The sequence below is a fragment of the Synechococcus sp. Tobar12-5m-g genome (assembly GCF_024345415.1).
Lineage (GTDB): Bacteria > Cyanobacteriota > Cyanobacteriia > PCC-6307 > Cyanobiaceae > Regnicoccus.
Map to the genome: position 1 here is coordinate 110,075 of NZ_JAGQBB010000003.1, position 52,915 is coordinate 162,989.

The 52,915-nt window shown below is 66.4% G+C and carries 51 protein-coding genes (1 of these 51 only partly in view); 27 read left to right on the top strand and 24 right to left on the bottom strand.

The genetic code is table 11. From position 1 onward, the window contains the following. The 11 genes from pglX to KBY66_RS03530 form a co-directional block, all read right to left on the bottom strand. Positions 1-3,284, bottom strand: partial view of a BREX-1 system adenine-specific DNA-methyltransferase PglX gene (pglX, locus tag KBY66_RS03480; RefSeq protein WP_255087764.1) — the 5' portion only. The gene continues 238 nt to the left of window position 1, outside the view; only the first 3,284 of its 3,522 coding nucleotides appear in the window; it begins with the start codon at positions 3,282-3,284; its stop codon lies off the left edge, out of view. Positions 3,285-3,345: 61 nt separating this feature from the next. Continuing rightward, entirely contained in the window at positions 3,346-4,824 is a 1,479-nt protein-coding gene (locus tag KBY66_RS03485; protein WP_255087765.1) for an ATP-binding protein, read from the bottom strand. Positions 4,825-4,891: 67 nt separating this feature from the next. Continuing rightward, positions 4,892-8,377, bottom strand: a complete 3,486-nt coding sequence (brxC, locus tag KBY66_RS03490; protein WP_255087766.1) for a BREX system P-loop protein BrxC — start codon at positions 8,375-8,377, stop codon at positions 4,892-4,894. Continuing rightward, a complete protein-coding gene (locus KBY66_RS03495) occupies positions 8,374-8,910 on the bottom strand; it encodes a DUF1788 domain-containing protein (RefSeq protein ID WP_255087767.1) in 537 nt (178 codons plus the stop codon). The genes brxC and KBY66_RS03495 overlap by 4 nt, the downstream gene beginning before the upstream one ends. Before the next feature lie 77 nt (positions 8,911-8,987). Beyond that, positions 8,988-9,665: a BrxA family protein gene (locus KBY66_RS03500; RefSeq protein ID WP_255087769.1), complete on the bottom strand. Its 678-nt coding sequence runs from the start codon at positions 9,663-9,665 to the stop codon at positions 8,988-8,990. Between the two features lie 646 nt (positions 9,666-10,311). Next, the gene (locus tag KBY66_RS03505; protein WP_255087770.1) at positions 10,312-11,076 is read right to left on the bottom strand and encodes a hypothetical protein; all 765 of its coding nucleotides are present in this window, start codon (positions 11,074-11,076) and stop codon (positions 10,312-10,314) included. 699 nt (positions 11,077-11,775) lie between these two features. Next, the gene (locus KBY66_RS03510; protein ID WP_255087771.1) at positions 11,776-12,600 is read right to left on the bottom strand and encodes an acyl-CoA desaturase; all 825 of its coding nucleotides are present in this window, start codon (positions 12,598-12,600) and stop codon (positions 11,776-11,778) included. A gap of 71 nt (positions 12,601-12,671) precedes the next feature. Beyond that, positions 12,672-12,845: a hypothetical protein gene (locus KBY66_RS03515; RefSeq protein WP_255087828.1), complete on the bottom strand. Its 174-nt coding sequence runs from the start codon at positions 12,843-12,845 to the stop codon at positions 12,672-12,674. Further along, positions 12,842-13,099, bottom strand: coding sequence for a hypothetical protein (locus tag KBY66_RS03520; RefSeq protein WP_255087772.1), 258 nt, complete (start codon positions 13,097-13,099; stop codon positions 12,842-12,844). The genes KBY66_RS03515 and KBY66_RS03520 overlap by 4 nt, the downstream gene beginning before the upstream one ends. After that, complete coding sequence (gene gluQRS / locus KBY66_RS03525) at positions 13,096-14,055, bottom strand: tRNA glutamyl-Q(34) synthetase GluQRS (RefSeq protein WP_255087773.1); 960 nt, start codon at positions 14,053-14,055, stop codon at positions 13,096-13,098. Before gluQRS ends, KBY66_RS03520 begins: the two co-directional genes overlap by 4 nt. A 94-nt stretch (positions 14,056-14,149) precedes the next feature. After that, the gene (locus tag KBY66_RS03530; protein ID WP_255087774.1) at positions 14,150-14,425 is read right to left on the bottom strand and encodes an HU family DNA-binding protein; all 276 of its coding nucleotides are present in this window, start codon (positions 14,423-14,425) and stop codon (positions 14,150-14,152) included. Positions 14,426-14,703: 278 nt separating this feature from the next. Between KBY66_RS03530 and KBY66_RS03535 the strand changes: the two genes are divergently transcribed. Beyond that, entirely contained in the window at positions 14,704-16,824 is a 2,121-nt protein-coding gene (locus tag KBY66_RS03535; RefSeq protein ID WP_255087775.1) for a glycogen debranching protein, read from the top strand. A 278-nt stretch (positions 16,825-17,102) separates the two neighbouring features. Here KBY66_RS03535 and KBY66_RS03540 read toward each other — a convergent pair whose 3' ends face one another. Then, the gene (locus tag KBY66_RS03540; protein WP_255087776.1) at positions 17,103-17,870 is read right to left on the bottom strand and encodes an IS5 family transposase; all 768 of its coding nucleotides are present in this window, start codon (positions 17,868-17,870) and stop codon (positions 17,103-17,105) included. A gap of 689 nt (positions 17,871-18,559) precedes the next feature. Here KBY66_RS03540 and KBY66_RS03545 point away from each other — a divergent pair. Genes KBY66_RS03545 through KBY66_RS03570 form a run of 6 tightly spaced genes read left to right on the top strand, consistent with a single transcriptional unit; the run spans position 18,560 to position 25,260 of the window. Further along, positions 18,560-20,239, top strand: coding sequence for an ATP-dependent DNA ligase (locus KBY66_RS03545; RefSeq protein WP_255087777.1), 1,680 nt, complete (start codon positions 18,560-18,562; stop codon positions 20,237-20,239). 48 nt (positions 20,240-20,287) lie between these two features. Then, positions 20,288-20,554, top strand: coding sequence for a type II toxin-antitoxin system VapB family antitoxin (locus KBY66_RS03550; protein WP_255087778.1), 267 nt, complete (start codon positions 20,288-20,290; stop codon positions 20,552-20,554). After that, positions 20,551-20,982, top strand: a complete 432-nt coding sequence (locus tag KBY66_RS03555; protein ID WP_255087780.1) for a type II toxin-antitoxin system VapC family toxin — start codon at positions 20,551-20,553, stop codon at positions 20,980-20,982. Before KBY66_RS03550 ends, KBY66_RS03555 begins: the two co-directional genes overlap by 4 nt. After that, entirely contained in the window at positions 20,979-23,525 is a 2,547-nt protein-coding gene (locus KBY66_RS03560) for a ligase-associated DNA damage response DEXH box helicase (protein ID WP_255087781.1), read from the top strand. Before KBY66_RS03555 ends, KBY66_RS03560 begins: the two co-directional genes overlap by 4 nt. 56 nt (positions 23,526-23,581) lie before the next feature. Then, positions 23,582-24,307 (top strand): PspA/IM30 family protein, encoded by a 726-nt coding sequence (locus KBY66_RS03565; RefSeq protein WP_255087782.1) that lies wholly within the window; start codon positions 23,582-23,584, stop codon positions 24,305-24,307. Beyond that, on the top strand, positions 24,304-25,260 hold the full coding sequence (locus KBY66_RS03570; RefSeq protein WP_255087783.1) for a substrate-binding domain-containing protein: 957 nt from the start codon (positions 24,304-24,306) through the stop codon (positions 25,258-25,260). The genes KBY66_RS03565 and KBY66_RS03570 overlap by 4 nt, the downstream gene beginning before the upstream one ends. 98 nt (positions 25,261-25,358) lie before the next feature. Here the strand turns inward: KBY66_RS03570 and KBY66_RS03575 are convergent, their stop codons facing one another. After that, positions 25,359-25,595: a hypothetical protein gene (locus tag KBY66_RS03575; protein WP_255087784.1), complete on the bottom strand. Its 237-nt coding sequence runs from the start codon at positions 25,593-25,595 to the stop codon at positions 25,359-25,361. Between the two features lie 81 nt (positions 25,596-25,676). Between KBY66_RS03575 and KBY66_RS03580 the strand changes: the two genes are divergently transcribed. Further along, positions 25,677-25,952: a hypothetical protein gene (locus KBY66_RS03580; protein WP_255087785.1), complete on the top strand. Its 276-nt coding sequence runs from the start codon at positions 25,677-25,679 to the stop codon at positions 25,950-25,952. A 41-nt stretch (positions 25,953-25,993) separates the two neighbouring features. On the opposite strand, the gene KBY66_RS03585 is transcribed toward KBY66_RS03580, so the two are convergent. Further along, on the bottom strand, positions 25,994-28,153 hold the full coding sequence (locus tag KBY66_RS03585) for a 4Fe-4S binding protein (protein WP_255087787.1): 2,160 nt from the start codon (positions 28,151-28,153) through the stop codon (positions 25,994-25,996). 84 nt (positions 28,154-28,237) lie between these two features. Between KBY66_RS03585 and KBY66_RS03590 the strand changes: the two genes are divergently transcribed. Together KBY66_RS03590 and pdeM are read left to right on the top strand one after the other, a co-directional pair. Beyond that, positions 28,238-28,822 (top strand): glutathione S-transferase family protein, encoded by a 585-nt coding sequence (locus KBY66_RS03590; RefSeq protein WP_255087788.1) that lies wholly within the window; start codon positions 28,238-28,240, stop codon positions 28,820-28,822. Between the two features lie 7 nt (positions 28,823-28,829). Further along, positions 28,830-29,540 carry a ligase-associated DNA damage response endonuclease PdeM gene (pdeM, locus tag KBY66_RS03595; protein ID WP_255087789.1) on the top strand — a complete coding sequence of 237 codons (711 nt, stop codon included), beginning with the start codon at positions 28,830-28,832 and terminating at the stop codon, positions 29,538-29,540. Here pdeM and KBY66_RS03600 read toward each other — a convergent pair. Next, positions 29,497-29,931 carry a CBS domain-containing protein gene (locus KBY66_RS03600; protein ID WP_255087822.1) on the bottom strand — a complete coding sequence of 145 codons (435 nt, stop codon included), beginning with the start codon at positions 29,929-29,931 and terminating at the stop codon, positions 29,497-29,499. The two genes, pdeM and KBY66_RS03600, sit on opposite strands and share 44 nt — an antisense overlap. A gap of 116 nt (positions 29,932-30,047) precedes the next feature. On the opposite strand from KBY66_RS03600, the gene KBY66_RS03605 reads away from it, so the two are divergent. Continuing rightward, positions 30,048-30,626 carry a CDP-alcohol phosphatidyltransferase family protein gene (locus tag KBY66_RS03605; protein WP_255087790.1) on the top strand — a complete coding sequence of 193 codons (579 nt, stop codon included), beginning with the start codon at positions 30,048-30,050 and terminating at the stop codon, positions 30,624-30,626. Here the strand turns inward: KBY66_RS03605 and KBY66_RS03610 are convergent. After that, positions 30,592-31,515, bottom strand: a complete 924-nt coding sequence (locus KBY66_RS03610) for an NAD-dependent epimerase/dehydratase family protein (protein ID WP_255087791.1) — start codon at positions 31,513-31,515, stop codon at positions 30,592-30,594. The genes KBY66_RS03605 and KBY66_RS03610 overlap by 35 nt on opposite strands. 29 nt (positions 31,516-31,544) lie before the next feature. Here KBY66_RS03610 and KBY66_RS03615 point away from each other — a divergent pair, with 29 nt between their 5' ends. Next, the gene (locus KBY66_RS03615) at positions 31,545-32,201 is read left to right on the top strand and encodes a TIGR04282 family arsenosugar biosynthesis glycosyltransferase (protein WP_255087792.1); all 657 of its coding nucleotides are present in this window, start codon (positions 31,545-31,547) and stop codon (positions 32,199-32,201) included. 30 nt (positions 32,202-32,231) lie between these two features. Here the strand turns inward: KBY66_RS03615 and arsS are convergent, their stop codons facing one another. Next, the gene (gene arsS, locus KBY66_RS03620; protein ID WP_255087793.1) at positions 32,232-33,227 is read right to left on the bottom strand and encodes an arsenosugar biosynthesis radical SAM (seleno)protein ArsS; all 996 of its coding nucleotides are present in this window, start codon (positions 33,225-33,227) and stop codon (positions 32,232-32,234) included. Positions 33,228-33,328: 101 nt separating this feature from the next. Between arsS and KBY66_RS03625 the strand changes: the two genes are divergently transcribed. Then, a complete protein-coding gene (locus KBY66_RS03625; RefSeq protein ID WP_255087794.1) occupies positions 33,329-33,955 on the top strand; it encodes a hypothetical protein in 627 nt (208 codons plus the stop codon). 119 nt (positions 33,956-34,074) lie between these two features. Then, complete coding sequence (locus KBY66_RS03630) at positions 34,075-34,818, top strand: hypothetical protein (protein ID WP_255087795.1); 744 nt, start codon at positions 34,075-34,077, stop codon at positions 34,816-34,818. Between the two features lie 157 nt (positions 34,819-34,975). Here the strand turns inward: KBY66_RS03630 and KBY66_RS03635 are convergent, their stop codons facing one another. The 3 genes from KBY66_RS03635 to KBY66_RS03645 all read right to left on the bottom strand — a co-directional run bounded on the left by KBY66_RS03635 (position 34,976) and on the right by KBY66_RS03645 (position 36,614). After that, positions 34,976-35,374 (bottom strand): hypothetical protein, encoded by a 399-nt coding sequence (locus KBY66_RS03635; RefSeq protein ID WP_255087796.1) that lies wholly within the window; start codon positions 35,372-35,374, stop codon positions 34,976-34,978. A gap of 8 nt (positions 35,375-35,382) precedes the next feature. Beyond that, positions 35,383-35,823: a lysozyme inhibitor LprI family protein gene (locus KBY66_RS15845; protein ID WP_399224768.1), complete on the bottom strand. Its 441-nt coding sequence runs from the start codon at positions 35,821-35,823 to the stop codon at positions 35,383-35,385. Positions 35,824-36,014: 191 nt separating this feature from the next. Continuing rightward, positions 36,015-36,614, bottom strand: coding sequence for a hypothetical protein (locus KBY66_RS03645; RefSeq protein ID WP_255087798.1), 600 nt, complete (start codon positions 36,612-36,614; stop codon positions 36,015-36,017). 97 nt (positions 36,615-36,711) lie between these two features. Here KBY66_RS03645 and KBY66_RS03650 point away from each other — a divergent pair, with 97 nt between their 5' ends. Both KBY66_RS03650 and KBY66_RS03655 read left to right on the top strand, forming a co-directional pair. Then, complete coding sequence (locus KBY66_RS03650; protein ID WP_255087800.1) at positions 36,712-37,449, top strand: hypothetical protein; 738 nt, start codon at positions 36,712-36,714, stop codon at positions 37,447-37,449. Next, complete coding sequence (locus tag KBY66_RS03655; protein ID WP_255087801.1) at positions 37,446-38,336, top strand: MlaD family protein; 891 nt, start codon at positions 37,446-37,448, stop codon at positions 38,334-38,336. Before KBY66_RS03650 ends, KBY66_RS03655 begins: the two co-directional genes overlap by 4 nt. Here KBY66_RS03655 and KBY66_RS03660 read toward each other — a convergent pair. Beyond that, entirely contained in the window at positions 38,260-40,020 is a 1,761-nt protein-coding gene (locus KBY66_RS03660; protein ID WP_255087802.1) for a mechanosensitive ion channel family protein, read from the bottom strand. The two genes, KBY66_RS03655 and KBY66_RS03660, sit on opposite strands and share 77 nt — an antisense overlap. A 93-nt stretch (positions 40,021-40,113) precedes the next feature. Here KBY66_RS03660 and hisA point away from each other — a divergent pair, with 93 nt between their 5' ends. From hisA to KBY66_RS03710, 10 genes are all read left to right on the top strand, one after another. Further along, the gene (hisA, locus tag KBY66_RS03665; protein ID WP_255087803.1) at positions 40,114-40,875 is read left to right on the top strand and encodes a 1-(5-phosphoribosyl)-5-[(5-phosphoribosylamino)methylideneamino]imidazole-4-carboxamide isomerase; all 762 of its coding nucleotides are present in this window, start codon (positions 40,114-40,116) and stop codon (positions 40,873-40,875) included. A gap of 145 nt (positions 40,876-41,020) precedes the next feature. Then, on the top strand, positions 41,021-41,383 hold the full coding sequence (locus tag KBY66_RS03670; RefSeq protein WP_255087823.1) for a Fur family transcriptional regulator: 363 nt from the start codon (positions 41,021-41,023) through the stop codon (positions 41,381-41,383). A 77-nt stretch (positions 41,384-41,460) separates the two neighbouring features. Then, the gene (locus tag KBY66_RS03675) at positions 41,461-43,131 is read left to right on the top strand and encodes a DUF3685 domain-containing protein (protein ID WP_255087804.1); all 1,671 of its coding nucleotides are present in this window, start codon (positions 41,461-41,463) and stop codon (positions 43,129-43,131) included. Between the two features lie 70 nt (positions 43,132-43,201). Continuing rightward, a complete protein-coding gene (locus tag KBY66_RS03680) occupies positions 43,202-43,768 on the top strand; it encodes a thylakoid membrane photosystem I accumulation factor (RefSeq protein WP_255087824.1) in 567 nt (188 codons plus the stop codon). Then, a complete protein-coding gene (fumC, locus tag KBY66_RS03685) occupies positions 43,768-45,159 on the top strand; it encodes a class II fumarate hydratase (RefSeq protein WP_255087805.1) in 1,392 nt (463 codons plus the stop codon). The genes KBY66_RS03680 and fumC overlap by 1 nt, the downstream gene beginning before the upstream one ends. A gap of 2 nt (positions 45,160-45,161) precedes the next feature. Beyond that, positions 45,162-45,380 (top strand): hypothetical protein, encoded by a 219-nt coding sequence (locus KBY66_RS03690; RefSeq protein ID WP_255087806.1) that lies wholly within the window; start codon positions 45,162-45,164, stop codon positions 45,378-45,380. Positions 45,381-45,452: 72 nt separating this feature from the next. Then, positions 45,453-45,932 (top strand): pentapeptide repeat-containing protein, encoded by a 480-nt coding sequence (locus tag KBY66_RS03695; RefSeq protein WP_255087807.1) that lies wholly within the window; start codon positions 45,453-45,455, stop codon positions 45,930-45,932. A gap of 255 nt (positions 45,933-46,187) precedes the next feature. Then, positions 46,188-46,700 (top strand): hypothetical protein, encoded by a 513-nt coding sequence (locus KBY66_RS03700; protein WP_255087808.1) that lies wholly within the window; start codon positions 46,188-46,190, stop codon positions 46,698-46,700. 126 nt (positions 46,701-46,826) lie between these two features. Further along, positions 46,827-47,126, top strand: coding sequence for a hypothetical protein (locus KBY66_RS03705; RefSeq protein ID WP_255087809.1), 300 nt, complete (start codon positions 46,827-46,829; stop codon positions 47,124-47,126). Continuing rightward, complete coding sequence (locus KBY66_RS03710) at positions 47,123-47,704, top strand: hypothetical protein (protein ID WP_255087810.1); 582 nt, start codon at positions 47,123-47,125, stop codon at positions 47,702-47,704. The genes KBY66_RS03705 and KBY66_RS03710 overlap by 4 nt, the downstream gene beginning before the upstream one ends. Before the next feature lie 29 nt (positions 47,705-47,733). On the opposite strand, the gene KBY66_RS03715 is transcribed toward KBY66_RS03710, so the two are convergent. After that, entirely contained in the window at positions 47,734-48,717 is a 984-nt protein-coding gene (locus KBY66_RS03715) for a formylglycine-generating enzyme family protein (protein ID WP_255087811.1), read from the bottom strand. Between the two features lie 8 nt (positions 48,718-48,725). Further along, positions 48,726-50,234 carry an arylsulfatase gene (locus KBY66_RS03720; protein ID WP_255087812.1) on the bottom strand — a complete coding sequence of 503 codons (1,509 nt, stop codon included), beginning with the start codon at positions 50,232-50,234 and terminating at the stop codon, positions 48,726-48,728. Between the two features lie 121 nt (positions 50,235-50,355). Here KBY66_RS03720 and KBY66_RS03725 point away from each other — a divergent pair, with 121 nt between their 5' ends. Beyond that, positions 50,356-51,375 carry a helix-turn-helix domain-containing protein gene (locus KBY66_RS03725; protein WP_255087813.1) on the top strand — a complete coding sequence of 340 codons (1,020 nt, stop codon included), beginning with the start codon at positions 50,356-50,358 and terminating at the stop codon, positions 51,373-51,375. Here KBY66_RS03725 and KBY66_RS03730 read toward each other — a convergent pair. Then, on the bottom strand, positions 51,344-52,336 hold the full coding sequence (locus tag KBY66_RS03730) for an HAD family hydrolase (protein WP_255087814.1): 993 nt from the start codon (positions 52,334-52,336) through the stop codon (positions 51,344-51,346). The two genes, KBY66_RS03725 and KBY66_RS03730, sit on opposite strands and share 32 nt — an antisense overlap. Between the last annotated feature and the right edge of the window lie 579 nt (positions 52,337-52,915).

The window sequence follows — 52,915 nt, forward strand, 5'->3', positions numbered from 1 at the left end:
AGCTGGTGCTGGCGGGCCTCCAGCTTGAGCAGGAAGGGCCGCAGGTAGTTGTTGAGCACCAGGTTGAGCGTGTCCTTGGTGTAGCGGTGCAGGTAGATCAGGCAGGCGAAGCCCTTCTTGGGGCTCTGCACCAGCCAGTAGATCGGTCGCTTCTTGTAGGTCTGGAGATGATCTTTGTAGAAGTCGGTGCAGAAGTACTTGCGGATGTCCTTGCCAAGGACGGTTTCAATGAAGCGCAGGTTCTCTGCAAGGGGACTGCATGGGAAGGTTGCCACGAGGAACTCACGGCTGCGGGCCACGATGTCGTCCTCGAACCACTCGCCATCGAGCACCGGGATGATGCCGTCCTCGTCGGGGGCGAAGGTGAGTTCGGCCAGGGGCTTCCCCACTTTCTCCAGAAACTCACGCAGGGAGTCACCGGCGTTGGCGATGATGAGGCCGGGCTGGTCGGGGGAATAGCGGCCCATCATGCAGCCGACGCCATAGGAGAGTAAGGCGGCCACATCCGTGCGGGCCTCGGCGCGGGCGAGGGTGATCTGGTCTTCGGGTACTTCGGGCTGCAACTCGCCGTCGAGGCCGTAGGCGGCGATCAAGAGCCGGTTGTTCTCAGTCTCCAGCTCCTGCATCCGGCGGATGGCGGCGGTGCTCTGCGCCTCCCAGTTCCGCCAGCTCGCCTCCAACGCCAGACCCTTCATCCCCGGCCGCAGCAAAGGCTGGTCGAGGAAGTCCCACGAGGTCTCGAAGTTGTCCCAGTCGGCGCGGGCAATTTGAACCAATTCATCAACGATAGCTTTGAGTTCTGGCCATTCAGATCGAAGGCTGAGAGGAAGGCTTTCGATTTGTTGGATTTCGATATTTAGGGTTGGGGCGAGGCCTGCCAAAATTGCTCTGGCAATTATCGTGTTACAAAATGAGAGGACTTGGATTCGGTCGTTCTCGCTGCTAGCAAATATTGAGCTGCCCGCGACATCGAAGATGAAACCCGTAGGAAATTTCTTAAAAGACGGGAAGCTAGAGCCGACTTTAGAAAATGAAACGGATTCTCGAAAGTAGAACTCTTGGTTCTTTGCCACAAAGTTTGGATTACCTTTCAAGTAGGGGTATTTACTGACTATCGCGCTTTTGATGTCCGCTCCATCATTTCGCCAATTAACAATGTAATGTTGATTGCCCCACCATTTCCGAAACTCGCCACCTTTGTTATAGGGAAACCAGATTTCTTGACATTCAATCGTGGCCATTTGAGAGTCTAAACCAAACCCGATATGGCTGTGAGAGACTTCGTGCCAAGAGCGCACAAACAGTGCGTTCTCCGTGGTTGCCAAGCCCTGCCTCGCGGTGAAGTTATCACCCAGTACTTTGTTGTTTGGGAATAAGTCCAATATCTTCTCAGATAGCATGAATGCAATTGGGCTACTTGGTATTTTCGCAAAAATTGTCTGGTGCAGCCTACGAACCTCACCCGTTTCGAGTTTCGTCTTGAAGACTTGCTCCTTATCGGCGGTCTGCGGAGCATCATTTAGATTTACGAAGACACTGCGACTGCCACGTCGAGTCCTTTCAAGGACAAAAGCGCAAGCCTGGACGACCTTGGAGTTCAATTCCGGAAAGCTATTATAGCCGATTTGAATCAGCATGTTGATGTACTGATTTGCCAATACACTTAGACGCAATGCCTGGTAAGACGAAAGGAACATCCAGCTTTGCATTGTTACAAGAGCTGAAAAACCTTTTGGCTGAACAAGCCGCAACCCCAGTTCGATGAACATTGCGAAAGTGTCGGATTTGGAGTCTGGAAAATGTTGTTGTCCGTATTCTTTGAGCGCCGTCCCCATTTGCTTTCCACCCATATACGGAGGATTAGCCACCACTACGTGTTGCCGCTGGGTGAGCGCCTGGGCTTGTTCGAGCACGCGCAACAGTTTGCTGTGCGTCTCGCGCAGGAAGAGCTGGCCGCCGAGGTCCTTCGCTTCGATTGCCTCACGCACGAACTCCAGGCTCCGTCCATCCATGGCAGGCTGAATCAGCGAGCCGAAGGTCTTCGCTTCCTCGAACTGGCGGAGCAACTTGAACAGGCTCTGGTCGAAGAGTTCGCCAAGGCCGAGAGCTTCGATGTAGACGTTCAGTTCTTCCCCGTCAAACCGCACATTCTGCAGCTCAAGGATTTGGGGCCGCAGAAGCTGATCAGGCTGGAAGAAGCGCCGGGATTGTTCCCTGGCCTTGAAGACGAGAGCCAGCTCGGCGAGCTGGGCGGCGCGGGGGCAGATCTCCAGCCCGTGCAGATTGTGCCGGAGGATGAGGGCGGGGATCTCGGTGGGGGCGTAACCTTCCTCCTCGTAGATAAGGGTGAGCAGGTCGAAGGCGTAGGTGAGCATGTGCCCACTGCCGCAGGCCGGATCCAGCAGCTTGATCTCTTCCGGCTTGCTGATCCTCAGGAAATCTGTTTCCTCTTCGCCCTCGATGTAGTACGGCATCTGCTCGCGCAGCTTCGAACTGGGCCGGTTCAGCAGCCATAGGCGCCCCAGGGAATTCTCAACCAGGTAGCGCACGATCCAGTGGGGCGTGAACAGCTGGGTGACAGCGGGGATGTCTTCCGTGGGCACTGCCTTCTTGCGGGCCATCACCTCATCTTTTTTCTCGGCGATATAGAACTGATACAGCCAGCCCAGGAGCTCCACGTCGTCGCAGTCGGCGTCACTGATCGAGCGTCGGAAGCCCGCCGCGATCGAGCCCTCCGTGAGCAGGTCATCGGGCAGCAATAACTCGGTGGCGTCATCGAGCCCTTCGAACAGGCTGGGCAGGAGCTGGTGATAGAAGCGGCACACCGCCAGCACCAGCTCCCTGTACACCTCCCCCTGGGGGTCTGCGCCGGGAAGGGCCGTAGGGATCTGGCCATCGAGCAGTTGGTTCAGCCGTGCTTCCTGGCAGTGGCTTGTCAGCTCAGCTGGAAGGTTGGCGCTGCGCATCAGCTTCAGCAGCTCCGGCTGGGTGTCCGCCTCCGTGGCCGGCATCAGCACCCTGGCGCCGAACGGATGCCAGCCCCGGGCATCGAGGTAGCGCAGCGCCGCCAGCCGGTTGAACCAGCTGTAGGCCACACGCTCCAGCAGCTCCTGTCGGCTGTCTTGCTCCTGCTGCCGCAGCTCGTCGATCTGCCTGGCGTAGGTGGTCAGCGTGTCCGGCGTCTGGCTGGTGAGCAGCCGATCCAGCTTGCGGCCCACCGCCTCGATCAGCTGCCGCCGCATCGCCGGGGCGAAAGTTTTGAGGCTGGCGGTGTTGAGGGGCATGGGGCTGAAAACAGATAGCCAGGGGATCAGGGGGAGAAGCGCAGGAGAAGCGACTTGGGGCTCAAGGGCTCCCACCTGAGGGCTCAGGCAGCAGGCCTGCCGTGAGATCGACCAGCGACTCGGGCAGGTAGCCCTTCGCTTCGATCGCCAGGCGTTCCTCGGGCGTTAGCGACGGTGCAAGGGCCACCCTCTCGACCTGCCAGCCGGCGAAGCGCGGGAAGGCCTTCAAGAACCGAGCGACATGACCGTCAAACCGACCCAGATCCGCTACTAGAGCCGTTGATGAGCGCTTGCAGCTGCCGAGCCGCAAGTGCTGATGGGTTTGATCGAGGGCCACCAGGTCGATCTCGGTGTCGCTCCGGTCCCACCAGCCCTCGATGCGGGACGTGAGAGGGAAATCCCCCAGCCCCTTGCGGCTGCGTTCCTCGTAGAGCTGGCCCACCAGCCGCTCGAGCCCATGGCCCTCGGCGGTCATCAGCCGCTGATCCGCTTGTTCCACCAGGACATTCAGAGGGCGGAAGTTGATGGCGGCCGTCGGCACGGCCAGCGCATCCAGCCAGCTGCGCAAAAAGTTGTCGCTGATCGTGTAGTGCCCCCTTCTGGCTTTGGCCTTGGCGAACACCGGCAGCCGCTTCTCCACCATTTCGTACTTCTCTTCCAGCGTCTTCAAGTAGCCCCCCACCTGGCTGCCGATCTCGGGGGCCACCGAATCGGCATGGGCCTGCAGATCGGCATGGGTGCAACCCGGGTGGCGGGCCACATACTTGAGCACCAGGTCATAGCGGCCCCGGAGTTCCCGCAGGAACCAGTTGTCGGCTTCGGTTCGCAGGGGGGAGCTGCTGCTGAAGAACATCCGCTCCAGCAGCGTTTGCCGATCGGCGGCGATCACCCCCTGCTCGAAGCAGTCGCGGTAGAACTTCGGCACCCCCTCGAACAGATTCCAGAGGAACAGCAGCCGCTCCGGTGAGGTGTCCGCATGGGCCTGCAGCAGTTCCAGCAGCGAGGCGATGTCGAGATGGCCCAGGCTGATCGTGTCGGTGAGGCGCTGGTAGAGCGGTGCGCTGCGATCTTCCAGCAGCGCCTGCATCTCCGTGTGCAGGGAGCCCAGCACGATCAGACCGCCCCTGGCCTCGGGTGTGGCGGCCAGCCGATCCACCACCGACTGGAGTTCCGAGGTGAAGGGAAACAGCGCCTTGCGGCTGAAATACTGGAATTCATCGAGCGCTACGATCCAGCCCTCGGCGCAGAGCTCACCGATGCGCACCGCCAGCGACCGGAGGTCATGGGGCAGAGGTGCGCTTACCCCGAAGTTCTCCATGAAGTCGCGGGCCGTGCTCACCACACCGGCAGGATCGGAGTCGGGGATCTGGATGTAGAGCACCCGCTCCCGGCGTTCCGGTTTGAGCAGCTCCTGCACCAGGCGTGTCTTACCGATGCGCCGTCGCCCGGAGATCTGCAGGAAGAACCAGCGGCCCCGCGCGAGCACCGAGGCCAGCTGCGAGCGCTCCTGATGCCTGCCGTAGAACCCCCACTCCGTCATTCGCTCGATAACTTAATTGTTTTTATGTTAGTGGCCCTGTTCAGTGCCGCCAAGGCTTCTGGGCCGCTTACAGGCTGATCCGGTGGCCCGCATCAAGCTCTGCCTGGGCCGCAACCCGCAGGGCCTCCAGCCACTGCTGCAGCTCCCCGGAGTTGGTGATCTGGCCCAGGGGAAAATCGGGTTTCAAACTCAGCGCCGTCACCACTTTGATCGGAGGTCCCGGTGCATCGGCCGGCGCGGCCAGAGCTGCCACCCGTTGCAGCAGCGCAGGTACATCCGCCTTCTGGAAGCGGTCCAGCCGCAGCTGCACCCGTGAGGGCTGCTCCGCCTTCGCCAACTCCTTCTTCACCCGATCGGTGCTGGCGAGCACCTGTTCTTGCTGCTCCGGTGCCAACTGCTGGAAATCAGCCCCAGCCTGGAGCTTGGTTTCCTGCTCGGTGATCTGGATCAGGGCCTTGGAGCGGGCGATCTGAAGCCGCTCCTCCAGCAGACCTTCCAGCGTGGCGACGGCCCCATTGGCCTCCGGTATCAAGGAACCGCGATAGGGCGCTGGGCTGTCCATCACCCGCTCCAACGCTGCCACCTGCTCAGAGGGCAGCTCCATCAGATCGTCGCCGTGCTTGGCCAGGAAGCTCCGCACCTTGTCGTACACCAACCTCTGGTTGCCCTTCAGGAACGCCTTGATCGGCGTGAGTGTGTCCTCCAGCTGCTCCAGCAGTTCACCTGTGAACAGAGCCTGCTGGTTGAAGAGGTAGGGGTCGTCTTTAAGGCTCAGCTCCCGGACCTTGGCGGCGATCGGCGCCACACCAGCCACGAAGGGATAGCGCTCCTGCTGGCTGGCGAGGGCGTCGAGCTCGGCGGCCTCGCGGGCCAGCGCCTCGCGCAAGGCGCTGGCGGTGGTTCGGGAATCGGTGCCGCTGCTCGTTACCCCGAAAAAATCCTGGTGGAAGCGCCTGAGCGTGTTGATCGCTGCCGGATCGGGTTGCTCCTGCTTGCGCACCAGCACCAGCCCCTGGCGGCGGCTGTTGGTGAGCGCATCGATCACATCATCGGGGCCGAGGATCTCCTTCTCGCGCAGCTCCACCTTGCCCAGGCGGAACAGCCGGCCTAGGAAGGTGAGTGTGGCCCAAGGGCTCCAGCCATAGGGCCTCGCTTCAAACACCCGGATCAGATCGGCGGCGGAGGTGCGCTCCCCTTCCAGTTTCTGGCGGCGGATCACTTCGGTGAACACCTCCTGCTCCGCCTCCGAGAGCTGCAGGTCGCTGCCAGCCAGTAGGTCGTCCTGCTCCTGCACCACCTGCATCAAGGTGCCTTCGTTGTGGATCTGCTTCACCATCCGCAGCTTGGGGTAGGCCGAGCGGATCAACTCCTGATATGCCTTGGAGAAGCGGTTTTGGGGATCCCCTTCCCCCACCTCCAACCGCCTGCCGTTCACCACCAGCGGGGCCCGCCGCAGCGCCTCGCCGGCCAGGCGGGTGATCTCACTGCGGCGGGTGCTGTTCTGCCGGCCCCGCTGGGCCAGGATCTCCCTGAGCGCCTCGTCTTCGCCGCCGGAGTTCTGCTTGATGTATTTCTCAGTTTTCAGATAAGTGCGGATCAGATCCGTGAGCCGACCCTGGGGCGGCAGGATCACCATCAAATCGGCGCGTCCCATGTTCTGAGCCACCAGAACAGCCTCATTACCAAAGTTGGGATGTTCCGTGGTGATCACGTTGACGGCCACGTCCTCCAACTTGCCCTTCACCAGGTTGTCGTCGATCTTCTGGGCATAGGCATAATCCTGGTTGTTGTCTTCGAAGCGGATCTTGTTGGTGCGCAGCACATCGTTGAAGATCGTGGCCTGCAGGGATGCCATCACCTGGGAGTCTTCCACCGTGGTGATCTTGATCTCCTGCTCCACATCCTTTTCCTTGTCGGTGAGGAACTCGTAGAGCTCACCACTGCGCTGCAGGTAGCTCTGCACTTCCAGGTTGCGCAGGGCCTCCTTCACCTGCTGCTCATGGCTGCGGATGTCGAGAGCGGGCTGATCGATCAGCAGGATCGAAATGTTGCGGGGTGAGGCCTTGAACGGGGTCACCCACTTGAGCAGGAACAGGGCCTTGAGGATGCGCAGCTCCAGCGGCGCCACCTGGCGTTCCGCCAGCACCATCGTCTGCTGCTTGTCGCCGCGGATCACATCGCGGATGCCGTCGTACAGCTGATCGAAGCTGGCGAGCTTGCCGATCGGCAGATCCATGATCGCCTTGGCCACCTCCTGGAACACCGAGAGCATCGAGCGTTCACCCACGGCCATGTTGCGGCCCCCAAACACGTTGTGAACGGCCAGGGTCTGCAGGGCCTGCTGGAACAGGTTCAGCTGATAGGGGTGGAAGGGGTAGAGGCCACAGAAGGCCTGGCAATCAGCCCAGCCCTTGAGTTGCACGGCGCCATCACCGAAGCGGAACAGGGTCTGGAGGTTGTCCTTCTCTGCCCCATAGATCTCGATCAGCTCATCCGGCTCCACAGGAGTCTTCTCCAGCAGCCGCCGCTGAATCACCTCCTGCACATCGGCGCTGGCCAGGGTGAGCTTGGTGCGGAAGCGGCCTTGGATCTTGCTGAGGTCATCGGCCTGGCGCACCTTCTCCTCGCCCAGGATTCCCTCCAGATCCGCCTGGGAGGTGACGAACACAGAGGCACGGCCATTGGTGGCCGTCGCCAGGCTTTCCACCACGGTCTGCAGATTGAGCAGGCGGCTGCGGTCCTGGCCGATGAACTGGCCGGCCTCGTCCACGAAGAAGTTGAGCCTGCAGCCTGGTGGTTGGCTCTCGAGGTAGTCGCTCACGCGGGCCGCCAGACCTTCGATTGAAAGGCGGTAGTCGGCTTTGGCCTCACCGATCACCTTCATCGCTTCCTCTGAACTGGTGGAGAACAGTTCGGCGTAGGCCATTGCGAAGGCGCTCTTGGTCACGGTGGCAACCGCTTCCCGGTCCTTCTCCCAGCTGCGGTCATTCAGCCGGAGATAGGTGTCCTTGAACGTGCCGAACACACCGCGCTTGTCGAGGTCGTGCTCGAAGCGAGCGATGTAGCCCTGGTTGCCGTAGTAGCCCTGCAGTTCGTTCAGCACCTTCATGAACACTTCCAGGATCGGGGCGCTGTGCTCGCCGCCGATGCCGTCGTACTTCTGATCGATGTTGAACAGCACGCTGCGCGCCGGCGTGGTGATTGCCTTGCGCAGGTTGGCCCGGATGATCTCGTCCTCCACCTTCGGCAGCAGGATGTCTGCCGGCCGCTGGTTGGCTGGCCCCACACGCCGCTCACTGTCGAGCAGCAACGAGAAGATCTTCAGCAGGTGCGACTTACCGCAGCCAAAGAATCCCGAGATCCACACCCCATTGGCTGTGGGGTTGTCGAGGTAGCAGTCCACGAAGGCTCCCAGGCCCTTGAGCACATCACGGGTGATGACGTACTCATCGAGCTCCACCTTGAGGTTGCGCTCATCATCGGCCTTGATCACCCCATCGATCGGGCGATCGACCGGCTTGGCGAAGAGCTCGCGGATCGTGGCGGCTGTCATGAGCTCGGGGTTTCGAAGTAGGCGAGGTTGGTGGCGCGGTAGTGGGGGTTTTCGATCTTGGTGTTGGGCGTGGTGCCAAACAGCCGCAGGTAGGAGCCGCCATCGGCATCCTGCGAATAATCCCCAGGGAAAAAGATCACTACGGGATGCTTCACCATCTCCGGTTGCAGGGCCTCGATGATGGCGTGGGTGCGCAGGAAGGGATAGATCCGCCCCGAACCCGTGATCAGGGTGAGTTGGGGGTTCTTGCCAATGGCTGCCATCAACTTCGGCACCAGCTCCTTGGTGGGCTCCGAGACGTTCTGCAGGGTTTCCAACAGGGCGCTCTTGGCCCAGCTCGACTCCTCCTTCAGCAGGACTTCCAGAAAGCCCTTCTCCTCGAGGAGCTCAATCACCAGGTCGAACAGGTCGACATGGGTCACGCGCAGTCCAGCCTGTTTGAGCCCCTGGAGCAGTCCTTTGACGATCTGGCGTAGCTCGTCTTCCTCGGAAGGGTCATAGGTCTGGATGAAGATTGGGATCTCCTTGGCCAAACCCTTCATCGCCAAGAAGCTGGGTTGAGCCAGGACCTGCCTCAGCCTCTGATCCAGACCAGTGGTGGTTTTGTCGCTCATCCTTTGGGCGCTCGCTTATTCTCCTTGGTGGCAACCCGTGCCCGCAAGGACGGTGCCACGAGGAAGCCCGCCAGGAGTGCGGGGTCATCGGCGGTGACCAGTTGTTGGACCTCAGTGGAGAGCAGCGGGCGTTGCACCGTTCCCAGAACACCGCCCTTGCCTGCTTTCCCAACCAGCAAGCCCGCGTCCCGGAGCATGTGCAGAAGGGTGGAGCGGATCTTTTGCTGTGTGGACGGCGCCACCTGGGCCAGCTCCGGGTGGTGGCGTTCCTGTTCCTCATAGAACGCCACCATGTCCGAGCGGCGTAGCACCGGATCCAGCCCGACCAGCTTTTCGGCCAGCACGTTCTGCACCACAACGCAGGCCAGCTGGATCCGCTTGAGCAGCGCCAGCCAGGCCATGGCGGTGCGGTCGTCGCTCGACCCAATGGCGAGGAGCTCCAACTGGGCTGGGGTGAGGGTCTGCAACCGTTGCCGCAGTTCCGACTCCAGACGCTTGGCGCTGCTTGCGGATCTCGCCTGGAGGGCGTTGCTCTCAAGCACGGCCGCCTTGGTCTTGCGCCAGTCCCCCTGCTGCAGGTGGATCTGAGCGATCACGGTGGCGAGCTCGGGCCTCAGGCTGGCGGCAGTGAAGCTCAGGCAGTACCGCATGGCTCCGACTGCAGCTTTCGCCAACGCCCCCACCCACCTCCTATGCCTTGATCCTGGCATCGCCAGAGCAGCCCCCACATCCAACAAGCCAAGCCCCCCATGCCGTTTCGCGCCCACGCAAGCTATGGGAGCTCAACGGATTTTGGTCAGCGTTTCCTGCGAAGCACCAGATTCCTGCAACCAGCAGTGATGGCCACCATCTGCTGTTAATGCTGAGCCTCAGCTGGGTGGGCCCTCAGCCGGGAGACAGGTTCGCGACCACTCAAGTGGGGAGGGCCAAGGACTTGGGATCGATCTGCAGCCGCTGGAGCGAATGCCGCGGCGTGAGACCACCCAGGGCCATGTGGCACTTCTGACCGTTAGAGGTCCCGATATACCGGTGCCGTCAGGCCGCCTCCGCGGAAGCATGGGAGCCATTTGTAGTTGGGGGCGCAGGCTGGTTCCAGCGGCAGAGGCGAGGTTTTAAAGCAAACCCCGCTTTCGCGATATCAGCGGATCAGTCGCTCCCAACAGAGCTGCGTCAGGCGGTCCAGGGGATGGCTTTGAATCGGGGGAGACTGACTAGGGATTGGCGGTGAAGGTCCTGCCCAGGCGGCCTAAGACTCTGTCAGCTGAGCAACCTGGTTGAACTACACATCCATAGAACACAGGCTCGACGTTTAACGGCTGTTCATGACTCGGGATGGCTCACCCAGTGCAGCCGCAGACCATGGTTGCCGCCAATATGCGCTGCTACCGGCTCGTCGCCATCGCCGATGTGATCCAGCCCCCAGAGGCCTAGCAGCTCCAGGAGTTTGATCCCTTCCACCAGCTCGCCGCGCCACCTACTGGCCTCTGGGTCCCACAGCAGCAGGTCGGTGCCAGGCCCCGTTCCGATCGGCCCCTTTGCTGGCAAAAGCAGCCTCCCTCTCACCAACACCTCCACAAGGTGGCCCATAGCTAGCTCGTACCCTGCCCAGCCTTCAGGCCGCAAGAGCATCCCCAGGACGGGCCCAGGGCCATCGGCCGCAATCACTTGCGTCGGCTCTCCTGGCCTGGCGCCACCCAACGCCCGCACTGGTGCCCCTGGGGGGATGCCGGCCGCGGCCGTGATTGCTTTGATGGTCTCGTGGCCCATACCAAACGGGCTGCCAGGGAGCAGAAGTCGCTGTGCCAGCGTGCGGCGTTGCGGCGGCTGCACCCGGCGGAAGGCCCAGGAGTCTTCACCTCGACTGCTGGCCGGCTTGCCACGCCGAGCAGGGGGGCTGGCTACCACCGCATAGGCCAAGCCGTCCTTGTCCGTGATTGGCTTGCCGGTTTTCCGATCCTTCAATACCGGCCACTCGACCCTGTCGGATCCTTGCTTGGCCTTCCTGGCAAGGCTCCGGATGTCGCGTTCATCGCGGTAGAGCGCCTCGGCGAGGTCTTTTACGGCCAGATCGCGCCAGACCGGCATCGTGAGGTGGCTTGCTGAACTCCCAGCTTGGCACCGAAAGACCCAGTAAGGGCCGTGATTTCACGCCAATTTCACGCAGGCCGCGCTGCTGGCGGCGCAATGCCCAGTTGCCGCTATGCCTTTCAGCATCGATTTTCCGCCTTCTAATCGCACGGTCGCTGGTTCGAGTCCAGCACGGCCCGTTTCCATCGTTCCTCGCCACGGATCCGCCGGCATGGGCTGGGTCGAATGGGCATGGGGAGGGCGACCCAGGGATCCCTGACCACAGAAGCGTTCTGTAGCAAACAATCCGCCCGTTGGCGGTCGCTGTCATCAGTCTTGATGAACTCAGCATCCGTCGCCGCCATGGCCCAGTCCCGTCGCGTGGAAATCCTTCGGCTCGAGCGCGTCAGCGCCGGCCGCACCACCTTTTGCGAGGCCCAGACCAGCCACGAAACCCTGATCGCCGAGCTGGCCCCTGGGCACCCTGGGAGATGTTTTGCCATCGTCACCAGACCGACCAGCTCATCCTGCTGCGCGGTTGGCTTGATCTGGTGGTGCTCCAGAACGCTCGCCTCGAGCGAATCACCCTACGGGAGGACGAACCGGTGATGGTGCGGATCCCCCCCGGCGTTCCCCACGGAGCGATCAACAACGGCCGCCAGTCGGCCACGGTGGTGAATGCCGTGATCCGCCACGGCCCCAGCGACCCGCTCGACTTCAGATCCCGGCCCGTGCCAGCGTCGTTGCTGGGGCAGTGGGGCGCTCTGGCCGGCGAGCGCGATCCAGCAGATCGGCCTGGCTGGGAAGAATCAAACGGGAGGCGAGGCCGAAGCGCTCCAGCAGGCGGATGAAGGCGTAGGTGGGGTCGGGCAGTCGCCGCACCTGGCCCTGGTCCAGGGTGTATCCCTGCCGTACCGAGGCCTGAAAGGCATGGTGCAGGTTGTGCCAGCCCTCCCCCAGGGTCAGCAGGGCCACCCAACCGTTGTTACGGCTGTGGTCTTGGGTGCGGAACGGCTGATCGCCGGCCAGGTGTGCCACCGAATTCACGGTGGCCACCCCATGGAAGAGAACTGTGGTGCTGAGGCAATAGGCCGCCAGGAAGGGCCAGCCCCCCAGGCCGTAGGACAGCCAGCCCAGGGCCAGGGCCGGCAGCACATGGAGACGATCAATCAGCCGCAGCACCGGGTCGGCCTCCACATCGGCGGGCAGGCGCGCGGGAAAGAAGGACGGCTGCAGCAGCCAGCCGGCCTGGGAGCGCCAGAACCCCCTCCAGCCCTGCTCAGGGGCCAGGGGGCTGTGGGGATCCTCTGCAGTGTCGACATGGCGGTGATGGGCCAGGTGGTGGGCCTTCCACCAGCTCGGACCCATTTGGCCCGCCGAGGCCCCCACCAGCGCCCCGATCCAGGCAACCGGCCGGGGAGCCTGGTAGCTGCGATGGGTGATCAAGCGGTGGTAGATCGCCGTGGTGGCCAGCATCCGCACCAGATAGAGGGCCGCCGCCCAGGCGAGGGCCCCGAGGCTGAGGCCGGTGGCCAGCAGCAACAGGCAGCCCAGATGGGAGGTGATGATGAAAACCGGTCCCAGCAGGTAGAGGAAACGGGTGAGACCGGAGTTCAGAAGATTGCTTGCGACAGGTCCACCACGGTAGGGAAGGAGGCTCGGGGACGACCAAGATGATGGGCCAGCACCTGCCTTGCTGCGATGTACACCGATTGGACCTCCGTGATCCTGCTGCTGCTGACCGCAGCGCCGCTCGCCGTGGTGGTGGCAACAGCGGTCTTCTTCATCTGGAGCCAGAAGAAACGGCCTCAGCGTTGATGCCATCGGCGGGGGGCAGGGGGACCCGATCCTCCTGCCGATGAAGCAGCTCCTGCAGGCTGGGCTGAGGGTCGAAGACCGGCAGGTGGCCCTGGCCCAGGCAGTCGAGGCAGGTGCGGAAACGCTGATCGCTCATCCGCAACACGCCACTTCCGCCGCAGTGGGGGCAGGCGTCCGGTTGCAGCGCCTTGGAGGACGCACCTGGAGGCGAAGCGAACGTCATGAATTGAACACTGATTGCATGGCTTCACTGTGCCCCGTCATGGGGGCCTCCAATCCGGAACCTTTCTTAAGAGTTCCCGGCAGAACAGTTCCCGGCAGAGCCTTGGCTCGCAGCGCATCCCTCAGCTCCAGCTCGCTGAGCTGTTGTTGAAGCTCCAGGGCGCTGAGGCGGCTGCCGGCTGGAACAAGCTCTAGGCTCGCCGCCAACCGACCGATCACCGCCGCCGCATCCAGCCCCCGCTCGCGCAGGGCCTCCAGCCCCTCGGAGCCGTCCCGCTTGGCGAGCCGACGCCCATCGTCCTGCCGCCAGAGGGGCACATGCCAGTACTCGGGGAGCTGCTGCAGTCCCAGGCAGCGCATCACGGCCAGCTGGGGGGCGGTGGAGTGCCAGAGGTCGTCGCCGCGCAGCACCGTGGTGATGCCGAGGCTGAGTTCATCCACCGCCGTGGCCAGGTGGTAGGCCACAAACCCATCGGCGCGGCGCAGCACCACGTCGCCCACTTGCGCGGCAAGGTCAAGGTCGCCCCCGGCACCGACCTGCTCCGGCCAGCGCAGCCGGCCCTCTGGCAGCCGCAGCCGCCAGCTGGGCCGCCGCCCCTGCAGCTCCCCCCAGTGGGGGGGGAGCTCCCGGCAGAGGCCTGGGTAGACGGGCCAGGCCCCGTGGGGGGCCGAGACAACGGCCAGGGAGCGGCGGCTGCAGTGGCACGGGTAGATCTGCCCCTGGCGGCGCAGGGAGGCGAGTGCCGCGGCATAGAGGGGCCTGCGCTCGCTCTGGAGGATCACCGGCCCGTCCCAGCCGAGGCCCAGCCAGCTGAGGTCGGCGAGGATCGATTCGGAAGCACCGCTTCGGTTGCGCGGCGTGTCGAGATCATCGAGGCGAAGCAGCCACTCGCCGCCGCTCAGCCGGCTCTGGAGCCAGCCGAGCAAGGCGGTGCGCAGGTTGCCGAGGTGAAGCACTCCGGTAGGGAGGGGGCGAAGCGGCCCCGGCGCTGCTGGCGCCTTAGAACCTTGCCCTGCTCCAAGGCGCGGCACAGCAGGGAGCTGGCCGGGCTCAGCCCTGAACCTGGTCCTTGAACTGCTTGCCGGCGGTGAAGGCCGGCACCCGCTTGGCGGGAATGGCGATCTTCTCGCCGGTCTTGGGGTTCAGACCCTGCCGGGCCGAGCGCTCCCGGGCTTCGAAGGAGCCGAAGCCCAGAATCGAGACCTTTTTCCCTTCCACGACCGAGTCGATGATCGTGGCGATGGCGGCATCGACCACCTGGGACACATCGGTCTTGGTGAGTTCGGTGCGGGCCGAAACGAGATTGACGAGATCAGCTTTGTTCATCGGAAACGGGAAACCTCGAGGAAGTGCGGGAGCTGGGCGAATCGGAACGTCCCTCCCGCCAGGCGGTGGAGCGGCCAACGCGATGTTGAGCGCGCCAATCGTATGGGGGAAGGGCTGATCGGGCAACCGAAAACGCTCTCTCGGCAACGGTTTTGCCCCAATTCAGGCCAAAACGCCCCGGCGCGGACCGTCCCAGGGCGGCGAACGCCCCCCCCGCAGACCCCCGGGTGGCGGACGCGTGGGGCCTTCTAACTTGTGGGCGCAGCCCGGCTGAGCCCTTGATCCCGATCCTGCTCGGACATCCCTGGCCCCTGGGGGCGAGTCTCACCTCCCGGGGGGTCAACTTCTCGGTGGTGGCCCCCCTGGCCTCGCGGGTGGAACTGCTGCTGTTCCGCGATGGGGCAGCTGCGGAGCCCTACCGGGTGCTGAACCTCGACGGCCAGCACCGCTCAGGCGACCACTGGCATGGGGAGGTGGAGGGGGTCGGGATCGGCTGCTGCTATGGCTACCGGGTCTACGGACCGCGCCAGCCGGGGATGCATGGCTTCAATCCCGCCAAGGTGCTGCTCGACCCTTGCGCCCGGGCGATCACCGGCTGGGAGGTGTACCAGCGCCGGGACGCCACCGGCACGGTGCCCAACACCTCCTCCTGCCTGAAGGGGGTGGTGACGGAGAGGGACCGCTTCGACTTCGACGCCGCGCCAAGGCCCCGCCACAACTGGCAGCGCAGCGTGATCTATGAGCTCCACGTGGCGGGATTCAGCCACGGCGAAGGAAGCCCCACCCCAGCAGAGCGCCAGGGCACCCTGCTGGGCCTGATCGACACCCTCCCCTACCTGAAGAGCCTGGGGGTGACCACCATCGAGTTGCTGCCGGTGATGGCCTTCGATCCCCAGGACGCCCCAACCGGCCGGCAGAACTACTGGGGCTACAGCCCCCTGAGCTGGATGGCACCGCACCAGGGCTACCTGGTCGGCCACGACCCCCTGGAGGCCCGGCAGCAGGTGAGAGCCCTGGTCACCGCCTGCCACCAGGCCGGCCTGGAGGTGCTGCTGGACGTGGTCTTCAACCACACCAGCGAGGGCAACCAGCAGGGCCCCACCCTCAGCTGGCGCGGCTTCGGCGATGCCCTCTATTACCAGCAAACCTCAGACGGCGATTACCTCGATGTGACCGGCTGCGGCAACACGATCGCGGCCAACCGGCCCCTGGTGCGGCGCCTGATCCTGGAGGCCCTGCGCTGCTGGTCCCTGGAGCTCGGCATCGACGGCTTCCGCTTCGATCTGGGCATCGCCCTCTCCCGGGGGGAAGGACTGGCCCCCCTGGACCAACCGCCCCTGTTCGAGGAGATCGAGGCCGATCCTGAGCTGAGCGATCTGAAGCTGGTCAGCGAACCGTGGGACTGCGGCGGCCTTTACCGGCTCAGCGACTTCCCTGCCCAACGGATGGGCACCTGGAACGGCCGCTTCCGCGACGATTTGCGCCGCTTCTGGAAAGGCGATGAGGACTGCAGCTGGTTGATGGCGCAGCGTCTGGCGGGCAGCCCCGATCTTTACGGAGGCCGGCCACCGGCCGTGGGCCGCAGCATCACCTTCATCACAGCCCACGACGGCTTCACCCTGGCAGATCTGGTCAGTTACAACGGCAAGCACAACCTGGCCAACGGCGAGGACAACCGCGACGGCGACAACCACAACAACAGCTGGAACCACGGCATCGAGGGGCCCAGCAGCGACCATGCCATCACCGCCCTGCGCAACCGCCAGCAGCGCAACCTCCTGGCCACCCTGCTGCTGGCCCCGGGGGTGCCGATGCTGCTGATGGGCGACGAGGTGCGTCGCAGCCAGGGGGGCAACAACAACACCTGGTGCCAGAACAATCCCCTGGGCTGGATGCACTGGCGCCCCGATGCTGCGGATCTGGGCCTGCTTCAGTTCCTGCAACGGCTGCTGCGGTTGCGCCAGCAGCTGGCGGGCCTGTTGAACCCCGAGCAGCCCTACGCCGAGGGCAAACCGGGACGACCCAGCGACGCCACAACCCTCTGGCGGGAATGGCACGGGGTGGAACTGCATCGGCCCGACTGGGGCAACTGGTCCCACACCTTGGCCTGGAGCCTGCACAGCGCCGAGCGCGGTCCGCTGCTCTGGTGCGGCCTTAACGCGTTCAGCAAGGCCATCCATTTCGACCTGCCTGCCCCCTCCCTGGGCTGGCTGCGGCTGATCGACACCGCCCTGCCCAGCGGCGAGGATATCCCGCTCCACCCGGAACTCTGGAGTCCGAAAGGGGTGCCCCTGGAGAGTCGCAGCCTGCTGCTGATGGTTGCGCCCGGCCTGTTGCGGGCGGAATTCAGCGAAGCGGGCGGCGGGAATCGAACCCGCATCATCAGCCTGGAGGGCTGAACCATCAATCACCCAGTCTCATTGCAATGTCTGACTTCTCAACAAGGAAACCGCGCGATGGGAGATGTTTGGTGAGATGCTTTTCCTCCTGAAGCCCTTGGCGCTGCAGGGACTGGCGAGACGGGCTGGCCGGGGATCCACGGGTCGCCCCAGGCCTTATTCAGGTTCAGGGCACCTCAAATCATTGAGATTTCCGAGACAGTCTTGCGAAACCACTGGGAATTTGTCTGCACGTGCAGTTCTGCCAAGTGAATGGCTTTCATGACTTCATCGCGGGGCTATTTTGCCCCTGACGCATGATCAGACAACCAGCGCTGCTTTTCGTTGGAGTGCAGGTAACGCAGAAAGTTGTAAGTCAGAATTCGCAGTCTCCACCAAGCTCTCGTTCCTGCCAGGCCGATCAGCCTTGTCAGCTTGCCGCGCATGCAGGTTGTGATGAGACCAAAGACATGCTCAACCCTTGCCCGCACTTTTGATCGCATCTTGTGCCGCTCCTGTGCTTGCTCGCTCAATGGATGGCTGCGCGCACCCTTCTCATGAATGCGACTCTCAAACCCAGCCAAATCGAGAAGATCCTCTGACCGGGCCCATGCATAGCCGGACTCAGCCCAGACAAAGTCATCGCTGTTCTCAGGATCCAGCACCTGCGGGAGCATCTGGCTGTCGTGGATGTTGGCTGGGGTAATGGCAAACCTGCGGATGAAACCATGCCTTGCATCAATGCAGATGCTGTTCTTGAATCCGTAGTGGCTGATGCCATGCTTTTTCACCCAAAGAGCGTCAAGATCCTTCTGGCGCAACTGTTCTGGCTTGTCGCTCCACCCTTCTGGCAACTGGCCAGCTTTGATGGTCTTGTTCTCCTCCCGTGAGTCTCGCTGTCTGGGGACAGGAACCAGCGTGGCATCGATGATCTGCCCACCACGGGCCTCCAGTCCCTTGGATGACAGGTGCTCCTCAAACCGTTCAAAAAGCTCGAGGATGACGCCCGCCTTGCAGAGTCGCTCGCGGAAAAAAGCAATGGTAGTGGCATCGGGAATGGTCTTCATCACTCCCAGTCCGACAAAGTCCTCGAATCAGCGCCTGTCATTGACCTGGAACTCCAGCTCCTCAACCGCAAGCGAAAGGCAAGGCCTACGCTCAGGTTGAACAGCTGGTGCAACACCAGCTTCTTGAAGAGGATGATCGGATCAATCCGCTTACGACCAGCATTACTCTTGCGTTCATCACTGTAAAAGTTCGCCAGCAGTGGCCTGAAGGCTTCCCAGGGAATCGCTTCGGATAGGGTCGCTAGCGTCGGCTTTTTGCTCTGAAGATGTTGAGTTCGCTTCTCCTCGTCCCAGAACCCACGCTGTCCGATTCAGTTACGTTGAACTGAACATATTCTATCGTGGTATTTGATCAGCGCTATGGGCGTTGAGGGATTTTTCGAGGTGCCCATCAGTGATGGAGGATTCTACAAAGCGAGACGTCTAGTTTCCTCCCATAGGCCCGTTCGCCTCGAAGAGCACACTGTGGGCAGTCCTAAAAAACGTTTCATTGACGATCATCTACCGTCCTGATGCAGGTGGGTCCACCATTGCAGCGGTCGCTCATCATTCGTACCGGACTGAGTTCTGGCCATGGTGCGTCCAAGACAGCTGATGACCGCTCTGCTCAGACTTCAGCCAATACCGTGATTGGTTAGAACCCAGGGCCGACCTGAACCACCAGAATCCCGCCAGCCCCTGCCTGATTCGTGCACGCCTTCTGCGCCCTCTTCGAGACGCTCGATTGCAGCAGCGGCACCAACGCCCGCGTCGATGCATTGGCGGGCTACTTCACCGCCGCGCCCCCAGCCGATGGCGCTTGGGCCCTGCAGTTGCTGCTGGGCAAGCGCCGCAAACGGCTGCTCACCGGCCGGCGGCTGCGTCAGGTCTGCCTCGAGGCGGCGGGCCTGCCGGAGTGGCTGTTCGATGCCTGCCACGCCCAGGTGGGCGATTCGGCCGAAACCATCGCCCTGCTGCTGCCGCAACTGGCCCTGCCGGCCGCAGCGCCCCTGGGCCTGCCCCTGCACCAGTGGATGGCCGAGCGCCTGCCGGCCCTGGCGGCGCTGGAGCCCGATGCCCAGGCGGCTGCGGTGCTGGCGATCTGGGCTGCCCTGCCGCCAGCCCAGGTGTTCCTGTTCAACAAATTGCTCACCGGCGGCTTCCGCGTCGGGGTGTCCGGCGGGCTGGTCACCCGCGCCCTAGCCCGGGTGGCCAGGGTGGAGGAGGCGGAGCTGGCCCACCGGTTGATGGGCGGATTTGAGCCTTCGGCGGCGGCGTTCTCGGCCCTGCTGGCCCCGGCTAACGCCGACGCCGCCACGCCGATCAGCCGCCCCTACCCTTTCTTCCTTGCCAGTCCACTGGAGCCCGGGCGGCTGCAGGGTACAGACCCAGCCGCCTGGCAGGTGGAGTGGAAGTGGGACGGCATCCGCGGCCAGTTGATCCGCCGTGCCGGCACCACCTTCCTCTGGAGCCGCGGCGAGGAGCTGATCAACGACAGCTTTCCCGACCTGGTGGCCCTTGGCGACGCCCTGCCCGACGGCACCGTGCTCGACGGTGAGGTGATCATCTGGCGGGCCGAACAGGAGCAGCCCGAACCCTTCGCAAGCCTGCAGCGGCGCCTGGGGCGCCTCAAGCCCGGCGCCGCCCTGGTTCGCGAGGCGCCGGCCGCCTTCGTGGCCTACGACCTGCTGGAGCAGGGGGGCCGCGACCGGCGCCCAGAACCCCTGCGCCTCCGCTTCGCCGCCCTGGATGCGCTGCAGCAGGCGCTCCCTTCGGCGGCAGACTCGCCTTCGGCCGGGCGCCTGCGCCGCTCCAGCCGCCTGCCCCTGCCCGCCTGGGAGGCGCTGGAGCTACTGCGGCAGCAGGCCCGGGCCGCCGGCGCCGAGGGGCTGATGCTCAAGGCGCTCGATTCGCCCTATCTGGCGGGGCGCCGGCGCGGCAGCTGGTGGAAGCACAAGCTGGAGCCCTGGCGCCTTGATGCGGTGCTGCTCTACGCCCAGGCCGGCAGCGGCCGCCGCGCCAACCTCTTCACCGACTACACCTTCGGCCTCTGGGCCAAGCCGGCGGGTGCGGGCGATCCTGCCGAGCGGGAGCTTGTGAGCTTCGCCAAGGCCTACTCCGGCCTCGACGACGCCGAATTCACCGAGCTCGACCGCTGGATCCGCCGGCACACCACCGAGCGCTTCGGACCAGCGCGGGCGGTGCAGCCGTTGCAGGTGTTCGAGCTGGCCTTCGAGGGGCTGCAGGCCTCGAAGCGGCACAAGAGCGGCATCGCCGTGCGCTTCCCCCGCATCGCCCGCTGGCGCCGCGACAAGCCCGCCGCCGAAGCCGACACGCTCGAGTCCGCCCTGGCGCTGCTGCAGACCGTCGACCCTGATCATGATCGATAGGCTGGTGGAAAAAGGTGGATTTCCACCTCACCGGTTTTGTCCCCCACGATGGCTCTCAACCTCAAGGACGATGCGCTTCACGCAGCTGTTCGCGATCTGGCCCGTCGCCGGGGCCAGACCCTCACCGCGGCCGTGAGCCAGGCAGTGCAGGAGGCCCTGGAACGGGAGCGTCAGGTCGAGGCCCTTCGGGTGGTTCCTTTCCCCGTGGACGAGCGTCTGCTGGCCATCGCCCGCCGCTGCGCCCAGCGGCCCGACCTTGATGTGCGCAGTGCCGAAGCGATCTGCGGCTTCGACGAGGACGGTCTGCCGACATGAGCGCCGATCCGCCGATGGCCATGGTGGTGGACACATCCGCCCTGTTGACAGTTCTGCTCCTGGAGGCCAAGGCAGAGCGCTACCTGGAGCGGATCAGCCGCTGTCCACGCTGCCTGGTGGCGGCTCCCACCTGGCTGGAAACGGCGATCGTGCTCCAGGCCCGCAAGGGCGAAGGCGCCGAAGGCGATCTCGACCTGTTCCTGCAGGAGGGTCCGTTCGAGATTGTTCCGTTCGATCACCAGCTGGCACGCCATGCCCAACGGGCCTGGCAGCGCTACGGCAAGGGCCGACACCCCGCCGGCCTGAACCTGGGGGATTGCTTCAGCTATGCCCTCGCCGCCGGCCTGCAGCTTCCACTGCTGTTCAAGGGTCACGATTTCACCCTCACCGACATCGCCCCGGTGCTGACGCCGCCGCTGCGCCGTTGAGCCGAGCCGCCACCCTCGCCCCGATCGAAGCCTGGTTCGAGCAGCAGGGCTGGCGGCCGCTGCCGTTCCAGCGCCAGTGCTGGAAGGCGTTCCTGGCCGGCCGCAGCGGCCTGATCCAGGTGCCCACCGGCTCCGGCAAAACCTATGCCGCCGTGATGGGGCCGATCGCCGAACTGCTGGCGGAAACGGCGGGTCACGCCAGCCCCCCCAGCGGCCTGCGCCTGCTCTACCTCACCCCCCTGCGGGCCCTCAGCCGCGACCTGGCCCTGGCGATCCGGCTGCCGATCGAAGCGATGGCCTGGCCGCTGCGGGTGGGCATCCGCAACGGCGACACCCCCAGCTCCGAGCGCGCCCGCCATCTCAGGAACCCGCCCCAGATCCTGATCACCACGCCGGAGTCGCTTTCGGTGCTGCTGGCTGGCAAGGCGGCGACGGAGCTGTTCGGCAGCCTCGAGGCCGTGGTGCTCGATGAGTGGCACGAGCTGATGGGCAGCAAGCGCGGCAGCCAGTGCGAGCTCTGCCTGAGCTGGCTGCGCCGCCACCGCCCTGGCCTGCGCAGCTGGGCGATCAGCGCCACGATTGGCAATCTCCAGGAGGCCGCCAACGCGGCCGTTGGCATCGGCCCAGGCCCCCAGGGGCACCCCGCTGGCGCCCCCGATCCGCTGATCATCACGGCGAAGCTGCGCCGGGGCACCGCCATCCGCAGCCTGCTGCCGGAGTCGATCGATGGGTTCCCCTGGGCCGGCCACCTGGGTCTGCGCATGCACGAGGAGCTGGTGGCGGCGCTCGATCCGGCCATCTCCACCCTGCTGTTCACCAACACCCGCAACCAGGCCGAGCGCTGGCACCAGTGCCTCCGCTACGCCTGCCCGGAGATGGGGGGCGCCCTGGCCCTGCACCACAGCGCGATCGACCGGCAGGAGCGCGAGGCGATCGAGGCGGGCGTGAAAAGCGGCGCGATCCGCTGGGTGGTCTGCACCAGCTCCCTGGATCTGGGGGTGGATTTCCAGCCGGTGGAGCGGGTGGTGCAGATCGGCTCCGCCAAGAACCTGGCCCGGCTGCTGCAGCGGGCCGGCCGCTCCGCCCACAACCCCGGCGGCACCTCCCAGGTGCTGTTTCTGCCCACCAATGCGCTTGAACTACTGGAGGTGAGCGCGATGCGGCGCGGCCTGGCCGAAGGGTTGGTGGAGGTGCGGCGGCCGCCGGTGGCGCCCCTGGATGTGCTTCTTCAGCACCTCACCAGCCTGGCCTGCGGACCCGGCTTCGAACCGGAGCGGGAGCTGGCGGCGGTGCGCAGCGCCTGGAGTTTCCGCAGCCTCAGCGACGGCGACTGGCAGTGGTGCATTCGCTTCCTCGAGCAGGGGGGCGACTGCCTGGGCGCCTATCCCCGCTTCCGCAAACTCGAGCGGGATCCGGTGGCGGCCGGGCCGGAGGCCCCCTTCCGCTACCGGATCAGCGACCCGGCCCTGGCCCGCCTGCACCGGCTCAACATCGGCACGATCACCGCTGACCGCGCTGTCACGGTGAAGGTGGTGCGCGGCGCCCGGCTCGGCCAGGTGGAGGAGTCGTTCGTGGCCCGGCTCAAGCCGGGCGATGTGTTCTTCTTTGCCGGCCGCCAGCTGGAATTCGTGCGGCTGCGGGAGATGAGGGCCCTGGTGAAGGCCAGCACAAAGAAAAGCCGGACGGTGCCGGCCTGGGCCGGCGGGCAGATGGCGCTCTCCGATCTGCTGGCCAGCCACCTGCGCCGTGAGGTGCACCGCTGCGCCGAGGCCCTGGCGTCGACAGACCCCAGCCGCGCCGGACTCGACAACCCCGAGCTGCGCGCCCTGGAGCCGTTGCTCCGCCGCCAGGCGGACCTGTCGCGGATTCCCCGCCTGGATCAGTTTCTGGTCGAAACCTGCCGCAGCCGCGAGGGCAGCCACCTGTTCGCCTATCCCTTCGAGGGGCGCTTCGTGCACGAGGGGCTCGGCTTCCTCTGGGCCGGGCGGCTGACCCGCCACCGCAGCAGCACCATCACCGTGTCGGTGAACGACTACGGCTTCGAGTTGCTGGCGCCCCGGGGCTACCCCTTCGCGGAGCTGATCGCGTGCCATGGCGAGGAGCTGCTCGACAGCGCCGCCTTGCAGGCGGATCTGGAAGCCACGATCAATCTGTCGGAGATCTGCCGCCGACGCTTCCGGGCCATCGCCCAGATCGCCGGGCTGGTGGTGAACGGCTACCCAGGCCAGAGCAAGAGCGGCGGCCAGCTCCAGATCAGCGCCGCCCTGCTGTTCGATGTGTTCCAGCGCCACGAGCCCGGCAGTCTGCTGCTGGAGCAGGCGCGCCAGGAGGTGATCGCGGAGCAGCTGGAGCTCGGCCGGCTGCAGGCGGCGCTGCAGCGGCTGCAGGCCAGCGCCCTGCTGCTGGAGACCACCGCCCGCCCGGGCCCCCTGGCCTTCCCCTTGCTGGTGGAGCGGCTCAACAACAACCGCATGAGCAGCGAGTCGGTGCTGGAGCGGGTGCAGCGGCTGGTGGCCGAGGCCCGCAAAGCCGAGGAGATCTAACGTTCGGTGAATCTGCTCCGGGAACTGCCTAACCTGATCGCAGCCAGGCCCAAAGCGTGAAACGACTGATCTATTGGCTGCTGGGCGAGCGGGCCGGCCGGGTTGTGGTCGGTAGTTGGCGCTGGCTCTGGGGCCTGCCGGTGGAGTCGGGCGGCAAGGTGGCCGTGGCCGTGGCCGAGGAATCCCTGCAGTCGATGCAGGAATCGGTGCAGCAACTGGCCAAGGCGGTGGCCCAGCAGGTGGGTGCCTACGAGCGGGCCAAGAAGAAGTACCAGGACAAAACCCGCGAGCTCAGTTCCTTCGAACAGCAGGCGCTGCTGGCCCAGTCGGCCGGGCAGGAGGAAGGGGCGCGGCTGGCGATGGGCCGCGCCATCGGCATCGAGAAGCTGCTGCCCGCGCTGGAGCAGCAGGTGAACCAGGCCGAAGTGTTCGTGAACGCCTCCAAGGACAAGCTCAACCGGGAGCGCCTCAAGCTCGAGCAGTACAAGTCCGACATGCAGAACATGAAGGACCTGGCTGAGGTGAACGCGGCACTCGAATCGATTGCCAAGGTCAACAACGACTTCAACATCGGCTCGGCCCGCTCCTCCTTCGAAACGGCCAAGCGGGCTGTGGAGGGCCGGCACTTCACCAGCGCCGCCCTGGCCGAACTCTCCGAGAATCCCCAGGAGAAAATCACCGCCGATCTCGAGCAGATGACCCTTGACGAGGAGGTGTCCCAGCGGCTGAAGCGGCTCGAAGCGGCGCCGATCCTCCGGCTTCCGGAAACTCCCCAGCCATGAGCCCCAGGGATTCAGCCGGCGGCCAGAGCGGCCCGCCACCGATCGTCTATATCCTGGTCGTCATCGCCATCGGCTATGGCGCCACCAAACTGTGGCAGCCCCAGCTGCAGGGCCTGGTTGGCTGGCGGCCTTCGCTGCCCGCGATGCCCTCAATGCCCTCAATGCCGGCTTCCCCCCAGCCTGGGGCCCAGTTCCCGCCAGTGGCGAGCGTGCCCGCCGGAACCACCGTCAGCATCGATGGCTCCACCAGCATGGTGCTGATCAATGAGGCCCTCAAGGCCGGCTTCGTTCGCGCCTTCCCAGGCAGCGTCGTGAGCACCGCCGCCGTGGGCTCTGACAACGGCATTCAGGAGCTGCTGGGGGGCAGCATTTCCCTGGCGGCGATCTCGCGGCCGCTCACGGCCGAGGAGGAGGGCCGCGGCCTGGCTGCGGTCCCGGTGGCGCGGGATCGCATCGCCCTGGTGGTGGGGATCGACAACCCCTTCCGCCGGGGACTCTCCCGCGGCCAGGTGGTGCAGGTCTTCCGCGGCGAGATCACCAACTGGACCACCCTGGGCGGGGTCGACCGGCCGATCCGGGTGCTGAACCGCCCGAGCGTCAGCGGCACCCACCAGGCCTTCAGCAAGATCTTGCTGGGCGGCCAGCCCTTCGGCAGCACCGCCAACATCACAACCCTGGCCAGGGATGCCACCACGCCCATGCTGCGCCTACTGGGGGCCGATGGGATCGGCTACGCCACCTTCGGCCAGGTGGCCGACCAGAAGACGGTGCGCGTCGTCCCCATCGATGGCACCACCCCGGAAGCGGAGTCGTACCCGTTCCAGCGGCCCCTGTCCTACGCCTACCGCCAACCTGCCGATCCCGCCGTGAAAGCCTTCCTCGGTTATGCCCTCTCCCCGGCCGGCAAAGCCGCCATCGAGGCGGGCCTCAAGGGGCCCCCTGCAGGCGCTTGACGATCACGCTCATCAGCACCAGCGAACCGACCAGGGCAAGCAGCAGGGCAATGGTCATGGATGTCCAGAAAGAGATGGGGCCAGTATCGCTGGTGCGCTCATCCCTGCTCGGGCACCGGGGGCTGGGGGTCAAGGCAACGGTCGCGGAGCAGGCGGGAGACGGTGAGGTTGATGCAGGGGGGATCGGTGTCGATCTGAAGCAGCCACTCCGCCATTTCCATGCGCAGGGCGTAGGCATCCTCGAAACGCTCCACCTGCTCGAGACCGTGCAGGCGTCGCTCCATCCATTGACGGGTTTCGCTGGGCAGTTGGCGCTGAATCCGACGTTGGCTCACGGGGAAACTCCCGGTGGGTCCGCCGATCCTGATCGATGGGCGGGCATTGTCGGTAGTCAACCAAACACATTCGGGGCGAAGATGCTGCAAAGACACCGGTTCGGCGCCCCGACGGCCTGGCTTGCCGCAGGACTGCTGGGCGCCGCCGGGCTCGCCAGCCCGGCCCGCGCCAGCGACACCCGCCACGACTGCCTGAGCTGGACCCACAGCGGCGGGGCTGGGCGGGTCGAACTGGGCAACCGGATCGGGGCCGCGAACCTTCTCACCAAGCAGAGCAGCTTCGCCACCTCCCAGCCCGGCGACACCCACAGCCTCTACAGCAGCGCCGATCTGCGCCGGGTTTGTGATCCACGCTGATCTCCTGGACTCGACTTTCCAGGGGGCTGAAACCTAGGGTCTCAGGCTCCTGCACCCACCAACCAGCGACCGCCGGCCGCCAGAACCAAGGCGGCCAGGCAGGCCAGCCAAACGAGCCGGCGGCTCGGCTGCAGCAGACGACGCAGCAGCACCCAGGAACCTGCCACCCCAACCAGCACCACCAGGGTCTGGCAGAAGGCGATCACATGGCCATCGGCGCTCCAGCCTGGCCAGGGCCCTGGCGCAAGCCCCGCCAGGCTCACCGGCAGCACCAGTCCCGCCTCCGCCATGCCCACCGGCAGGTGGCGGGCCAGCAGCAGGGCCCAGAGCAGGGGCAGCAGACCATACAGCCCCAACCGCAAGCGGGAGACGGCCCGTAGCGGCGTCAGCAGCCGCAGCGCCAGGAACAGCGCCGACGGCAGGGCCAGGGCGAGGCAGCCAAAGACCAGCCTGGGCAGCAGCGGCCCCGCCTGCAGGCTGGGCGGCGCCAGGGGCAGGCCCCCGAGCAGCCGGTCCCAGAACTTGAGACAGATGCCCCCCGCCAGCACCAGGATCAGCCCCGCTTCCCCCGCCGGTGGGTTCATGGTGCGCTGCAGGTCGGCAGCGGGGGGGCGAACGCTCAGTTGGACCGAACGGTGCGGGCAGGCCTGGGCGCAGGTGAGGCAGAGCACGCAGTTGCGGTTGTCGGCCAGGTGGGCGGGGTGGGTGCCGAGCGGGCAACCGGCCGTGGCCAGCCCTTCCCCTTCGGCCGGCCCTCCTTTGAAACAGGCATAGCTGCTGCAACTGCCGCTGCAGGTGCCCGCCTGGGCGCGCAACTCCAGCATCGAGAGCTTGGCGAACAGGCCGTTCATCCCTCCTACTGGGCAGAGGTAGCGGCACCAGAAGCGTTTCTCGAACAGCAGCGAGCCGACCACGGCGCCCGCCGTGATCACCAGCAGCAGGCAACTGCTCAGCCAGGCGGTCTGCTCCAGGTCGGCCAGCTCCTCCCAGAGCAGGATCGCGGCGAAACCGGCCGCCAGGGCCGGCGGCGCCCAGGCATCGGTGTTGCCCCGGGGCCAGGGGGCCGGCTGCCAGCCCAGCCGCCGCGCCAGCCGCTGCCCGATCTCACCCCAGACCATGAACGGACAGAAGGAGCACCACAGCCGCCCCACCAGGGGATAGCTGAGCAGGATCAGCGGCCACCACCAGGCCCAGAACAGGTTGAGACCACCGTTGTGGGAGCGGTCCTGGGGGCCCAGCCACAGCCAGAGGTTGACCAGCACGAACACCCAGCTCACCACTCCGAACAGCAGGCCGTTCCAGAGTCGCGGCGATCGCATCCACTGCCGCAACGGCGGCTTCCAGCGCCAGAGGTCGAAGCGCAGCCGCTGGGGCCGCGGTGTCAGCCAGAACACCTCCTCCGGCAGCGACATCGGCAGGGGCGAGGCCAGGGCCGCCGGGGGCAGCTGGCGCAGGGCCCGCTCCACCAGACCTTCGAGTTCCCGGATGTTGCCGGGGAAGTCGTGGATCTGCAGGCGGCGGATCACCTCCTCCCCCACCATGGGTGTCGCTGTCCAGGCCAGCGCCCGGCTCCGCAGCCGCAGCAGGTACCGCAACCACTCACCCAGGTCCTGACGCCGTACCCGCAGCGGCGGCACCCGGATCAGGCGGCAGCTCGGCTCGAAGGCGGACAGGGCCGCCTCGGTGGTGAAGAACAGGCGGCCACCGAAGTGGCGGGGCGTGGAGCCGGTGCCGGGGGCCTGCCAGTCGCCGCTGCGGGCCAACGTCAGCAGGGACGACAGCAGGGCGGGATCGACCCGATCGAGCTTGTTGATCAGCAGGCTGCCGTCGCCAAGAGCTTCGAGCAGGGAGCCGCTGCCGTCGCTGCTGGCCGTGCCGAACAACTCCGCTCCATCGCCCCGCAGCAGCGCCCCATCCAGCTGAACCATCAGGCGGCGGCGGGCAGCGGATCCGAAGTGGATCAGGGCGGCCACGTCGTCCTTCTCCAGGCCGGGTTCCCCGCTGATCAGCACCGGCCGCTGGTCTGCATCGGCGGCCGCCTGCCGGACCTGGTCCCGCAGGGCAACGGCATAGCGGCTGCTGCCGACGACCCCCCGCCGGGCCCGGCCAACCAGGTGGGGGGCGAGGCGTCGGAAGCGCTCGGGCAGCGGGGCCAGCTCAGCCTCGGGCGGAGCGGGTGCGGCCAGGCCATCCTCAGCCATCACGTCTGCCGCTGGATTGCTCGTTCACCTGGGCACCAGCCTGGCTTCCATTTCATTCTGGTGCCGGTTGGCGATGATGACCCGATGACTCTCACCCTCTACGGCGGAGCCCGCAGCCGGGCTTCGATGCCCCGCTGGTACCTGGGCGAGAAGCAGATCCCCTACACCTGGATCCTGCTCGACATGGCCGCTGGCGAGCACCGCCAGGAGCCCTTTCTGGCGCTCAACCCCTTCGGCAAGGTGCCCCTGCTGGTCGACGACGAGGCGGTGGCGGCCGACGGCGGCAGCCTGCGGTTGTTCGAGAGCGGCGCCATCCTGCTCTATCTGGCCGATCGCTACGGCCACGAGTTCAGCAGCCCGGCCCAGCGGGCCGAAGCGGAGCAGTGGGTGCTGTTCGCCAATGCCACCCTCGCCACCGCCCTCTTCGTCGAGTCGGCACGGGAGAAAGAGTTTCCCCGGTTGATGACGGCGCTCAACACACGTCTGGAGGGCGGCGCCCCCCTGCTCGGCGCGGCGTGGGGGGTGGCGGATTGCGCCATCCAGGCCCATCTGGCCTATCTGCCGGTGTTCTTCCCCCAACTCGATCTGGGCCCCTACCCGAACGTGCAGGCCTGCATCGCGGCCACCCAGGGGCGTGCCGCCTACCGAGCGGCGATGGCCACGGGCTGAGCCGCGGATGGCCAGCCAACTCCCTTTCCACTGGCGGGGGCACCGCCTGGAGCTGCTGGGCGCCAAGGCCGCCTGGGATCCGGCCCAGGGCCTGCTGCTGCTGGCCGATCTGCACCTGGGGAAGGCGGAAACCTTCCAGGTGCACGGCATCCCGCTGCCCAGCGACGGCGATCGGGCCACCCTCAACGCCCTGCTGGCCCTCGCCCATCACTGGAGGCCCCGCGAGGTGGTGGTGCTGGGCGATCTGATCCACAGCCGCCTGGGGCTCACCGCCGAGCTGCGCCAGACGTTGGCGGCCCTGCCGTCCTTGCTCGGCTGTCCGCTGAGCCTGGTCGGCGGCAACCATGAAACCGGCAGCTGGTTGGAGGGCCTGCCCCAGCAGGCGAGCGGCGCCCGGGGTCCCCTCTGGTTGAGCCACAGCCCCGAGCAGCCGCCGGCAGCCGCGGGGGAGCAGCTGAACATCTGCGGCCACCTGCATCCGGTGGCCCTGATCGGCTCCGGCAGCGACCGGCTGCGGCTGCCCTGCTTCAGCTACGACGGGGTTGCCAACCGGTTGGTCCTGCCAGCCTTCGGTCAGCTGACGGGGGGCCATCCCTGCGAGGATCGCTCAGAACAATGGTTGGTGGCCGAGGGGTCCATCGTTCCTGGGCGCAGGCCTCGCTGCCCTGCTGCCCCTAGGCCTCAGCCGCCAGGGCACGCACCACATCACCGCGGGTGAGCACACCCACCAGTCGCCCTTCCTCAAGCACAAAAAGACGCTGGGTGCTGCGGTCCTGCAGCAGGCGGGCAGCCGCCGGCAGCGAAAGATCGGCTGGGCAGGTGTGGGGATGGGCTCCCATCAGCTCGCCCACGGTGCTGCCCAGGGCCTGGTGCACCTGCCGGTCCCAGTGCAGGGGGTTGCGCAGGTAGATCACAGCGTCGAGCAGCATCACGTAGGGGCCCACATCAACGCCGCCCTCCTTCACCATTAGGTTCTGCTCAGTGAGTTCACCGACCAGGCGGCCCTCCTCGTCCACCACCGGGAGGCCGGAGACGTGGTGGTCACTCATCAGCTGCACCGCCTCCTGCAACGGGGTGGCGGCGCTGACGCTGAGCACCGGGGTGGACATGGCCGCCGCCACGTGCAGGGCCGGCTGGGAATCAAGGGTCATCGCAGCAAGGTGACTGAAGAGGGTTCTAGGCCAGCGCCCGGCCGGCAGAGTGTCCCTCCAGCCCGCCGCCGCCGATGCGTCCTGTCCCCCCCAGCCGCCGCCTCGCCGACGGGCTCACCGTGGCGCGGGCCCTGATCGGCCTGCCCCTGCTGCTGGCCCTGGCTGGTGGACTGGGCGGGCTGGCCTGGATCCTTCTGCTGCTGGGCGGTCTCTCCGATTGGGCCGATGGCGCCCTGGCCCGCCGCGCCGGCGGTGGTTCTGCCTGGGGCGCCCGCCTCGATCCGCTCACCGACAAGATCCTGATCAGTGCGCCCCTGCTCTGGCTCGCCGCCGCCGGCAGGCTGCCGCTCTGGGCGGTGTGGCTGCTGCTGGCCCGGGAGCTGCTGATCTCCGGCTGGCGGGCCGGCCAGGGGAATGGTGGACCGGCCTCCCGTTCGGGCAAGGCCAAGACGGTGCTCCAGTTCCTGGCCATGCTGCTGCTGCTCTGGCCCGGGAGCTGGGGCCTGGGCGGGGGGGCTGTCGCGGCGGTGCTCCACAGCGCCGGCTGGTGGCTGTTCTGGCCTTCGCTGGCGCTGGCGCTGAGCTCAGCGGTGGGGTACGTGCGGGCCCCTCAGCCCCTCAGCCACAGCTCAGCAGGGCATCATCCCCGCTGAAATCGGGGCTTCCCCCGGGGCGAAGGGCGTAGTCGTTGGCAAAGCTGTCTGCCAGGGCGGCATCGAGGTCGAAGACCGGCTTCCAGGCCAGCTCCCGCTCCAGCCGGTGCACATCGGTGAGGAAGTGGGCCAGCCGCAGGGGAAAGGACTTGCGGGCCTTGGGATCGAGCCCCGCCGGATCGAAGCAGCGGATCTCCACCACCGATGGATCCTGACCGCAGGCCCGCGCCGCCGCCGCCACCAGCCCCCGGAAGGTGACGCCCTTGCGGCCGGAACAGTTGTAGATCCGGTTGGTGGCGGCTTCCACTTCCAGGCAGCGGGCCATGGCGATCGCCAGGTCGCCCACATGGCCCAGCTGGGTGATCGTACTGCCGTCGCCGGGCAGGGGCACGGGGCGGCCGTGCACGATCCGATCGAAGAACCAGCTCTCCACCGGGTTGTAGTTCCCCGGCCCGATGATGTACGTGGGTCGGAAGCTGGTGAAGGGAATCCCCTGGCGCCGCAGCCACTCCTCGGTTTCGAGCTTGCCGGCATGGCGGCAGGCCGGATCGGTGGGGGCGTTCTCATCGAGGGGCCACTGCTCGCCATCGGCGTAGACCCCGGCCGAACTCACATACACGAACCGGTGCTTCGGCTCCCCGGTGCGCTCCACCACGGCGCGGCTGTCGGAGAGCGAACGCCCACTGCTGTCGATGATCACGTCGAAGCTGCGGCCCTGCAGCGGGGCGAGGGCCTCGGGGTTGGTGCGGTCCCCGATCAGGTGCTCCACCCCGGCCGGCACGGGGTTGCGGCCGCGGGTGAACAGGGTGAGGTCATGGCCGAAGGCCTGCAATTGGGCCACCAGGGGCTTGCCGATGAAGCGGGTGCCGCCCATCACCAGAATCTTCATCCGATCCACACCCGCAACGCCCCGACAGAATGGCAAGGCAGAAAGGATCCTGCCGCACGATTCTCCTGGCCAAGGCGCCCCTGCCTGGCCAGGTCAAGACCCGCCTGATCCCGGCCCTGGGGCCTGAAGGGGCGGCGGCCCTGGCGGCCGCAATGCTGGAGCGAACGGCGGCGATCGCGCTGGAGGCCGCCCTGGGGCCTGTGGAGCTGTGCGTGGCCCCCTCCCGGGACCTGCCGGTCTGGCAGGAGTTGCGGTTGCCGCGGGATCTGCAGTGGAGCGACCAGGGGGAGGGGGATCTGGGCGAGCGGATGGCGCGGGCAGCGCGGCGCGGCCTGGAAGCTGGCAGCCCGGTGCTGCTGATCGGCACGGATTGCCCGGGTCTGGGGGCGAACCAGCTGCGCGCCGCCGCCGAAGCGCTGCAGGAGCACGATGGGGTGCTGGTGCCCACCTGGGACGGGGGTTATGCCCTGGTGGGGATGGGGCGCTTTGACCCCAGTCTGTTTGACGCCATGCCCTGGAGCACCCCCGCCGTCCTGGCCCAGACGCGCCTCCGGCTGGCCGCCGCGGGCTGGTCGTGGAAGGAGTTGCCGGCCTTGGTTGACATCGACACCCCAGCCGATCTCGCCGCTCTGGTTGGGGATCTCAAAGAGCTGGCGGTGTTGTGGGGCCGCCGCGACGCCGGTTGAACCCAGGTGCAGCGACGCCCCCATCCCGCTTCAGCTCAACGCGCCGCCGCAGCTGGAGCCGCTGCCGGCGGTGCAGCCGAAGCAGTGGTTCGCCACCCGGATCGGCTCTCCCTCGGGATCGCGGCGCAGCAGGTCCCGCAGATGGCTGCGGGGGCCGCTCCCCTGATCCGGGCCGCATGGGAGCCCCAGCTGCTGGTTGAAATCACAGTCGAACAGATGGCCCTGCCAGTCAACGCTGATCAGCGAACGGCACATCACCTGGGCCAGATTTGCCTCGCGGTGGCTGCTGCGCAGCAGCTCCTGGTACGTCTCCAACTGGCCGCTGAGGCGGAGCACCGCTTCGAACCGCTGGATCGGCATGTTGGCCAGGGCATACAGCTGGTTGAAGGCGATGCCGAAGTCGTCGGCGAGCACGCGCTTGTAATCGGCTTCCAGGGGGGCCTGGGGCGGCGGCAGCACCGGGCCCTGGGGGTTGTAGACAAGGTGCAGCTCTAGGCCTGAGCCGCCCTGGCCGTAGCCGAGGGCGTTCAGCTGCCGCAGACCGGCGACGCTGCGCCCGAACACACCCTCGCCGCGCTGCCGGTCCACGTTGCCGGCTGAATAGCAGGGCAGGGAGGCCACCACGGTGACGCCCTGCTCGGCCAGGAAGGCGGCCAGATCCTCCTGGCCTTGCTCAGTGAGGATCGTGAGGTTGCAGCGGTCAATCACCTCCACGCCAAGCCCCCGCGCCGCCGCCACCAGCTCGCGGAACAGGGGATGGAGCTCGGGGGCACCGCCGGTGAGATCGAGGGTTCGGATTCCGCGGGCCTTGAGCACTTCGGGGATCAGCGCCACGGTGGCCGGGTCCATGCTTTCGGTCCGCGTGGGCCCGGCGTTGACGTGGCAGTGGCTGCAGGCCTGATTGCAGCGGTAGGTCAGGTTCACCTGCAGGGTGGTGAGCGCCCCGCGGCGAAGAGCGGGGAAGGTGGTGGCACCTGCCGGGATCGTTGCCGCGATCGCGGCAGGTTGTTGCGGTGACACGGTCATCAGGGAACAAACCGCCAGGGGAGCGCTCAGAGAACGGATGCAGGAACACACTGGATGTGGTCCTCCCTGGCGCACCATGCTGCATCTCGATCTCCCCACCGATGCCGCCTCGGCGGTGGGCAAGGCCAGCCAACCGCTCCCCCAGTGGCCGGCTCAAGGCCTCGGAAGGCAAGAAAGTGCGGCTCCGCCAGTACGCCCGCCTGGTGGATCAGGTGCTGCGGGAGCGGTTGGCCGGCCAGTCCACCCCGCTGGTGCTCGCCGCGGTCGACAGCCTCGGAGCGATCTACCGCTCGGTGAACACTTACCCCCATCTGGCGCCCGTCGGCATCGAGGGCAGCCCCGAGCGCCGCTCAGAGGGCGAGCTGGCCCAGGCCTCCCGCGCCGTGCTCGATGACCTCAACAGCCAGCGGGTCGCCGCCTGGCGGGAGCGGTTTGGCGTGCGTGGCAACGAGGGCCGTGCCAGCACCGACCTGGCCCAGGTGGCGCGGGCCGCCACCTTCGAAGCGGTGCAGAGCCTGATGGTGGACATGGACCGGGTGATGAACGGGCGGATCGACGAGACCGACGGCCGCATCGACGAGGCCCAGACCGCCGGTGCCGACAGCTACGGCGTCTACGACGAGATCGCCCGGCGGGTGTTGCTCTCAGGCGGGGAGGTGCTGGGGGTTCGCCAGGCTGATCTCCCTGAGGGCGCCGCTGTCGCCGCGATCCTGCGCTACGCCCTCTGAGCCCGGAGGGCCCGTTCGATGGTTTCCCCTGCAGCGCCAAGAGCTGCCAAGCCGAGCGGTCACCCCGGGCATGGAACACTGATTTCAGAGATCACTCCACTCCTCGCCATCAGCGTCCGATGCGTGCTCCATTCGCCTTTGCCGCCGCTGGCCTCCTGTCGATCAGCCTTCCGGCAGCCGGCGCCCTGGCCCAGGTGGCGATCGAGAGTCAACGGGTCACGTTTCGAGCCGGAGCCGATTCCACCCTGCTCAAGGGCCAGCTCAAGGGCGACCAGACCATCGACTACAAACTCCGGGCCGGCGCCGGTCAGACCCTGACGGTGGAACTGAAGGGCTCCAACCCGCAGAACTACTTCAACGTGATGGCGGCCGGGACCGACATCGCCCTGTTCATCGGCAGCAGTTCAGGCAACCGCTTCAGTGGGTTCCTGCCCAGCGATGGGGACGTCAGGGTGCGTGTGTATCTGATGAGCCCGGCGGCGCGCCGCAATGAAACCAGCACCTTCAGCCTGAAGGTGGGGATCAGCGGTGCTCCCCTCGCCGCCGTGCCCGCCTCCCGAGATGCCCTGATCCCGGGCACTCCCTATCACGCTTCGGCGGAGGTGCCCTGTGTGTCGGGCAGCAGCGGCAAGGCCACCAGCTGCAAGGCCTCAGTGATCCGCCGGGCCAACAACAGCGCCACGGTAGTGGTCACGAACCCCGAGGGCCAGAAGTGTCAGGTCCTGTTCGTGAAGGGCCAGGCCGTCGCAACCGATCAGCCCGAGAAGCTCACGGTGCAGCGGCGCGGCGATGTTTCGGTGCTGCTGCTGGGGGAGAACTTCGAGCGCTATGAGATTGTCGATGCCCTGGTGGTGGGCGGCTGAGCCCGCTGGCTTCCACCGGCGATTCCACGATCCATCGTTTCGCACATGGTTTGGCTGCTCCAACAGGGATGGGCTTGGTGGATCACTGAGTCCCAATCCCCTGCACTGCAGAGACTCTGAAACGGTCCGAAGTGCTCAATCACCATGGACCCCCATCTCACCACCGACAGATCCTTATGCTGAAGTGATCATTCGCCTCAACAGGAGAACCAGGCCGAACATGGCCACGCCGACCAACTGAAGCAACGGCACGCCGATCATGATCACGCTCTGAGCCAGACCAGGTTCGGGCCCCGTTGAGGTGAGTGGGGAGGAGAGGCTCAGAAGCGCCATCCCCCCCCAGCGACAGAAACAGTGTTGCGATGAAAAGGATTCTCCCAGCAATGCTGCGATCCCCCACGCGTCCAGCCATCAAGCCCAGCAGCAGATAGGGAGCGATGATCAAGGCAAGAAATGGAAGATCGCTGCTTTGCAAGCTGGACGTGCGAACCCAGGTGATGATCAGGCTCAGGGTGGCGGCAAAGATGCAGACCGCTCTGGTGGCCTGGTCAACCATGACCGTCCTCAACTTCCTCGTTGATGTCTGGCATCAGCCCCCCTTTGGATCGCCAAGGATTCCAGCTGCTGCAACCGTTGTTGTTGGCTTGCCTTCACGCAGGCCCTCAGATTCTCCCGAGCCCTCCAGCATTGGTCCATGGTGTTCACCCAACGCCGTTGATCCTCCACCAGGGCATCGCGCTCTGGCTGCTTGAGCGAGGCTTCGTTCCGCAGGCGGCGGAACGCCTGGCGGAGCTGTCCGTCGAGGGCCTTCAGCTCGGCATCACGGCAGATCAGCACCGTGGCGGCACTGCCCGCGAGCTGACAGTGGATCGTCTCGCCATCGAATGAGTCCGGTGGTGGAGGGATCGCCAGGGCGCCAAGCGTGGTTAGTCCTGTTGCCAGAAGCAGTGGCAGAACTGGCAACGGCAACTTCAAGTGCCGGTTGAACCATACAGGCTTCATCATCGTCACGGTTCAAGGTGATCCACGCCTCACGAATGAGAACAGCTGGTTCGATTCCGCCGCACAAACCACCGGCCCGATCCGCCGTCAGTCAGCCCAGGGCTGATTCACAGTGACCATAGAGAGACCACCTTGACTTGTCCCCGACAAGCTGGACCCTCGAGCTGAGCTCGCCAAAAATTTGGAGCGAAGGCTCAGAGCCCCTGCTCGCGAAAAAAACGCCGTATGGCATCTTCGGCAATGCCAACCTTGGCAGCGTCACAGGCAGAGGTTTTGCTGAAGTACTTCCCGGCCTTGTTGAAATTGACCCGACAGCCCCCATCAAATTTCACCTGATGGATCCCCAGCAGGAGGGGAACGATTTCGGGTGGATTTCCACTGGATGAACCACTGGCGGGAGCGACGCTGGCGCCTCCCTCGCTGACGCCCTTCTTGAACGGTGCCGGATCCCAGTAGACGAAGATCGACTGGGTGGCCAGTCGGTAGACCTGGCCTCGGTTCGCCTCAAGGATCTCGCGCTTGGCAGGCTTGCCTGCGGCATCAAAATAGGCGTTGGGCGTGGCCTCATTGGGCATGAGTTCGATTCGTTGGCCACCCTTGAGCTCAATGCTCGCGAAGCCCTGGCGCTGCGAAAAAGTGCACAGACCCGACGACGTGGCCCGATCATCTCCGGCGGGGTAGACGTCGCAGCGGGCATCGACGGTATCGGCCAGAACTGGGGTTGCGACCATCAGGCCAGCGGCACCGAGAAGGGCAGCTGACAGGTGCGACTTCGGCCGCGAACGACGTTTCATCCCAACAATCCCAACCTCTGATCGACGGTACGTCCCCCGGTCGCCCAAGTCCTGGACATCACAGTCTTGACTCCCCTGCCCAGGAACTCACGCAGGGGTGGATCAGGGTCTTCAACCCCACCACGAACCGGCTGAGCGGCACAGCAACCCCAGCGACAAGCCCGAGCCCATCCGAACACCCGACAGCACTCCTACTCTGCCCCCAGTCTCCAACCCGCCGATGCTGCGGCAGATCCGGCGGGACCTCAGCCGCGCGGCACCGCTGACCCTGGTGCTGGGGGCAGCCATCGGGGCCGGTCTGACCCGCTCGTTGATCGAGCCCCTACGCCAGGGCATCACCTTTGCCCTGGAAACCACCACGCTCGGCGCCGTGGAGATCTTTGCTCCGGTGGTGGTCAACCTGATCTGGATCAGTTGCTGCATTCCAGAGCAGGTGGCCCTGGCGGGTCAGAGCGCTCCAGCCACCGGGACCCACAGGCTGGGCCTGCGGGTGATCAGCGCGATGGCGGAGGCGCTGCTGCTGCTGCCCTACTTCGTGGTGAGCGTGCTCCTGGCCAGCGTGCTGGCCTCGCCCCGTCCGGATCTGGGCGAGCAGCTCCCTCTGTTGCTGGGTGCCCTGACTCCAGCGGGCGTGGCAAGCGCCGTGGGGCGCACCGCCCTGTTCGCGGCCACGTCCGCCTGCCTCTGCCACCTGATCGGCCGCTCTGGCCGCCACCACCCGGCGGACCTGCCCATTCTGATCAGCACCGCGATCGTCAACTGTTCGCTCGCGGTGATCCTGCTGGAGGTGGTCGGGCGCGCCATGCTTTCGCCCTCCTTCATCGGACGTCCATGAACGAGCCGCCACCCGCCACGCCGAAGGAACGGTCAGCGTCGCTGCCGCGGGTGTCGATGGAGGTGGTGGGCACCGCCCTGAGCTGGGCCGTGCCGGTGGGAGCGCTGCTGCTGGGCGGCTGGTTGCTGATGACCACCTGGCAGCAGCAGAGCTGGGTGTCGCGCAGCTTCGCCGTGCGCTTCCGCACCAGCGATGCCAGTGGCATCTGGCCCGGGGTGATGGTGACCGTGTCCGGCTTTCGGGTGGGCCGGGTGGAGCGGGTGGCCCTGTTGCAGGACGGCAAGGTGGCCGTGGATCTGCGCATCGCCGAGCAGTACCGCCGCCTGCTCGGGCCGGCCTCCCGCGCCGAGCGATACCAGGAGGGCCTGATCGGGGCCAGTCAGATTGCCCTCACCCCCGATGTGACCCCAGCCGGCCAGCCAGCTCCGCGGAGCGACCTGCTGATTCCGTTTCAGCAAGGTCCGGATCTGGCCGAGTTGCTTGAGGAGATCGGCACCACCCGGCTCAAGCTCAACCGAACCCTCGAGGGCACCGCCGCTGTTGCGGAGCGGGATGTCCCCCGGGCCGTCGCAAGTTTCCGCGGCACCATGGCCGATCTGCGGCAGCTCAGCACCCGCCTGGAGGCCGAAACCAGCCGCACCGCCGCCACCACCCGCCAGACCCTTCGCGTCTATGAGGGCACCGCCAGACAACTCAGCTCCACCGGCGCCGCCGCGCGCCAGGTCACCGAGGAAGCCCTTGGCTTGATGCGCGGTGCCCAGCCGCCCCTGGTGGAGACCCTGGGTGAGGTGCGGGTGCTGGCGCGCCGCGTCAATCAGTTGCTGGATTCGCTGGGGGTGAGGGAAGAACGCCCGGCAGTGCCCCCATCCCCTGCCGATGCACCTTGACCGAGGCGATGCGAAGCCGCTCCACCAGCCGTGCCAGCAGTTCCCGCCGGGTCTCCCCCTGGCGGCCCGCTTCGGTGATCACCAGGGCACTCACCCGCAGGCCCTCGGCCGTCATGGCCTCGACGCCCAGCAGCCGCGGTGGCTCCAGTAGCAGTGGTTTCCAGGCGGGTTCGGCGGCGAAGGCGGCCAGCTCGGCGGTGATGGTTTCCAGCGCACGAGGCAGATCGGCCGTGTTCGGCAGCAGCACCGACACTTCCGCCCCCGAGCGCAGCTTGGTGTGGTTGACGCTCTGCTCACAACCGCTGTTCGGCACCACCACCACCCGCTGGTCCGGGCAGCGCAACTCGGTGCTCAGCACCCCCACATCGATCACTTCGCCAATCCGGCCACCGATCTCCACGGTGTCGCCGATCGCGTAGCGGTCATCGAACAGCAGCACCAGCCCGGCCACGAAATCCCGCAGCAGGCCCTGGAACACCAGGGCCAGGGCCCCGAGCACGGCGCCACTGGCCAGCAGGGCATTGCTGGAGAGGTCCCGCAACACCGGAATCCCCATCACTGTCCAGGCGCCAAGCAGCAGCAGGCAGCCCAGATCCACCAGCCGGCGCAGCACCCGCAGCAGGCTGCGGTAGCGCTGCTCGCGGCGGGCCTGCAAGGCCAGCGGCACGAACACATTGGTGGCCCACTGGCTGAGCAGCAGCCCCACCACACCCCGCAGCAGGGCTGCCAAGGCCACCAGCAGCAGGGCCTTGAACAGCACCACCAGCGGCTGGAGGAGCACATCGATCGCCGGGGCGACCTGTCCCGGCCAGGCCAGCAGAACCACAGCCCCGATCGTCACGCCCAGCACCAGCACCAGGACCAGCAGCAGCCTGCTGAGGCTCTGAACCAGGTGGAACCGGGTTGCGGCAAAGCGGCCAGGAGGTTCGAGCCGGTGGCGATGGAGACCCGGCAACTGGCGTTGGATTCGGCGCCACAGCCAGACGGCCAAGATGAGCAGCCCGGCCAGGCCTGCGCCAACCAGGCTGGAAACCCTCATCCGACCATCGATCGACGCGGTGGCATGGATCCCCCGCGCCCGGCGCAAGCGCCGCTCCAGCCGGCCCCGCCAGTGTTCCGCCAGCCGATCGGCCGTCATGCCATTCAGCTGGGCGTCGGCGGCGGTGACGGTGAGCAAGGGGAAGGGGGTGGCGCGGCCCGGCACGTCGGCCGCCAGCTGGATCAGTCCCCCGGCCTGCCGCTCCACCACCACCCGTAGGGCGGCTGGAGCGCCCTGCAGACCCAGGTGATCTGGGTCGCAGACCGCCTCGGAGGCCCCGATGCTGGCGCGCTCCAGCAGAAGCTCCCCAATCCGTTCCCCCGGGGTGCAGGGCTGCTGGGGCAGGTAGAGCAGCTCGAGATTGCCCTCGATCACCCGGGCCCGCTCGGCAGCATCCGGCCCGGCACCAGAACCCCTCACAGCCGGAGACGCCACGTTGATCGCCGGTACACCAAGGATCCGGACCTGGGCGAGCCGGAAGCTGCCCGCGGTGACCTGGGCCGCCTCGCTGCCAGCGGGGGGACTGGAAGACTCAGCCGCCAGGGCTGGCTCGGCCAACAGCACCAACAGCAGGGCCAGGCCGGCGACCAGGAATCGGCGTTGGCGAAGGGCCCACCCCTGGAGAAACGAGCGGCACGGGGCCATCAGTGGTCTCCTTGTCGTGGCAACGGTGCTCCTTGATAGCGGCGAACGCCGCCAGCGAGGATGGAGGCCGACCACGGCTGCAACCGCCCCGCCATGCAGATCATTCCCGCCATCGACCTGCTCGACGGCCACTGCGTGCGCCTACACCAGGGTGACTACGACCGGGTGACCCGCTTCAGCGACGATCCCGTGGCCCAGGCCATCGAGTGGCAGCGGCAGGGAGCCGAGCGGTTGCACCTCGTCGATCTCGATGGCGCCCGCAGCGGCGAACCGGTGAACGATGGGGTCGTGCGGGCGATCACCGCGGCCCTCACGATCCCGGTGCAGCTGGGTGGCGGGGTGCGAACCGCGGAGCGGGCCGAGGAGCTGTTGGCCTGCGGGCTCGACCGGGTGATTCTTGGCACCTTGGCGATCGAGAAACCTGAACTGGTGCGGGAGCTGGCGGGCCGGCATCCGGGCCGGATCGTGGTCGGCATCGATGCTCGCCAGGGCAAGGTGGCCACCCGGGGCTGGCTCACGGAGAGCCCGGTGGAGGCCACCGCCCTGGCCGCCAGCTTCGCGGGCAGCGGCGTGGCCGCGATCATCAGCACCGACATCGCCACCGACGGCACCCTGGCCGGGCCGAATCTTGAGGCGATGCGGGCGATGGCCGCCGCCAGCTCGATCCCGCTGATCGCCTCCGGCGGGGTGGGCTCGCTCACCGACCTGCTCGCCCTGCTGGGGCTCGAGCCGCTGGGGGTTCAAGGAGTGATCGTGGGCCGCGCCCTCTACGACGGCAGCGTCGATCTCCGTGAAGCGCTCCAGGCGGTGGGCCCCGAGCGGCTGCAGGACCCCCTCCAACTCACGGTGGGTTAGCTGGAGGTGTCAACCGTGGCAACAGGTTTAAGGCCGCCCGATAGCATCAGCATGATCCTTAACCCTTGTTGTGGCCGCTCCGCTATCCCCTGACACTCCGGAGATCAGCGTTGCGGCGGCGTTTCGGCGTTGCCGTGATCTCGGCATGCGGCTGAGCCGCCAGCGCAGGATGGTGCTGGAGTTGCTCTGGACGGAACGCAACCACCTCAGCGCCCGCGACATCTTCGAGCGGCTCAACACCCAGGGCCGAAACATCGGCCACACCTCCGTCTATCAAAACCTCGAAGCGCTCCAATCCGCCGGGGTGATCGAATGCCTGGAGCGGGCCAATGGCAGGCTCTACGGCTACCGGAGCGATCCCCACAGCCATCTCACCTGCCTGGAGTCGGGCGAGATCCATGACCTCGACGTCACCCTCCCCACCGATCTGATCCAGCAGATCGAAGCGCTCACTGGCTTCGCCATCGAGTCGTACACCCTCCAGCTGTGCGGCCGGCGGCAAGCCTGAAGCCTCCGGCCCGTTCAAACTGAGCTGGATATTCGGCTGGGTCTCGTTACCTTGGCATCATCGGCCTGCCGAAGCGCGTGATCGAAGCCGCCGTATCCCCCAGAGCAGCGTCCAGCCAGCCCCCCCAGATCCTGCTGTTCGCCGAGCCCCTCCTGCGGCAGGGACTGGTTGCCCTGCTCGGCGCTGAGCCGGCCGGCTACCGGCTGGCCAGCGGCGCTGAGGCCCTGGTCGGGGCTCCCCAGCTGGTGATCTGGAGCCTGGCGGCTCCCCTGGAGCCGGTCAACCTGCTGCGGGAACTGGAACGCCTTGAGCAGCGCTGGCATCCCGCCCCCCTGCTGCTGCTGTTGCCGGCCACGCCGGGCCTGCGCCGCGACTGGTTGCTGCAATTGCCGGCGGCGGGCCTGCTGCAACAGCCCGACCCCGACCAGTTGCTTGCGGCCGTGGCCACCCTGCTCGATGGCGGCCGCGTTGTGGAGTTGCAGGGGGATGGCCCGCAGGCAGCCGCCGAGGCCCAGGCTTCAGGGCCCCTGGGGCTGGGCCAGTGGTTGCTGCAGAGTGGCCTCCAGCAGATTGACGCTGAGCTGCGGCGCTGCCGCCGGCTGCTGGATCCGCCGCCGCAAAGCCTTCTCCTGGCTCTGGTCCTGGCTGGGCGGGTGCGGGAGCTGGAAGCGGCCCGCAACCTGCTGATCTGGTTGTGGGGACCGATCAGCCTGGCCTGGAGCCAGCCGGAGCCCACGACCCCGGGGTCGGCCCTGCCCCGGCCCCCGCTCGGCGGCGGCACGGAGATCACCCTGCGCCATCGCACCGCCGAAGGGGTCTGGCAGCTGATTCGGGAGCGGCTGGCCACCGCCAGCGCCGCTGCGCTGACGCCCGAGCCGAATGGGGCCCTTTTCGCCCTGCAGGGGCTCAGCCCCGAGCGGCGCCGCGATCTGCTGCTGGCTTTGCTGAGCCAGCTCGATCAGCTGCTGGGCCGTCTGCGGCAGGAGCGACTACGCGGCGACGACCTGCAGGGCCGCTGGCAGCAGCTTCAACCGGAACTGCGCCGCCATGCCCTGCGCCAGATGGCCGGGCCCTACGTGCAACTGCCCCAGCAGGGTCAGTTGCTTCCCGTCGCCGACACCCTGAGCGGCCTCAGCGACCTGGCCCTCACCGACCCCGATCTGCCCCCCTGCCTGCCGATGCTCACGGCCCTGCTCAGCGCCCAGCCCCTGCTGGTCGATGGCCGGCTGCTGGCGCCGGATGAACCCCAGGCCCTGCTCTATCTCGAGGCGCTGGTAGGCAACTGGCTGGTCCGCACCGCGGAACTGATCAGCGGCGAGGTGCTGGCCTGCTGCGGAGACTGGCCCGAGCTGCGCCGCTATCTGCTGGTTCAGGAGTTGCTGGCCACCCGCAGCCTGGAACGGCTGCGCAACCAGCTCAATGCCCGCCAGCGCTGGAGTGCCTGGTTCGAGCGGCCAATCCAACTCTACGAGAGCCGCCGGCTGCTCTACCGGCTTGAGGGGGGCACCATCTTGCCCCTGCTGCTCACCGAGCCCCGCGACCAGGAGCTCCGGCAACTGGGCTGGCTGCAGCAGGTGGTCACCCTGGCCCTGGAAACCCGTGACGCCCTGGCCCCCCAGCTCCAGGCCCTCTTGCGGCGCCTCGGCGATCTGTTCGTGGTGGTGCTCACCCAGGTGGTGGGGCGGGCGATCGGGCTGGTGGGGCGCGGCATCCTGCAGGGCATGGGCCGGAGCGTCAGCCGGAGCTGAGCGGCCCTGGGCAGCTGGTGCGCTGCTGGACCGTCACAATGGCGCCAGCTCCCCCACCCACCGGTTGCGCGTGCCCCCCAGCCCTGCCCCCCTCCTGCACCGCCTGCTTGGGCTGGTTCTGGTCTTGCTGATCGCGACTGCAGGGGGGAGCCCGGCCCAGGCTGCCCTCACCACCAACAGCTACGACGGCAACATCTACGCCCTCTACGCCGGCAACGGCTCCCTGGTGCCCCCCCGCAGCAGCCTGGAGCAGGCGATGGCCGATCACCGCGCCGCCGTGGTGGTGTACTACCTCGATGACAGCGCCGACAGCAAGCAGTTCTCGCCGGTGCTCAACGAGCTGCAACGGCTCTGGGGCCGGTCGGTCGAGCTGATCCCCCTCACCACCGACGCCCTTCAGAACCGACCGGAGACGGGGCCGACCGATCCGGCCCACTACTGGAAGGGCGAGATCCCCCAGGTGGTGGTGTTCGATCCGCAGGGTGAGGTGATTCTCGAAGGAAGCGGCCAGGTCGACATCGATGTGATCAACGCCGCCCTTACCCGGGCCACGGGCCTTGATCCCACGGCCGGAGCCGGCACCAGCACCACCCGCAGCTTCAACGAGCTGAACAGTGAAGTGGTGCCGGCCGGCTGATGGGCAGCCGAGAGACGGAAACCAGAACCGAAACCGACAGCCTCGGTGCGATCGAGGTGCCCGCGCACCGCTACTGGGGCGCCCAGACCCAACGCTCGATCCACTTCTTCCCCTTCGGCGACGCGATGCCCCTGGCTGTGGTGCACGCCTTCGGCCAGCTCAAGGCGGCCTGCGCCGAGGTGAACCGGGCCAAGGGCAAGCTCGATCCCGACCTGGCCGCCCTGGTCGTGGCCGCCGCCGAGGAAGTGGCCAGCGCCCGCCTGGACGGGGAGTTCCCGCTCAAGGTGTGGCAGACGGGCTCGGGCACCCAGACCAACATGAACGTCAACGAGGTGATCGCCAACCGGGCGATCGAGGCGGCGGGCGGGGTGCTGGGCAGCAAGTGCCCGGTCCATCCCAACGACCACGTGAACCTCAGCCAATCGAGCAACGACACCTTCCCCGCCGCCCTGCACGTGGCCGTGGCGATCGAGCTGGAACGGGCGCTGATCCCCGCCGTCGAAGCCCTGATCACCTCCCTGACCGCCAAGGCCGTCGCCTACGCCGACATCATCAAGATCGGCCGCACCCACCTGCAGGATGCGGTGCCCCTCAGCCTCGGCCAGGAGTTCGGGGGTTACGCCGCCCAGCTGGAGCTGGGTCTGGAAACCCTGCGCGCCAGCTTGCCCCAGGTGCGGCAACTGGCGATCGGCGGCACGGCCGTGGGCACCGGCCTGAATGCACCGATGGGATTCGGCGAAGCGGTGGCGGAACGGCTGAGCGAGCGGATCGGCCTGCCGTTCAGCAGCGCCCCCAACAAGTTCCAGGCCCTCGCCGGCCATGAGCCCCTCGCCGCTGCCCACGGGGCGCTCACGGTGCTGGCCGGCAGCCTGTTCAAGATCGCCAACGACATCCGCTGGTTGGGCAGCGGCCCCCGCTGCGGCCTCGGTGAGCTGGTGCTGCCGGAGAACGAACCCGGCTCCTCGATCATGCCCGGCAAGGTGAACCCCACCCAGTGCGAGAGCCTCACCCAGGTGGCGGTGCAGGTGATCGGCAACAACACCGCCGTGCAGATGGCCGCCAGCCAGGGGAACTTCGAGCTCAACGTGTTCAAGCCGCTGATCGCACGCAACCTGCTGGAAAGCATCCAGCTGCTCACGGGAGGTTGCCACAGCTTCCGCTGTTTCTGCGTCGAAGGCCTGGTGGCCAACCGCGGCCGCATCGAAACCCTGCTCGACCAGAGCCTGATGCTCGTTACCGCCCTCACCCCGGCGATCGGTTACGACCGGGCCTGTGCCATCGCCAAGCATGCCCACAACAACCAGCTCAGCCTCCGGGAGGCGGCCCTGGTGCTCGGCGAGATCAGTACCGAGGAGTTTGATCGCTGGGTCCAGCCGGCCGCGATGATCTGACCATGGCACGATCCCAGCCGGTGGCCCGCTCGCCGATGGCCCAGTTTCGATCCACAACCTGGTATGAGCGGCAGCTGCGACGGCATCAATCCCCCTTCTACCGCCTGCTGGATCGCTCCTTCGGCTTTCGGGTGCTGATGGCCGCCCTCGCCTCCTTCTGTCTTCTGGCCGTGGTCAATCGCTTTGAGAACTGCCATGGCGCGCAGGCAAAAGACAACTGACTGACCAGCAGCTTCTACGAGATCGTCAGCATTGGCAACGTTGAATCCTTCAGCATTGTTGCGGCCGGATTGGTGTACATCCTGGAAGCAGGACGCCGCAAGGAGAAGGAGCACCAGGAATACTTCGAGCTGATCATCGCCGCCAGGGAATCAGGTTTCAAGGGTCACCTGGGGCGGATCAGGGCGCTCGAGGATCTTGCAGCCGATGGCCTCTGGCAGGACGATTTCGATTTGCACGGAAACCATCTGGAAGGATTGAGCCTGCCAGGCAGTCGCTGGAGAGGTGTGGATTTCACGGGCTCCCGTCTTCAGGGAGCCAACTTCAGGCAGGCGGACCTGCAGGTGGCGATGTTTGTCAACGCGGATCTGAGCGGCGCGAACTTTCGGGATGCCGATCTCCGCGGCGCCCAGTTCAACAACTCCAGCCTCAGGGAAGCTGATCTGAGGGGCGCAAACCTGGAAGGAACCTCCTTCTCGGGAGCCAACCTCACAGGCGCAACAGTCGATCAAAATGCCCCAATCGCCGCGCGGCAGCAACCTCAGCAGCCGTAACGCCGTCAACCTGCCGTCCCACTGGCATGGAACGGATTGACTTGGCACCCATTGGCTCGGATGTCATTGGCTTGGATTCCATTGGATTGAGCCCCATTGGATTGGAGCAGATCTGGTTCTGCGGAAGATCTCATCTCCTCAGGGCCAGCATCAAGACCTGCCGCGAGATTGTTTCGATTCAAGAATCAACGCGGCCCTTGGGTGAGGCGAGTGTGCAAGGTTGAATTATCCCGATGACACGCTTCGGAATCCTCCATGCTCAACCGGAAGACTGTGTTTCGCCATGGCCTGCTGCTTGGTGGCCTTGCCCTCGGACTGCTGACAGTCCCGTCTCCCGGACGGGCCGAGGTGCTTTACAAGCTCGACACCACCTGCACGATCAAGGGGGGCGCCCCCATGCCCTGCACCGTGGTGGCCACCAACGAAGGCACGGCCACCCTCTACAAGCACACCCTGGCGGCGAGCACGGAAACGATCCGCGTCAAGGACGCTCCGATACGGATGGACCGTTGGCTGACTGCCACGAAGGAGTGGCAACCCCTGAGTCAGGCCGGCGCCCGCTTCTCCACCAACACCGTGTGCTTCAACGGCCTCGACTTCTGCGTGGTGAACCCCAACTACCTCAACAGCGTTCGCGAGAGCAACCCAACGGCTACGGCCGAGCGTGATCTGGTGCGGGTCCATTTCGGAGCCGATGGCAGGGTCGATATCACTTGCTACGACGACGGCTGCGCGATGTTTCAGAAATGCGCGGTGATTCAGAAATGAAGGTGTTCGCAGGTATCAGCAGCCTCGTGCTCACAGGTGTACTGGCCCTGCCGGCTGGCGCAGGATTTGCCCTTGATCGCGCCTCCTTCGCTTCAGCAGGCACCTCATCTGATCTGATCGCCCGTGGTGGTGGAGGTGGCAGCCGTGGTGGTGGAGGTGGCAGCCGTGGCGGTGGCGGTGGAAGTCGTGGTGGTGGAGGTGGCAATCGCGGGGGAGGTGCTGCAAGGGCCAATACAGGCTTCAGCGGCGGTGGCGGTGGCCTCAATCGCGGCGATTCCCGCCCGAGCGGTGGCTGGAGCAACAAGGTGGGAAGCGGGGCTGCCCGTCCCTCGATGGATCGTCCCAGTGCCGGCAGCCGGGACATCAGTCGACCGAACGCCGGCAGCCGAGATCTCAATCGGCCGAGTGCGGGCACCCGGGACTTGAACCGACCCAATGCCGGAACCCGTGATCTCAGCCTCTCCACCGCCGGCACCCGTGATCTCAGTCGTGATGTGAACCAGAATGTCAATGTCAACCGCGATCTCAACCGGAGCATCGATCGCAACTTCAGCGTCAACCGCAACTGGGATCGTCGCGTCGACATCAACAACGTGAATGTGCGCCCGGGCTGGGCCCGGCCAGGCTGGGGGGTGGCACGCCCCTGGAACACCGGCTGGTATGGCGGCTGGTCCACCCCCACCTGGGGCTGGTGGGGAGCCCGCGCCGCTGCCTGGGGCGTGGGCTCCCTGGCCACCGCGGCGATCATCAACAATGCTGTCGACAACGCCGTGAACACCAACTCCACCTACATCGTGGTGCCCAATTCGAACTACCAGTTGGTCTTCGGCTCTGTCCAGCCCTCCGGCACTTCCGCGATCAGCTTCGCGGTCACCGACAGTGGCAGCACCTATCAGCTGACGGCCGATTGTCAGTCGGGCTTGCTCAATGGCCAGGAGCCCCAGAGTGCCGCGGACGCGGAGCTGCTCAATGCCGCCTGCCAGGTGGCCTTCGGCAACGCCTGACCAGAGAGGAGATGCCGGCAGGGGCTTCTTCAGGCCCCAGCGCCGGCTCCGCTGACGCGCACGATGCAGCGGAAACCCAGGTGGCAAGTGGAGGTGTCGATGCCCTGGGCCATGCGGGCGGCTGGTCGGTAACGGCGGCAATAGCTGGGGGCACAAAGAAACGAGCCCCCCTTCATCACCTTGCGGGGAATCGCGCCGTGCTGGGAGGCGCGATCGATGCTGGCCTCACGGGCCTGCTTCGCGGAGGCACAACAGCCTTCCGCCACGGCTGCCCTGTGCCCATGGTCCCGGTACCAGCTATCGGTCCACTCCCAGACGTTGCCGATGCAATCGAAGAGGCCAAAACCGTTGGCAGGAAAAGCGCCCACCGGGGACGTACCCGCGAAGCCATCGACCAGGCTGTTGTGGTGCGGGAAGTCGCCCTGGAAGGTGTTGGCCACCGGGCGGCCTCCCGGATGCAGCTCCTCCCCCCAGGCGAATTCAGCGCCTTCGCGCCCGCCCCACGCGGCCCGCTCCCATTCGGCCTCGGTCGGTAGCTGCTTGCCGCTCCAGGCGGCATAGGCCGCCGCATCCTCGTGGGCCACATGCACCACGGGATTGTTGGGGCGATGCTTGATCGAACTGCCGGGGCCCTCTGGGTGACGCCAGTCGGCACCGGGGATGTACTGCCACCAGCGGTAGGGATCGCCCTGGCCCACCGGCCCCGGTGGCGGCACGAAGACGATCGAGGCCGGCGCCAGCAACTCCGGCAGCGCATCGGGATAGAGGGCCGGATCGGCAGGCCGCTCGGCGCTGGTGCGGTGGCCCGTGGCCTTCACGAACTTCAGGAACTGGGCGTTGGTGACCGGTGAGCGGTCGATCCAGAACCCTTCGACAGCCACCCGATGGGCCGGTGCCTCCTCGGGGTAATGGGCGTCGGAGCCCATCATGAAGCTGCCCCCCGGAATCCAGACCATCTCCCGGGCCGGGGGGCGACCCGGCCCGGGGCGGCGGCTGGCGGTGGCCAGGCTCATCGGCAGATTCAGCTGGCGCCCCCTGCCGAGATCATCTTTTCCAGCACGTCGCTGATCGTGAAGCTGGCCGCCTTCTGACGGGGCGGGTACTTCTGGAACGAGGCCAGGAACTCCGCCACGAAGGACTGAGCCGGGACCAGCATGAAGGCATGGTCGAGCAACCAGTCCCAGTAGGTGTTGGAGGTGATGTCGGCCCGCTCGTAGGGATCGGTGAGCAGGTTGAAGATCTTGGGCACCCGCAGCGCGGTGAAGGGCTCGGCCCAGATCTGAAGTGTGCCGGCCTGGCGCTGCTCCATGAACACGAACTTCCAGTTGTCGTAGCGCAGGCCGGTGAGATCACCGTCGTCGGAGAAATAGAAGAACTCCACCCGTGGGCTCTTGCCTGTCTTGCCCGTCCAGTAGTCGAGCATGTTGTAGCCATCGAGGTGGATGTGGAAGTTCTTGCTTCCCACCTGATGGCCGTCGAGGAGCTTCTGCTTGATCTCCGGCTCACCGGCGGCAGCCATCAGCGTGGGCAGCCAGTCGAGATGGCTCACGACGCCCGTGAACAGGGTGCCGGGCTCAATCTGTCCTGGCCAGCGCACCAGGGCTGGCACCCGGTAGGCCCCCTCCCAGTTGGAGTTCTTCTCGTTGCGGAAGGGGGTCATGCCGGCATCGGGCCAGCTGTTCATGTGGGGGCCGTTGTCGGTGCTGTACATCACGATCGTGTCGTTGGCGATGCCCAGCTCATCCACCAGATCCAGCATCTGGCCGATGCAGTTGTCGTGGTAGATCATCACGTCGTGGTATTCCGACTGCCAACGCCCGGATTGGCCCACATCCTGGGGCCGTGCGTGGGTGCGGAAGTGCATGTGGGTGGTGTTGAACCACACGAAGAAGGGCTCACCGGAGGCCACCGCATCGCGGATGAAGCGCTTGGCCTCGGCCATGAACTCCTCGTCGCAGTTCTCCATCCGGTGCTTGGTGAGCGGTCCGGTGTTCTCGATCCGCTGGGTGCCGTCACCGTTGGCCCAGCAGTGCAGCACACCGCGGGGGGCGAAGCGCTTGCGGAAGTTCGGGAACTCCGGATCATCCGCCTTGGGATAATCCCGTAACTCAGGTTCCTCCTCGGCGTTGAGGTGGTACAGGTTGCCGAAGAACTCATCGAAGCCGTGCATCGTCGGCAGATGCTCGTCCCGGTCGCCGAAGTGGTTCTTGCCGAACTGGCCGGTGCGGTAGCCCAGGGGCTGGAGCAGCTCGGCGATGGTGGGGTCCTCGGCCCGGAAGCCCAGTTCGGCGCCGGGGAGGCCCACCTTGCTGAGGCCGGTGCGGAACACGCTCTGGCCGGAGATGAAGGCGGCGCGGCCGGCGGTGCAGCTCTGCTCGGCGTAGTAATGGATGAAGCGGCCGCCTTCCTTGGCCACCCGGTCGATGTTGGGGGTCTGGTAACCCATCAGCCCATCGCTGTAGCAGCTGAGGTTGCTCTGGCCGATGTCGTCGCCCCAGAGGATCAGGATGTTGGGTTGGCCGTTGGGCATGGTGGGAAAAGGACCAGGAGGGTGTCAGTGGTGGTGGAGTGCCCCGGCGGGTGTGCTCCGACGACAAGGATCATGACCACCGTGGCAGGGTGGGACCACTCAAAAAGTGCATTTTTTGACGGTGCACGGTTTCCTTAACCCCGGCGACCTCTCCCTCGAGACCCTGGTCCCCCAGGGTTCACACCCGTTCGGCTGCATCGAGCAGTTGCAGGAAGGGGTCCGGGCCATGGGGTTGCCGCTGGATCTGATCCAACTGGAAGCGGGACGGTTGTCGGGGGAGCTGCTGCCCCTTCAGGTGGGCCCGCTGCAGCTCCTGCGGTTGCGGGCGGACCGGGGGCTCCACGGCCGCGGGAGCAAACCCCTGGGCCGCCAGGTGGTGGCCCTGGATCTGGAGCCGTGGCGCCACCAACAGCCCCTCGTGGCCCACGGGGTACGGCTGCCATCGGACAGCCTGTTCGGCCTGGCGCCCAGTGGAGGAATCCATCTCAGCACCGGCGGACCCTGCTCCCTGGCGATTCTGACGATTGAACGCCAGACTTTCCTGCGCTGGGCCACCGATCTGGGCTGCCCTGAGCTGGATGGGGCAGCCTTCGATCGCAACTGGTTCGCGATTTACCCTCACTTGCAGGAGGGGTTGAGGGCCTACCTGCGCCAGCTGTTCGCGGTGGCGGAACGGCAGCCGGCACGGCTGCTGGGGTCCCACCGCTGGTCTCGATTGGTGGCGGAGGATCTGGTTCCCCTCGTGGTGGAAGCCCTGGCCTCGCTGGCTGGCCAGGCCAACCGCTCGCAGCGGCCGATCGCCCGGATCGAGCTGGTCAAGGCCACCCAGCGGTGGATGGATGAGCACCCAATGGAACCGATCACCCTCGACGCCCTTTGCAGGCGGGTGCATGCCGGGCGCAGAAGCCTGATCCAGGGCTTTCGCGAGCATCTGGGGATGGGGCCGATGGCCTACCTCAAGAGGCAACGGCTCCATGGCGCCCGGCGGGTCTTGCTGGCTGCCGACCCCGCCCAAACCTGCGTGGCTTCGGTGGCCGGGGAGTTCGGCTTCCTCAACGCCGGCCATTTCGCCATCGCCTACCGGGAGCTGTTCGGCGAGCGGCCCAGCATCACCCTCCAGGGGGGCAGGCGACCGGCTTGATCGGCGGGTTGGCGGGGTAGATGCTGGACCAGTCGTTGCGCATGCTCACCACCGTCCAGCCCCGCTTCGGCGCCTCGTCCAAGGCCCGATCGAGGCGGCCGAAGAGGGTCTGGCGGTCGTGAGCGAATTCCCGCTTCCCGTCGTCGTGGTGCAGGAGCATTCCCAGGCGGGTGCCTGGCCCCGCCGTGGTCCACTCGAGCATCGCCAGATCGCCATCGGAGTTGCCGAAGGCGGCGATGGGACGCCGACCGATGGCGTCGTGGATGCCCACCGGTTTGCCGGCACCGTCGTCGATGAAGGCCACCTCGGGGCGGCGCAGGATCGTCGGTACGCCGTTTTGCACCACGTACTCGCTGCGCACGGTGGAGCCCACCACACGTTCGGCAGGAATGCCGTAGAGATCCTCGGACACCACCCGCACGAAGTCCTTGCCGCCGCCGGAAACGATCCAGGTCTGGAAGCCCCTTGCCCGCAGCAGGTCGAGCAGCTCCCGCATCGGCGCGTAGGTGAGGGCGGTGTAGGGCCGCTTCAAGGTGGGGTGGCAGGCGCTGTGGATCCACTCGCGCACCAGCGCCGTGAAGGCGTCGGTGCTGAGGCCGCCGTGGGTGAGGGCCACCAGCTCCAGCACCCCCTGGCTGCCATGGGCCATCACCGCCTTGAGGTCGCCGGCCGCCGCAGCGGCGACCACGGGGCTGGCCGCCAGCTCGGGACGCTCAGCCACCAGGCGGCGGGCCCGCTCGAGGGCGAAGGCCAGTTGCACGTACATCGGTTGCTCGCCCCAGAGGGTGCCGTCGTTGTCGAACACGGCGATCCGCTCGGCCGGCGGCACGTAGTCGGGGCTGCCTTCCCGGCTCACCGCCTCGATGAAGGAGAGCAGGCGTGCCCTCGCGGCTCCCTCCCGCCAGGAAGGGAGCAGACTGGGATCCAGGGGACGGGGGGACGCCGCGACCGGCAACGCCATGGCGATCAGCGCAGTGGCACCCAAGGCGGCGCTGAACAGGGAGCGGAGCCCCCTGCGAGCCCTGATTCCAGGCAGGGCAGGTCCATGACCCTGGCCGGTTGGGCTGCTCAAGCCGCCCCCAGCCGGCCTTTCCGCCAGCGCAGAAACGGGATCGACACCACCAAGGTGACCAGGAGGTAGGCCAGACGGCCAGTTTCAGGCCGGGCATCCCTGCACCGTAGGTGGAGGCAAACAGCAGTGCCAGGCCCGGGTTGCGCATCGATGTGACCAGGGCCACGGTGGTGCGCTCGCGCGGCTCTGGGCCAGCCATGAGTTCGAAGGATGTGTCGTCGTTGATGGGAGCCAGCACGGCTGTGGTCGTTGCTTTTGTCGAGGAGTTGCATTGGGTGATTGTTCGGCCCACAAGCGGTACTTCTAAGGAGACTCTGGAAAACCCCACCACCCTGCGCGATAATGGCCGTGTGATCGCAGGCGTGAACAGGGTTCATGGGCATCAAGCAGCTCGGCTTTGGTGATTACGAGCAGTCCACGGCCAAAAAGCGGACCCGGCGAGACCGATTTCTGGCTGAGATGGAGGCG

Coding starts and splice junctions, on each gene's coding strand:
- KBY66_RS03485 (WP_255087765.1), bottom strand. CDS start 4,824: ATGACGGAGTGGGGGTTCTACGGCAGGCATCAGGAGCGCTCGCAGCTG.
- brxC (WP_255087766.1), bottom strand. CDS start 8,377: ATGACAGCCGCCACGATCCGCGAGCTCTTCGCCAAGCCGGTCGATCGC.
- KBY66_RS03505 (WP_255087770.1), bottom strand. CDS start 11,076: ATGCCGGTCTGGCGCGATCTGGCCGTAAAAGACCTCGCCGAGGCGCTC.
- KBY66_RS03515 (WP_255087828.1), bottom strand. CDS start 12,845: ATGAAGAAGACCGCTGTTGCCACCACCACGGCGAGCGGCGCTGCGGTC.
- KBY66_RS03520 (WP_255087772.1), bottom strand. CDS start 13,099: ATGACGTTCGCTTCGCCTCCAGGTGCGTCCTCCAAGGCGCTGCAACCG.
- KBY66_RS03530 (WP_255087774.1), bottom strand. CDS start 14,425: ATGAACAAAGCTGATCTCGTCAATCTCGTTTCGGCCCGCACCGAACTC.
- KBY66_RS03540 (WP_255087776.1), bottom strand. CDS start 17,870: ATGAAGACCATTCCCGATGCCACTACCATTGCTTTTTTCCGCGAGCGA.
- KBY66_RS03550 (WP_255087778.1), top strand. CDS start 20,288: ATGGCTCTCAACCTCAAGGACGATGCGCTTCACGCAGCTGTTCGCGAT.
- KBY66_RS03555 (WP_255087780.1), top strand. CDS start 20,551: ATGAGCGCCGATCCGCCGATGGCCATGGTGGTGGACACATCCGCCCTG.
- KBY66_RS03570 (WP_255087783.1), top strand. CDS start 24,304: ATGAGCCCCAGGGATTCAGCCGGCGGCCAGAGCGGCCCGCCACCGATC.
- KBY66_RS03580 (WP_255087785.1), top strand. CDS start 25,677: ATGCTGCAAAGACACCGGTTCGGCGCCCCGACGGCCTGGCTTGCCGCA.
- KBY66_RS03585 (WP_255087787.1), bottom strand. CDS start 28,153: ATGGCTGAGGATGGCCTGGCCGCACCCGCTCCGCCCGAGGCTGAGCTG.
- KBY66_RS03590 (WP_255087788.1), top strand. CDS start 28,238: ATGACTCTCACCCTCTACGGCGGAGCCCGCAGCCGGGCTTCGATGCCC.
- pdeM (WP_255087789.1), top strand. CDS start 28,830: ATGGCCAGCCAACTCCCTTTCCACTGGCGGGGGCACCGCCTGGAGCTG.
- KBY66_RS03600 (WP_255087822.1), bottom strand. CDS start 29,931: ATGTCCACCCCGGTGCTCAGCGTCAGCGCCGCCACCCCGTTGCAGGAG.
- KBY66_RS03605 (WP_255087790.1), top strand. CDS start 30,048: ATGCGTCCTGTCCCCCCCAGCCGCCGCCTCGCCGACGGGCTCACCGTG.
- KBY66_RS03610 (WP_255087791.1), bottom strand. CDS start 31,515: ATGAAGATTCTGGTGATGGGCGGCACCCGCTTCATCGGCAAGCCCCTG.
- KBY66_RS03615 (WP_255087792.1), top strand. CDS start 31,545: ATGGCAAGGCAGAAAGGATCCTGCCGCACGATTCTCCTGGCCAAGGCG.
- arsS (WP_255087793.1), bottom strand. CDS start 33,227: ATGACCGTGTCACCGCAACAACCTGCCGCGATCGCGGCAACGATCCCG.
- KBY66_RS03625 (WP_255087794.1), top strand. CDS start 33,329: ATGCCGCCTCGGCGGTGGGCAAGGCCAGCCAACCGCTCCCCCAGTGGC.
- KBY66_RS03630 (WP_255087795.1), top strand. CDS start 34,075: ATGCGTGCTCCATTCGCCTTTGCCGCCGCTGGCCTCCTGTCGATCAGC.
- KBY66_RS03635 (WP_255087796.1), bottom strand. CDS start 35,374: ATGGTTGACCAGGCCACCAGAGCGGTCTGCATCTTTGCCGCCACCCTG.
- KBY66_RS15845 (WP_399224768.1), bottom strand. CDS start 35,823: ATGATGAAGCCTGTATGGTTCAACCGGCACTTGAAGTTGCCGTTGCCA.
- KBY66_RS03645 (WP_255087798.1), bottom strand. CDS start 36,614: ATGAAACGTCGTTCGCGGCCGAAGTCGCACCTGTCAGCTGCCCTTCTC.
- KBY66_RS03655 (WP_255087801.1), top strand. CDS start 37,446: ATGAACGAGCCGCCACCCGCCACGCCGAAGGAACGGTCAGCGTCGCTG.
- KBY66_RS03660 (WP_255087802.1), bottom strand. CDS start 40,020: ATGGCCCCGTGCCGCTCGTTTCTCCAGGGGTGGGCCCTTCGCCAACGC.
- hisA (WP_255087803.1), top strand. CDS start 40,114: ATGCAGATCATTCCCGCCATCGACCTGCTCGACGGCCACTGCGTGCGC.
- KBY66_RS03670 (WP_255087823.1), top strand. CDS start 41,021: ATGCGGCTGAGCCGCCAGCGCAGGATGGTGCTGGAGTTGCTCTGGACG.
- fumC (WP_255087805.1), top strand. CDS start 43,768: ATGGGCAGCCGAGAGACGGAAACCAGAACCGAAACCGACAGCCTCGGT.
- KBY66_RS03690 (WP_255087806.1), top strand. CDS start 45,162: ATGGCACGATCCCAGCCGGTGGCCCGCTCGCCGATGGCCCAGTTTCGA.
- KBY66_RS03700 (WP_255087808.1), top strand. CDS start 46,188: ATGCTCAACCGGAAGACTGTGTTTCGCCATGGCCTGCTGCTTGGTGGC.
- KBY66_RS03715 (WP_255087811.1), bottom strand. CDS start 48,717: ATGAGCCTGGCCACCGCCAGCCGCCGCCCCGGGCCGGGTCGCCCCCCG.
- KBY66_RS03720 (WP_255087812.1), bottom strand. CDS start 50,234: ATGCCCAACGGCCAACCCAACATCCTGATCCTCTGGGGCGACGACATC.
- KBY66_RS03730 (WP_255087814.1), bottom strand. CDS start 52,336: ATGGCGTTGCCGGTCGCGGCGTCCCCCCGTCCCCTGGATCCCAGTCTG.